General features: G+C 62.7%; 49 protein-coding genes, 1 tRNA gene and 1 rRNA gene (1 of these 51 running past the window's edge). 29 read left to right on the top strand and 22 right to left on the bottom strand.

All coding sequences use genetic code 11. The features are described from left to right. From FJY68_00820 to FJY68_00775, 10 genes are all read right to left on the bottom strand, one after another. Positions 1-602 carry the 5' portion of a hypothetical protein gene (locus FJY68_00820; protein MBM3330373.1) on the bottom strand. It extends 31 nt beyond the left edge of the window, so the window shows 602 of its 633 coding nt (coding positions 1-602); the start codon lies at positions 600-602; its stop codon lies off the left edge, out of view. Continuing rightward, a complete protein-coding gene (locus tag FJY68_00815; GenBank protein MBM3330372.1) occupies positions 599-1,474 on the bottom strand; it encodes a type II secretion system F family protein in 876 nt (291 codons plus the stop codon). The genes FJY68_00820 and FJY68_00815 overlap by 4 nt, the downstream gene beginning before the upstream one ends. Positions 1,475-1,481: 7 nt before the next feature. Continuing rightward, positions 1,482-2,435 (bottom strand): hypothetical protein, encoded by a 954-nt coding sequence (locus FJY68_00810; protein MBM3330371.1) that lies wholly within the window; start codon positions 2,433-2,435, stop codon positions 1,482-1,484. Continuing rightward, positions 2,314-3,699, bottom strand: a complete 1,386-nt coding sequence (locus tag FJY68_00805; protein ID MBM3330370.1) for a CpaF family protein — start codon at positions 3,697-3,699, stop codon at positions 2,314-2,316. Before FJY68_00805 ends, FJY68_00810 begins: the two co-directional genes overlap by 122 nt. Positions 3,700-3,970: 271 nt before the next feature. Beyond that, positions 3,971-5,173 (bottom strand): hypothetical protein, encoded by a 1,203-nt coding sequence (locus tag FJY68_00800; GenBank protein ID MBM3330369.1) that lies wholly within the window; start codon positions 5,171-5,173, stop codon positions 3,971-3,973. Then, a complete protein-coding gene (locus FJY68_00795) occupies positions 5,151-5,906 on the bottom strand; it encodes a hypothetical protein (GenBank protein ID MBM3330368.1) in 756 nt (251 codons plus the stop codon). Before FJY68_00795 ends, FJY68_00800 begins: the two co-directional genes overlap by 23 nt. Before the next feature lie 6 nt (positions 5,907-5,912). Next, positions 5,913-6,653: a hypothetical protein gene (locus tag FJY68_00790; GenBank protein MBM3330367.1), complete on the bottom strand. Its 741-nt coding sequence runs from the start codon at positions 6,651-6,653 to the stop codon at positions 5,913-5,915. Between the two features lie 5 nt (positions 6,654-6,658). Continuing rightward, positions 6,659-7,264: a hypothetical protein gene (locus tag FJY68_00785; protein MBM3330366.1), complete on the bottom strand. Its 606-nt coding sequence runs from the start codon at positions 7,262-7,264 to the stop codon at positions 6,659-6,661. A gap of 4 nt (positions 7,265-7,268) precedes the next feature. After that, on the bottom strand, positions 7,269-8,891 hold the full coding sequence (locus FJY68_00780; protein MBM3330365.1) for a hypothetical protein: 1,623 nt from the start codon (positions 8,889-8,891) through the stop codon (positions 7,269-7,271). Between the two features lie 27 nt (positions 8,892-8,918). After that, positions 8,919-9,551: a pilus assembly protein gene (locus FJY68_00775; GenBank protein ID MBM3330364.1), complete on the bottom strand. Its 633-nt coding sequence runs from the start codon at positions 9,549-9,551 to the stop codon at positions 8,919-8,921. A 1,593-nt stretch (positions 9,552-11,144) separates the two neighbouring features. Here FJY68_00775 and FJY68_00770 point away from each other — a divergent pair. The 7 genes from FJY68_00770 to FJY68_00740 all read left to right on the top strand — a co-directional run bounded on the left by FJY68_00770 (position 11,145) and on the right by FJY68_00740 (position 21,287). Further along, on the top strand, positions 11,145-13,274 hold the full coding sequence (locus FJY68_00770; GenBank protein MBM3330363.1) for an AAA family ATPase: 2,130 nt from the start codon (positions 11,145-11,147) through the stop codon (positions 13,272-13,274). Continuing rightward, complete coding sequence (gene grpE, locus FJY68_00765) at positions 13,271-14,584, top strand: nucleotide exchange factor GrpE (protein ID MBM3330362.1); 1,314 nt, start codon at positions 13,271-13,273, stop codon at positions 14,582-14,584. The genes FJY68_00770 and grpE overlap by 4 nt, the downstream gene beginning before the upstream one ends. Further along, positions 14,544-16,583 (top strand): hypothetical protein, encoded by a 2,040-nt coding sequence (locus FJY68_00760; GenBank protein MBM3330361.1) that lies wholly within the window; start codon positions 14,544-14,546, stop codon positions 16,581-16,583. Before grpE ends, FJY68_00760 begins: the two co-directional genes overlap by 41 nt. A 6-nt stretch (positions 16,584-16,589) precedes the next feature. Further along, on the top strand, positions 16,590-17,480 hold the full coding sequence (locus FJY68_00755) for a tetratricopeptide repeat protein (protein MBM3330360.1): 891 nt from the start codon (positions 16,590-16,592) through the stop codon (positions 17,478-17,480). A 291-nt stretch (positions 17,481-17,771) separates the two neighbouring features. Continuing rightward, a complete protein-coding gene (locus tag FJY68_00750; protein MBM3330359.1) occupies positions 17,772-18,518 on the top strand; it encodes an NAD-dependent deacylase in 747 nt (248 codons plus the stop codon). 117 nt (positions 18,519-18,635) lie between these two features. Continuing rightward, positions 18,636-19,202, top strand: coding sequence for a hypothetical protein (locus tag FJY68_00745; protein MBM3330358.1), 567 nt, complete (start codon positions 18,636-18,638; stop codon positions 19,200-19,202). A gap of 60 nt (positions 19,203-19,262) precedes the next feature. After that, positions 19,263-21,287 carry a tetratricopeptide repeat protein gene (locus FJY68_00740; protein MBM3330357.1) on the top strand — a complete coding sequence of 675 codons (2,025 nt, stop codon included), beginning with the start codon at positions 19,263-19,265 and terminating at the stop codon, positions 21,285-21,287. A 9-nt stretch (positions 21,288-21,296) separates the two neighbouring features. On the opposite strand, the gene FJY68_00735 is transcribed toward FJY68_00740, so the two are convergent. Further along, positions 21,297-22,937 (bottom strand): NAD+ synthase, encoded by a 1,641-nt coding sequence (locus FJY68_00735; GenBank protein ID MBM3330356.1) that lies wholly within the window; start codon positions 22,935-22,937, stop codon positions 21,297-21,299. 116 nt (positions 22,938-23,053) lie between these two features. Between FJY68_00735 and FJY68_00730 the strand changes: the two genes are divergently transcribed. Then, positions 23,054-23,911, top strand: coding sequence for a polysaccharide deacetylase family protein (locus FJY68_00730; GenBank protein MBM3330355.1), 858 nt, complete (start codon positions 23,054-23,056; stop codon positions 23,909-23,911). Here the strand turns inward: FJY68_00730 and FJY68_00725 are convergent. The 5 genes from FJY68_00725 to FJY68_00705 form a co-directional block, all read right to left on the bottom strand. Further along, positions 23,861-24,508 (bottom strand): hypothetical protein, encoded by a 648-nt coding sequence (locus FJY68_00725; GenBank protein ID MBM3330354.1) that lies wholly within the window; start codon positions 24,506-24,508, stop codon positions 23,861-23,863. The genes FJY68_00730 and FJY68_00725 overlap by 51 nt on opposite strands. Before the next feature lie 252 nt (positions 24,509-24,760). Beyond that, positions 24,761-25,756, bottom strand: a complete 996-nt coding sequence (gene ruvB, locus FJY68_00720) for a Holliday junction branch migration DNA helicase RuvB (protein ID MBM3330353.1) — start codon at positions 25,754-25,756, stop codon at positions 24,761-24,763. Positions 25,757-25,799: 43 nt separating this feature from the next. Continuing rightward, positions 25,800-26,360, bottom strand: a complete 561-nt coding sequence (locus tag FJY68_00715; protein MBM3330352.1) for a Holliday junction branch migration protein RuvA — start codon at positions 26,358-26,360, stop codon at positions 25,800-25,802. Next, positions 26,354-26,833 carry a crossover junction endodeoxyribonuclease RuvC gene (locus tag FJY68_00710; protein MBM3330351.1) on the bottom strand — a complete coding sequence of 160 codons (480 nt, stop codon included), beginning with the start codon at positions 26,831-26,833 and terminating at the stop codon, positions 26,354-26,356. Before FJY68_00710 ends, FJY68_00715 begins: the two co-directional genes overlap by 7 nt. 6 nt (positions 26,834-26,839) lie before the next feature. Beyond that, positions 26,840-27,595: a YebC/PmpR family DNA-binding transcriptional regulator gene (locus FJY68_00705; protein ID MBM3330350.1), complete on the bottom strand. Its 756-nt coding sequence runs from the start codon at positions 27,593-27,595 to the stop codon at positions 26,840-26,842. Between the two features lie 196 nt (positions 27,596-27,791). On the opposite strand from FJY68_00705, the gene FJY68_00700 reads away from it, so the two are divergent. The 3 genes from FJY68_00700 to rsmG are packed head-to-tail and all read left to right on the top strand — an operon-like array spanning position 27,792 to position 30,354. Then, a complete protein-coding gene (locus FJY68_00700; protein ID MBM3330349.1) occupies positions 27,792-28,694 on the top strand; it encodes a PorV/PorQ family protein in 903 nt (300 codons plus the stop codon). A gap of 24 nt (positions 28,695-28,718) precedes the next feature. Next, entirely contained in the window at positions 28,719-29,672 is a 954-nt protein-coding gene (locus FJY68_00695; protein ID MBM3330348.1) for an HD domain-containing protein, read from the top strand. Positions 29,673-29,679: 7 nt separating this feature from the next. Beyond that, positions 29,680-30,354 carry a 16S rRNA (guanine(527)-N(7))-methyltransferase RsmG gene (gene rsmG / locus FJY68_00690; protein MBM3330347.1) on the top strand — a complete coding sequence of 225 codons (675 nt, stop codon included), beginning with the start codon at positions 29,680-29,682 and terminating at the stop codon, positions 30,352-30,354. Positions 30,355-30,450: 96 nt separating this feature from the next. Here rsmG and FJY68_00685 read toward each other — a convergent pair. From FJY68_00685 to FJY68_00665, 5 genes are all read right to left on the bottom strand, one after another. Next, positions 30,451-31,990, bottom strand: a 16S ribosomal RNA gene (locus tag FJY68_00685). A 490-nt stretch (positions 31,991-32,480) separates the two neighbouring features. Then, positions 32,481-32,741 (bottom strand): zinc ribbon domain-containing protein, encoded by a 261-nt coding sequence (locus tag FJY68_00680; protein ID MBM3330346.1) that lies wholly within the window; start codon positions 32,739-32,741, stop codon positions 32,481-32,483. A gap of 126 nt (positions 32,742-32,867) precedes the next feature. Beyond that, on the bottom strand, positions 32,868-34,523 hold the full coding sequence (gene groL, locus FJY68_00675) for a chaperonin GroEL (protein ID MBM3330345.1): 1,656 nt from the start codon (positions 34,521-34,523) through the stop codon (positions 32,868-32,870). Positions 34,524-34,535: 12 nt separating this feature from the next. After that, on the bottom strand, positions 34,536-34,832 hold the full coding sequence (locus FJY68_00670) for a co-chaperone GroES (GenBank protein ID MBM3330344.1): 297 nt from the start codon (positions 34,830-34,832) through the stop codon (positions 34,536-34,538). Between the two features lie 271 nt (positions 34,833-35,103). Continuing rightward, positions 35,104-35,177, bottom strand: a tRNA-Val gene (locus tag FJY68_00665). A 218-nt stretch (positions 35,178-35,395) separates the two neighbouring features. Here FJY68_00665 and FJY68_00660 point away from each other — a divergent pair. The 9 genes from FJY68_00660 to FJY68_00620 all read left to right on the top strand — a co-directional run bounded on the left by FJY68_00660 (position 35,396) and on the right by FJY68_00620 (position 42,680). Then, positions 35,396-35,602, top strand: a complete 207-nt coding sequence (locus tag FJY68_00660) for a hypothetical protein (GenBank protein MBM3330343.1) — start codon at positions 35,396-35,398, stop codon at positions 35,600-35,602. Next, positions 35,580-37,208 carry a hypothetical protein gene (locus FJY68_00655; protein ID MBM3330342.1) on the top strand — a complete coding sequence of 543 codons (1,629 nt, stop codon included), beginning with the start codon at positions 35,580-35,582 and terminating at the stop codon, positions 37,206-37,208. Before FJY68_00660 ends, FJY68_00655 begins: the two co-directional genes overlap by 23 nt. Before the next feature lie 122 nt (positions 37,209-37,330). Then, complete coding sequence (locus tag FJY68_00650) at positions 37,331-38,773, top strand: aldehyde dehydrogenase family protein (GenBank protein ID MBM3330341.1); 1,443 nt, start codon at positions 37,331-37,333, stop codon at positions 38,771-38,773. Positions 38,774-38,794: 21 nt separating this feature from the next. Next, positions 38,795-39,715 carry a hypothetical protein gene (locus FJY68_00645; protein ID MBM3330340.1) on the top strand — a complete coding sequence of 307 codons (921 nt, stop codon included), beginning with the start codon at positions 38,795-38,797 and terminating at the stop codon, positions 39,713-39,715. Next, positions 39,658-40,164, top strand: a complete 507-nt coding sequence (locus tag FJY68_00640; GenBank protein ID MBM3330339.1) for a hypothetical protein — start codon at positions 39,658-39,660, stop codon at positions 40,162-40,164. The genes FJY68_00645 and FJY68_00640 overlap by 58 nt, the downstream gene beginning before the upstream one ends. A 68-nt stretch (positions 40,165-40,232) precedes the next feature. Further along, entirely contained in the window at positions 40,233-40,649 is a 417-nt protein-coding gene (locus FJY68_00635; GenBank protein ID MBM3330338.1) for a hypothetical protein, read from the top strand. Between the two features lie 18 nt (positions 40,650-40,667). Then, positions 40,668-41,495: a hypothetical protein gene (locus FJY68_00630; GenBank protein ID MBM3330337.1), complete on the top strand. Its 828-nt coding sequence runs from the start codon at positions 40,668-40,670 to the stop codon at positions 41,493-41,495. Positions 41,496-41,519: 24 nt separating this feature from the next. Then, complete coding sequence (locus FJY68_00625; GenBank protein MBM3330336.1) at positions 41,520-42,248, top strand: hypothetical protein; 729 nt, start codon at positions 41,520-41,522, stop codon at positions 42,246-42,248. A 9-nt stretch (positions 42,249-42,257) separates the two neighbouring features. Further along, on the top strand, positions 42,258-42,680 hold the full coding sequence (locus FJY68_00620; GenBank protein MBM3330335.1) for an OsmC family protein: 423 nt from the start codon (positions 42,258-42,260) through the stop codon (positions 42,678-42,680). Positions 42,681-42,755: 75 nt separating this feature from the next. Here FJY68_00620 and FJY68_00615 read toward each other — a convergent pair whose 3' ends face one another. After that, positions 42,756-44,219, bottom strand: coding sequence for a T9SS type A sorting domain-containing protein (locus FJY68_00615; GenBank protein ID MBM3330334.1), 1,464 nt, complete (start codon positions 44,217-44,219; stop codon positions 42,756-42,758). A gap of 432 nt (positions 44,220-44,651) precedes the next feature. Here FJY68_00615 and FJY68_00610 point away from each other — a divergent pair, with 432 nt between their 5' ends. The 9 genes from FJY68_00610 (at position 44,652) to FJY68_00570 (ending at position 57,366) form a co-directional block, all read left to right on the top strand. Then, positions 44,652-45,266 carry a hypothetical protein gene (locus FJY68_00610; GenBank protein ID MBM3330333.1) on the top strand — a complete coding sequence of 205 codons (615 nt, stop codon included), beginning with the start codon at positions 44,652-44,654 and terminating at the stop codon, positions 45,264-45,266. Positions 45,267-45,401: 135 nt separating this feature from the next. Further along, on the top strand, positions 45,402-47,171 hold the full coding sequence (locus tag FJY68_00605) for a hypothetical protein (protein MBM3330332.1): 1,770 nt from the start codon (positions 45,402-45,404) through the stop codon (positions 47,169-47,171). A 164-nt stretch (positions 47,172-47,335) separates the two neighbouring features. Further along, complete coding sequence (locus FJY68_00600) at positions 47,336-47,755, top strand: hypothetical protein (GenBank protein ID MBM3330331.1); 420 nt, start codon at positions 47,336-47,338, stop codon at positions 47,753-47,755. 109 nt (positions 47,756-47,864) lie between these two features. Beyond that, positions 47,865-49,097 carry a TolC family protein gene (locus FJY68_00595; protein MBM3330330.1) on the top strand — a complete coding sequence of 411 codons (1,233 nt, stop codon included), beginning with the start codon at positions 47,865-47,867 and terminating at the stop codon, positions 49,095-49,097. Between the two features lie 3 nt (positions 49,098-49,100). Beyond that, complete coding sequence (locus FJY68_00590; GenBank protein ID MBM3330329.1) at positions 49,101-50,162, top strand: efflux RND transporter periplasmic adaptor subunit; 1,062 nt, start codon at positions 49,101-49,103, stop codon at positions 50,160-50,162. A gap of 15 nt (positions 50,163-50,177) precedes the next feature. Further along, the gene (locus FJY68_00585; protein MBM3330328.1) at positions 50,178-53,321 is read left to right on the top strand and encodes an efflux RND transporter permease subunit; all 3,144 of its coding nucleotides are present in this window, start codon (positions 50,178-50,180) and stop codon (positions 53,319-53,321) included. Beyond that, positions 53,318-53,659 (top strand): P-II family nitrogen regulator, encoded by a 342-nt coding sequence (locus FJY68_00580; GenBank protein ID MBM3330327.1) that lies wholly within the window; start codon positions 53,318-53,320, stop codon positions 53,657-53,659. Before FJY68_00585 ends, FJY68_00580 begins: the two co-directional genes overlap by 4 nt. A gap of 441 nt (positions 53,660-54,100) precedes the next feature. Beyond that, on the top strand, positions 54,101-56,053 hold the full coding sequence (locus tag FJY68_00575; protein ID MBM3330326.1) for an OmpA family protein: 1,953 nt from the start codon (positions 54,101-54,103) through the stop codon (positions 56,051-56,053). Positions 56,054-56,337: 284 nt separating this feature from the next. After that, the gene (locus tag FJY68_00570) at positions 56,338-57,366 is read left to right on the top strand and encodes a DUF2334 domain-containing protein (GenBank protein MBM3330325.1); all 1,029 of its coding nucleotides are present in this window, start codon (positions 56,338-56,340) and stop codon (positions 57,364-57,366) included. Positions 57,367-57,671 lie beyond the last annotated feature (305 nt).

Below are 57,671 nucleotides of genomic sequence, written 5' to 3'. Positions count from 1 at the left end.
GCCCAATTGTACTGCGGCGAGTTCACGTCGAGGTAGTCGGCCCGCATCTTCTCCAGCAAGGCGACGGCCTCGTCGCGCTTGCCCTGCTTGAGCAAGACGAACGCGTCCGCCGAGTCGGCGCTGAAGTGCCGGGCCAGCTCTCGCTCGGCCGAAACAACGAGGCGCTGCACGCCGACCTTCTCAGCTTCTCCCATGCCGGCCAGGGCCTTCTTCCAGTAGTCGATTGCCAGGCCGAAGTTGCCGGGAAGGCGTTTGTCATAGTAGTACCTCCCCTGCGTCAGGTTCTGGACGACGCTTTCCGGCAGCGATCGGAGTTCAAGCCTCGCCCAGAGAACAGGCACAGGCAGCAGCGCTTCCGGGTCCGCCGGCTTCGGCGCGCGCCGCACCAACCCCGCCCTGGCGGCAAGCTCCGGCAGGAAGTCCCGCCTCAGGCTCGGCGTGAACACGATCACGCCGGCTATCAGGACAAAGGCAAGGAACGCAATGCCGGCCAGCCTGATGACCTTGCCGGGACGTTTCCTCCGAAGAGGCTGCGGATCCTCGATGGTCGCCAGCTCACCATAGTCCGGTTCGATGCCGTTGAGATCTGAATCCTGTATCACAGCGCACCTGCCGCGCCCGAAGCCAGGAACTGGAAATAGACGGGCCCGAGAATCATGATGAAGGTAGCGGGGAAAACGAAGACGAAAAGGGGCAGCAATATCCGGATGGGGAGTTCGTGCGCAGCCTTCTCGGCCCGGTCGAACCGGCGGGACAGGATGTCGCCTGATACGGCCCGCAACACCGGTCCCATGCTCGCGCCGGTCTCGGTTGCCTGTACCACGGTGTTGGTGAAGGTCGTGAAGTCCGGAAGATCCACTTTCTTGGCCATTTCCCTCAATGCCTCGACGCGGGTCTTGCCCACGTTCACACTCCGCAGGAAAGTCTGGAAGCGCCAGATAAGCGGGCCGGACTCCAGCACCTCGGTCAGCCGCAGCACCGCCGAGTCAAAACCCATTCCGGCTTCCACGGAGAGCGCCAGCAGGTCCAGAAAACCGGGCAGGGATCGCAACAGGGCGTGTTGCTGCTTCTGCACCGCGGAAGACAACCGCAGGTCGGGCAGAACCAGTCCCAGGAACATGATGAAGACCACGACCAGAACGCTCTGCGATACGCCGGCGTAGAAAGCGAAAGCGAGTACCATGGCGACCACCAAAGCGCCGACCTTCAACGCCAGAAACTCGTCGACGCTCAACTCGAAGCGCAGACCGGCTCGCTCCAGCTGACTCGCGTACCTCTCCTTGAGCCCGAGCAGCGGCACTCGCTGGCTGTAGCCGCCGAGTTGCCGCAGCAGAGGCCGGGCAGACCGCAGTACGTCCGACGGGCCGGTCAGCTCCGCCACCGGCGCGGCTGCCTTCGGCTTCTTCCGTTGCGCGAACGAGCGGATGACGAGAAAGGCGGCGACCACGAAGATTGCGAACGCTACGACTATCATGTGCCTCCTAGACGTCGATAGCCACGATCCGTCGGATTACCAGCCACCCCAGGCCCTCGAGTATGATAATCACCACCAGCATCAACTGCCCGGTACTGGTAGTGAACATCGGACGTATCATGCCCGGGTCGAGCATTGACACGACCAGCGCCAGAAACCAGGGGATGAAGATCATGATGATGCCCTGCAGGCGTCCCTGAGAAGACAACGTCACTATCTTCGACCGCACCCGGTTTCGAGTGCGGATTGTCTCGCCCATCTTGACCAGCAGGTCGGACAGCACTCCGCCGGTCTCCTGCGAGATGCTGATGGCGTTCACGGTGATATCGAGGTCATCCGAGCGAATGCGGTTCTTCATATCCAGAAGTGCCTGGATGATCGGCTTGCCGACCCGGTTCTCCTGCAGGGCGTGGGCGAATTCCTGCCGTATCGGCGCTCCCATTTCCCTGGTGACCTGCTCCATCGCCTGCATCAGGCTCATGCCGGCTTTCATGGCGCCGGCCAGCATGGGGATGGCGTCAAGCAACTGGGCGTCGAACTTCTTGCGCCGTTGCTGCTCCATGGCATTCAGGTAGAAACGCGGTGCCATGAACCCGCCCACGGCCCCCGCCCCGACCAGCACGATCGCGAAATCCGACACCAGGCCCAGCAGGAGCGCGCCGCCGCCCGCGGCCATGAGCGAGAAGAGCCACAACCGCTGCGGTGAAACGCCCAGGTAGAGCGACTCGACCTTCTCCTCGGTCTGGACGATGAATCGGCGGCGGTAGACGTCCAGGGCCTGCAGCGCGAGCTGGCCGATAAGGGCCACGGCTATGAACACGGCGGCGTATGACGCGAACCTAAGCAGAAGGAGCAGCGAACACCTCCATGGGGAACTTGACGCCGCGGGCGCGCAGCCGCTCCACCATCCTCGGGACCGTGCCGGTCGGCCGGAAGCGGCCGATGACGCGACCGGCGGCATCGAATCCCTGCTGTTTGAAAGTGAATATCTCCTGGGTCAGGAAGACGTTGTTCTCGCCGAGGCCGGCGATCTCCGTGATGTCGGTTACCTTGCGCGAGCCGTCAGGCATGCGCGACACCTGGACCACGAGATGGATTGCCGCCGCGACCTGTTCCCGGATGGCGCGCGACGGGAGATCCACGCCGGCCATGAGCACCAGCGTCTCCAGCCGGGAGAGCGCATCCCGAGAAGAGTTGGCGTGAATGGTGGTGAGCGACCCGTCGTGCCCGGTGTTCATCGCCTGCAACATGTCCAGGGCTTCGCCGCCGCGGCACTCGCCGACCACGATCCGGTCCGGCCGCATGCGGAGCGTGTTCCTGACCAGTTCGCGTATGTTCACGGCGCCGGTGCCCTCGGTGTTCGGGTTGCGCGCCTCCAGCGAGATGACGTGCTGCTTGTTGATCTTCAACTCCGCCGCGTCCTCGACGGTGATGATCCGCTGATTGTCCGGGATGAAGTTGGAGAGGACGTTGAGCAGGGTGGTCTTACCGGTGCCGGTTCCGCCCGAGATCATGATGTTCGCGCGGTAGCGGACTGCCATCTCCAGGAACCGGGCGATCTGTCGGTTGAGCGAGCCCAGCCGGAGCAGGTCCTCAGTGGTCAGGCGGTTCTTGAAGAACTTGCGGATCGTGATCTTCGCGCCGTCAATGGCGAGGGGCGGGATGATGGCGTGCACGCGCGAACCGTCCGACAACCTCGCATCGACGTAGGGGACACTCTCGTCCACGTGCCGGCCCAGGGGCTGGATGATCCTCTGAATGACGGCTCGAACCTGCCCCTCGTTCAGGAACCGGGCCTTGGTAAGCTCCAGCCGGCCATCGCGCTCGATGTAGATCCGGTCGGGCCGGTTGACCATGATTTCGGTAATCGTATCGTCGGCGATGAACTGCTCGAGGGCGCCCAGACCAAGGAAGTCGTGCAGCAGCTCGGTCAGGAGCGCCTCCGGTGACCAGCCGGAGGGAATAACCGTGGTGGGCTCCGAGAGTATCGCCACCACTATCTCGCGGACCTTGGCCCGGAACTCCTCGTCGCTGACACCTTCGAAACTTGCCTTGTGCTTGTTCACGCGCTTCAGCAGCTCGTCCTGGACTCGCTGCTTGAGGTCGTCCACGTTGTCGCCGGGCGCTCCCGTGGGCGACCATCCACCGGACGTGCCCGGCTCCGACTCCTGCAGGTCTTCACGTTTGGTTTGCCGCACCCCGGACGGCGTCAGCAGGTCCAGCATCGTCCCGGGCGACCCGGCGCTCAGACGGTCGCCATCCCGGACTTCCGCCGAACGAGCCGCGGTGCGTTCCGGGCCTGCCGGTGACGCGCGGCGGCCCCGGCCGGGGCCGGTACCCAGCAGACGGTCGGTCCGGTCGAGTAGTTCGGCCAGGTCCTTTGAGGCCTCCGAGTCGGCAATCACGTCCGACTTGTCGTCCGCAATCCGACTGCCGACATCGGACGGCACCTGCTTCTTGTCCGGCGCTTCCGGGTCAGCCACTGTCCGTTACTCCCTACTTCGTCAGGTCCCGGGGCGTGACCAGCTTGAAGAAATCCTGCTGGATGCCGTCAAGCGACACGCGCGGGGTCACCAGGACGATCAACTCACGCTGGCGGGTGGAGGCGGAGGCGGAGAACAAAGGGAAGAGGCAGCCGCCGCGGGTCTGGCGGGCCGTGACCGCGTTGAACAGCCCGGCGATTGCCAGGGTCCGGTCCTTCTCGACCGCGATGCTCACATCCAGGCTGCGGGCGGTCAGCGGGTTCTGGCTACCGCCTGTCACCGTCCCGACCGGTTCGCTCGACTCAAGGCGCAACTGCAGCAGGATGTCCTGGTCCCGTTCTTCCGGCGTCACCGTCAGCTTGATGCCGTACGGCTTGTATTCGACGGACACCCCCCCGTTGGCGTTGACGACGGGATAGGGTATCATTCCGCCGGAGGTGATCTCCGCCTGCTTCAGGTTCTGCGTGACGACTCTCGGGCTGGCCACGATTCTGGCCCGGCCATCCTCGATCTGCGCTTTCAGCGCGCTGAGAATCGCACTGGACAGATTGAGTTGAACCTGGAAATCGTCCTGGTTGATTGTTCCACCGGTTATGTCGCCCAGGGGGATCGACCCGGTCAGGCCGGCCCCGCCGGCAGGCGAGCCGATGTTGAGCAGGTCCACGCCCGAGCCGGACGACGCGTCCACCTCGACGAGAGTCACGGCAATGTCGATCAGTGGTTCCTTGGCGGCGATGGTGACCATATTCACCACCCCGGGGAACATCTCCATTATCCGGTTGAAGCGCATCAGGTCCCGGCTGGTTTCGACGCGGCCGCCGACGATCACCTTTCCGCCGCCGGTGGAGTAGGTGAGCGGCACGTCCGGCAGCAGCGCTCTCAGCCGGGAAATCGTCTGCTCCGGCGGGATTTCGACGACCGTGACCGAATACTGCGTGATGTCACTGCCGCTCTTGATGGTCACCGACCCCCAGCCCGGGGCGTCGCCGATGACCTTGACGCTTCCAGCGTCCAGCCGCTTGATGCGGAGCGGGCCGGTGAAGGTGATGTCGCTGCCGGAGGGGACGCCGACGATTCTCTGCTCGCCCACCCCGACGGTCAATTCTTCGTAGCCGGCGCGGGCCGTGCCGCCGACGGCCAGGAGCAGGATTGCCAGCGAAATCAGATATCGCATGCCGTGTCCCTTTCGAGTATCAGTCACGTTGGATCTTCCCATCCGCCGCCTCCTTGCGCAGTCTCGCCGCTCTTGCCGTTCCCAGTTCTTTGGCCCGGGGCAGGACTTCGTTCATGCTGACCGGCGTCATCTTCAGGTCCGTATTCGGCTCCAGCTTGCTGCGAATGGACATGGTCAGCTCGAAAGGCTGAGCGGCAAGGAGCAGCAACTGCTCCTCCGGCGTGACGCTGAGCACCAGCACTGAGCCGATCTTGTCGATGACCGTCACCGCGGGCAGCACCTCAAATGCCGTCCGGCGGCTCCCTTCGGAAGAATAGGTGCCCAGGATGTCGATCACGTCCCCGGCCCTGGTTCCGGAACTGAGCACTCCGCCCAGGGTCAGCGCAAACGCCCTCTCCCTGAGCTCCGGCCTCAGGTACTTGTCGTAGCCGCCCTGGGCCGAAAGCGGAATGGCGTTCCAATAGAGAGGCTGACCGGGGTCCATTTCCACGCCGACGACCCTGCCGGTAACGGCAACGATGTCCTTGCCTTCGACGAACTTGCCGCCGATCACTTCCTTGGGCAGGTCCTTGGCTACCAGCGAGCCGTTGCGGATGGTGTCCCCGCCGGTAATCTGCTTGGTGGCGACCGCGACCGAAACCCACTGCACTTTCTTGGTTCGGGAGCGGAAGTACATGTTCATGAGGGCGATGCCGACTACGCCCAGCAGCACGGCGATAATCAGCGTCCGCAGGGAACCCGAGGGAATCAGACTGGCTTTCTGCTCATCCGCCATATCAGTTCATTTCCTTTCGCTTGGGGTAGGACCGCCCGAGGTCGTTGCCACCAGGCCGATGCGCGTCGTCACCGAGTCCTGTCTCCTCAACTGCACAACGACCGACCGGTCATCTTTGCGCTTGGTGAAAGTCTCCACGAATCCGGGGCCGCCGGCGGCCAGGTGCTGCCAGCCAAGTCGAGTCAAGGCCCGGATGTAGAAGGAACGCACCGCTTCCACGCTGTCGGGTGTCAGGTAGAACCCGATGAAAGTAGCGGTGCCGCGGCCCACCTGCATCCGACAGCTCGACTGTGGGTAGAGAGGTATGTCCGCGGCCGGGGGCTCGGCATCTGCTTCTCCGGGAAGCATCTCTTTCCGGAAACGTCCGGATGATGGCACCTCAAACAACGTGGTCTTCTCCTGGCCGCGGGACCGCAGCGCCAGTGTGAGCGCGTAGTCGGAGTCCGACTTCTGCCTTAGCAGGACCCCGCCGGCGGAACCGGAGAAGGTCTGCTGGCTTGACTTATCTCCCGGCGATGCCGTCCTGGCCGAGTCAATACTCCCCGCCGCAGAACGGTTGGAAAACGTCACCCGTCCGCCGCCCCAGTCCGGCTGCGTCCCGCCGGCCAGCGCGGACTGAAGTTCGGGAGCCGTCGCCCGCCGTCCGAGGCCGGTCCAGGAGGCCAGCCCCGGGGTCAGCTTGATACCGACCACCAGCCCGAGCACGACCACCAGCACCGTCAGGACCACACGCAGCACTACCTTCACGGCTGCTACCGGCCTCCCATACGGCTGTAGATGCTCTCCACAACCGGGATCGCGGGCGGGATTGTCTGTTTTGAACCGATTGACTGCGGACTCACCCGGTAGCGCCCAACGTAGTAGGCTATGCCCATGAAGGTCGTCCGGGCATCTGTCACCGTCGTCTTCCATGGGTTCGTCGCCGCGCCCGAGCTGGTGAAGTATCCCACGGACGACGGCGAAAAGCTGAACGTGGACGGGCCCGCAGTCGGCAGCCGCCCCCGCTGCGTGCCCTTCACGCGGCCCCGGTAGCTCTCGTTCGGCAGCACGAACATGGTGTTCAGCCAGCCTGCCGGCAGGCCGGCGGCCAGCGTGTCCCAGCTCGAACTGGAAAGCGTCTGTGTAGCAGTGTCGGCCGCTCTCCCGAACTTAGCGAGCGAAGCGCTGCCGGCATTGAATGCCAGCAGCCGCGAGCCCATCTGCGAATTCTGCAGGTGCGTTCCCCACTGTCCCAGCAGGACGCAGCCCAGCAGTACTCCGGCAAGGAGCACGAAGACGAGTATCCCTTCGACCACCGCCAATCCCCTGTCGTCGGAACACAGGCGATGGAAGATGGAAGCGGGACGATTGACCTTCACGGCCCTATGGCAGCAACGCATACTTGCGCAGCTCCTCAAGGTTGTCGAAGCAGTACCCAGTCCGCCCGCAATACGCCGTATCGCCGGTGATCTCCACGACCGCCAGCGAATCAAACGGAGTTAGCTTGACGTCCCAGGATGGTTCAAAGAAAAGCTCGTTCTGGGTGGGACTGCTGAGGGTCTGGTAGGGCACTGACCGGGCAACCGCGAACATCGGGCTTGACGCCGCCACCGCGTTACGCGGGAAGAAAGTACCGCCCAGCGGCGCGCCCAGGCCGTAGGGAGCACTTGAGGCTCCCTGCCGCCAGACATAGCATACGGTGCGAAACTCCCGGCCGGGATTGACCCGGCGGGGCCGGACCTTCGGTCCCTTGTAGGGGACGGTGGATTCGACGCCGGTGTAGAACCCGGTGGATTTCCAGTAGTGGCTGCGGATTTCGTCTTCGTGTTCCTCGAGCCAGATCGACTCCTCGGGGCTCACGTAGTCACTCAGGCTGGACGTATCCGTGCTCTTGGCCAGGTGTACATGCGTCCAGACGGTGTCGAACTTGTAGCGGTTGTTGCCGGGATGAGGGTTGTTGATCAAGGTCCATTGGTCGGTGTTCTTGTAGGGAGGATTGCCGACCCCGTTGGGCCAGATGAAGACGTGGTGATTCCCTTCACCCTCGGAACAGTACAAGACCCACTTCGGCCAGCTGTCTCCGCGATTGTAGTCGGGGTATCCCTTGTCACTCGGGTCCATGTACTGGATCCCGGTGTCGACCTTCCCGCTGTAGTTGTTCTGGAACTCAAAAATGACGGGTTTCTTGTAGCAGTGGTAGATACTGTCGACGCGGTCAAACCAGAGGCTCGTATCGGAATAGTAGGCCCAGACGTCCCAGGTGGACGGGCTGACTATCACCTGCCCGTAGGCGGGCGTGATGTTGGGATCCAGGGTCGGAAGAGTATCCAGAGCAAGCGCTAGCTGGCTCAGACCGGCGTAGATCACGCTGTCGCCGGCCGTGGTCGGTAACAGCAGCGGTATCGTGTCGTTGGTCCGGACAATCGCCCAGCCTCCCGCCGCCTGAGTCGGCGGATACGCCACGCCCACGTTGCTGCAGGCCTGCTGGGTGCCGAGCGTGGCTGCCACGCTGTGGAAGCTGGTAGCGATGTCGCCCTGCAGCGAGTAGAGCCACTGCGCGGCGGTATCCAGCTTCCGGATCGCACTCGGGTACTCGGTGGTGTGCACCGTCACCGGGTTCGAGCTGCCGAACAATGCCAGCGTGATCTGCCCGCCCAAAGCATGGACCGAAGAGTCGAGCGTGTCGGAATAGAGCGCCTGTGCCAGGGCCGAGCCTACGGTCAGCACCGTTGTCCACTCGTATACGCTCTTGATGCCGATGTTCATGTTCGAGCTCAGGTTGGTGGCGCGGGCCAGCCAGACCGAACCGGTGAAGGCGCCGGCATCGGCCGCGGTCTGCGCGCGCATCTTCTTGGTGGTAATCTGGGTTCCGTTCGGTATCACGAACAGGAATGCCAGAATCGCCACTACCAGCACGGCGCCGAACAGCAGCACCTGCCCGCTGGTGTCAGAGAGCAATCGCCGGCCGAGAGCGACCGGCGATCGTTGGCTGAAAGACGGCTTCATGTTGTTTCCCCCTGTACCCTCATGCCGCTAGGATGACCAGTAGTCGGTCACGGCGCGGCCGTGAATCACAATGTTCCAGCGCCACGTATTGACGAACGTGGCGAAAGGCTTGATGATGGCCGGGAGCGAGTTGTAGTAGGTGGTGATTGCCGACTGGCCCCAGACGATGCCGAACGGCCAGAAGCTGCAGCGATAGACGTAGGTGACGTTCGCGGTGACGTTCTTCCGCGTCCCGTAGTTTGCCACGGCAAAAGAAGGCGCACCGGTCCTCAGGTAGGCGTTGGCGAGACGAGCCAGCCACTTGTCGTTGTCGCCCTGGAAACCGGGGATGCTGCAGATGGCCGCGACCGTCTGGGTCGGGTTCGTCAGGCCGTAGTCGAGCAGGATCTCGTTGGCATTGACGTTGGTCGCGGAGGAAAGCGGACTCATCGCCATCGCCGCGGCGAAGTGCGTTTTCCCGGTAGCGCTGACGCCGTTGACCGCTGCCGTGCGGGCCGCGCAGAACGCGGCGTAGTTTGCCAACTGCTTGGCATTGTACAGCAGCGACAACTCCATGACGACCAGCATGAAGAACAGGAGCACCGGAAAGGCGACCACGGTTTCGAGCAGTGCCTGCCCGCTCGTGTCCCGGTGCAGGCGTCGCAGCCGCGCGCCGCCCATTTGTCGAGGAGCACCTGGGCAGCCATCGCAAAGCTCTCGCCCGTGATGTTCTGCTGACGCGTCAGTTTGTAGAGCTGCCGACCGAAGTTGAGGTAGGGCACGTACAGCGAGGTCGAAACCCCGGCCGCGTTGATGACCTCTTTGACCTTGCCCTCCATCACGCAGACGTCGGCAATCGCGGCTTCGTAGCGCTTGGCCATGTCTTCACGGATGTCGTCCAGCGTCTCTTTCACCCGCTGGGTCTTGTACTTTGCCTTCCACCGCTCCGCTCGCTTCACCGGGTCACTCATTGTTCTCCTCCATTCGCAGGGCCTCACCCCCGCGGGTTGACTTCCCTAAAGACTGCTCGGGTCATATCCATATTGCGTGGTCTTCACCGTTACCGGCCGGGCTTTGTTCACCGAGGACCACGGAATGCAGTACTCAGAGCCCATCAGCACGCTTCACAGAGACGTGACCCTAGCTCAACACAGTACTGCACAGAGAATCGACGGTCAAGCGCGGCGGTGTGACTGCCTAACCATCATAGAATCAATATACTATCCTATTCGCCCCAGCGCCTGCATCAGCACTGACATCAGGAATCCCCCAGTGACTCCCCCAGTCACACCGGGAGTGACTCCCCGCCTGATTTCCCAGATGAGTAGACAGGTAATCTCTCGACTGAATCGAGCAGCGACCTGGCAAGTGAAGTAAGGACTGAATCTCCGGCTGACTTGCCGACTGAATCGAGGATTGAATGCTTTAGTTACTACTCGATTGACTGGACTAGTGAAATACCGAATGAGTAGCTGAGTGAGATGCCAATTGAGTGGTTAACTGAGTTGCCGACTCAAGTGCTGAGTGAAATGCCGAGTGAAGTGCCGATTGAGATGCGGAATCCTGGGTCGAGTCCTAAGCGGGGCCGCGAGTCAGGGCGTGGGTTGAAGTGCGGGCAGACGGGTGTTGCGGGTCGCAAGCAAGGCTCGGGGTCAAGCCCTGAGCTAGGTCGTAGCTAAGGCGGCCAGCGAAGAGGGAGGTGAGAGTCTGCCCGAGAGCGTGACTACTGCTGAATGGCGAGCCGCAAACCCGGCTGCAACTGACGCAGTGGGTCGCTGGGCGATGCGGGGCGAGTTCAGGGCCGAGAAGACGGACGCGGGCACTGCTGCCTGCGATTGGGCGTGCCTCGTGAAAGACGAGGGGCAGATTTTCGCTTGCCCCTCAAGGTTCTTCCCCTTCGCGCGCTACTCGGTCAGGACCCCCTTCCGGCTGATTCTCTTCTCGCCATTTCCGGCGCCGGAACTTGACCCGACCCGGCCTGGACATCCGGCAATCTTGACCTTTGACCTTTGCCTTTTGACCTTTGACCTGCGCGGCATCTCTTCGATTGGTCCTTTGCACTGCAACCTGCAGACTGGAAACTGGAAGCTCGCGTCGCTCCGACGCGTCCTCCGCTGGGTCGTCCGGTAACTCTTCACCACCGCCACGGCGCCGACGCGCTGCTTGACTTGAACTAGCCTTCCGCTATGACCTCCACATGCTAGACCGAGTCATCATCCATCACAATGACGATTGTGGGGCAGTCTGTTGACGCAGGCCAAGCTGACTGCCGAGGTGTCGGGTCGCATAGACCTGGACGGCACGCACCGCGGCCTGCTGGAATGCGTGACCGACGTGCACGTAGACGCGCGCAGAGCTTTCGAATCCGCTCGCGCAAGTGGCGGCCTCTGCTACGCCACCATCCGGGCTCACGGCCGCGCCTGCGGCTGCATCATTGACGACGTAAGAACGGGCACGCGGACCCGCCTGCAGATTGACAGATACAAGCTACGCTGTCTCGCTGTCGAGACTACGGACCGCGTGTCGGTTGAGTTCTCGTCCCCGAGCAAGGCCCGCAGAGTACAACTGAACGTACCGGTAGACTTCAGCGACAAGGAACGCGAAGGGATAATGGGCAAGCCTATCACCGATGGCGAGGAGACTGCCTTCTTCACTTTCACAGGGGAGCCGAGACCGGTCGTGGTGGTACGCACCGATCCAAAGGGGGTCTGCGCCATTACCGCTGACACGCAGGTCACTACGAAGCCAGAGGCGGTCGTGCAGACTCCCCTGGGCTATCACGACATCGGCGGCCTGGGCCGTGAAATCGCGAGAGTTCGCGAGATCGTGGAGTATCCACTGCGGTTTCCACAAGTCCTCCAGCGCATGGGGATTACGCCGCCGCGCGGCATCATCCTCCATGGTCCGCCCGGAACCGGAAAGACGCTGATTGCCAAGGCTCTTGCCAGCCAGATCAAGGCCAACTTCTACTGCGTGAGCGGGCCGGAGTTGTTCACGTCGATGTACGGCAAGACGGAAGAGAACGTTCGCGGTATCTTCGACGAAGCCGAGAACCACGCACCAGCCATCGTAGTCGTCGACGAACTCGACTCCCTGGTCCCAAAGCGCGAGTCTGCGCACGGTGACCTTGAGCAGCGGGTTGTTGCGACTTTCCTTGCTCAAATGGACGGTCTGAAGCAGAAGAAGGGGCCTGTCGTGGTTATCGGCACTACGAACCGCATCGACGCGATCGACCCCGCGCTCAGACGGGGAGGGCGGTTCGAACACGAGATCCAGATTGGAGTTCCGGACCCCTCGGGGCGCCGGGAGATTCTGCTCATACACACGCGTGGCATGCCCCTGTCACCTGAGGTCGACTTGGCGTCGGTGGCAGAGCGTGCCGTCGGCTACGTTGGGGCTGACCTGGCCTCTCTGTGCCGTGAGGCGGCGTATGACGCACTCCGGCGCGTGATGCCCGTGGCCGGTATGGAGGAACTCAAGGAAGTCCCGGCCGACACGCAGGTGACACAGGCTGACTTCAACCAGGCGCTGGCCACAGTCTCGCCATCCGCAATGCGCGAGTTCATGATTGAAATCCCGCACGTGAGTTGGGACGAAGTCGGCGGGCTCGACAACGTGAAACGACTCCTGGTCGAGAACATCACCTACGCGATGACCAAGCGTGAGGCTTTCGAGGCCGCCGATGTGAAGCCCGCCAAGGGCATCCTTCTGTACGGCCCACCGGGGACAGGAAAGACCCTGCTCGCCAAGGCCGCGGCAGCCGAGTGCGGTGCCAACTTCATTTTCGTCAAAGGCCCGGAAATCCGCTCCAAGTGGTACGGAGAATCTGAACACCGTGTCCGGTTCATCTTCTCCAAAGCCCGGCAGAACGCCCCCTGCGTGGTCTTCTTCGATGAGATTGACGCGGTGGCCGCCGCAAGGTCGGAGGGACTCGGCAGCTACGGCGAACGCGCGGACGCCACGGTGGTCAACCAGATTCTGTCCGAGATAGACGGCGCCGAGTCTGCGGACGGCGTGTTCGTCATCGGGGCCACCAACCGACCGGACATCCTCGACCCCGCGCTGCTTCGGCCCGGCAGATTCGACTACCAAGTTGAAGTCCCACTGCCGGACGCCGGAGCGCGCAAGGCCGTCTTGAACGTACACCTGAAGCGCAAACCGCTGGCGGACGACGTGCGTGTCGACCGGCTTGTGGCCATCACGGAAGGCTTCTCCGGGGCCGAGTTGGCCGAGGTATGCCGCGAGGCCGCATTCTCCGCCCTGCGTGACAACAAGTTCGCGCCGCGCGGGATTGTGGTGAAAATGGCTCACCTCACTGCGGCTATTGCCAGAGTTCAGGAAGGAACCAAGAAGCTGAAGCCAAAGCGCATCGGCTTCGGGGCAGAGAAGAAGGAGAACTCATGACCGCCGTGCGCACGTTCGTACTGCTGTTGGTAGCCGTAGCGATCGCTCTCTCAGCGCAGGCTCCGACCGAGAGACTGACCGATGTTGTGCTAGTGATTGACAACTCCGGCTCCGTACCGGCGTCAACCGCGGCGGCAGTGGCGGAGTTTGCTGACTCCCTTGATGCGCAATGCCGACTTGCAGTCGTGGCCTTCGGGTCAGAGGCCAGACTGATAGTACCGTGGACCGTCATGGCCGACTCTAGCCGTGATGGCGTCAGCGCAGCGATACTGAAGGGTCTCAAATCCAAAGGTCTCAAGTTCGCAGACGGCTATACTGACGTGAATCCTGGGCTGATGATGTCCGACTCGCTGCTCGCCGCTGCTCGCCCGATGGCCAACAGAGTCATCGTTCTGCTCACCGACGGCTGGCTTGATGTCCCGGGGGGAGCTAGGGCAACAGACTCGGCAGCGGCCGTCCTCCTTGAACAGACGGCCCCGCGTCTGCGCCGGACAGCATCCCGGGTGCTAGTAACCGGGCTCGCCGGCGCAGAGGGCGCTAACACGTCACTGCTTGCAGACTTGGCGCGAGCCGCAGGCGGTCACATGTCCAGTGCCCCTGATCTAGCCACACTCCGCGATAGACTTCGGATGCTCGCTCGCACTCTAGTGACCACATCCAACCAACCGTCTCGCTCGTCCCGGGGTATCCCCCTCTGGATTCCCATCGTTGGGGGGTTGCTTCTGGCATGCTTGGTCACAGCTTTCGTTGTGCGGTTCGTTGCTGGACCACGAGAGGGGCGCGCTGAAACTCGATCCGCTGCTGACGTCGCCCGAGAAGGGCAGACCGCCGGCGAGCTGGCTGACACGGCGTCGGCTGTTGCGGAAACGATGGACGCTGCGCGTGAGAAGATGCGAGACCTAGGGGCGAGCATCTGGCGCTTCGGAGTGGAAGGCGGCGAGGTCACAAGGGAGGCCCGCTCGCGCTACCACGCAGTTGCGAACGGCCTGTTCACGCTCTTAGACAACCTCGAACTGACCGAGACGCGCGGTGGCATGAACAGCGAGCTTGCGAGGGAACTGCGCGTCGCACGACGGACGATCGAAGACGTAGGAATCGAGGAAATCCGCGTGGAGATGGGTCGGCCGTTCGTCCATCTGCAACACAACATCTTGGAGAAGCGCCCAGATTCATCACCGACGGGCACGGTGCTGTCTGTAGCCCGCAAAGGCTACTGCATCAGAGGTGGCTCGCCTGAAGAACTTGAAGTGCTACGCCCAGCGGACGTAATTGTCAGTGCAGGCCAGGAGAAGGTGGCTCCCGCCGCTTGAAGGAGAACATGTGGAAGAACGCACAATAGGCATCGACCTCGGGACTTTCAACTCGGCTGCGGCATTCGCCCGCGATAGCACACCAGCTATGATAGAAAGTCGTTACGGGAAGACTCTCTACGGCAAGCAGTTCCCGTCGTTCGTCTCTTTTGGCGCTGACGGCAACGTCAAGTACGTTGGCCAGAAGGCGAAGGAAGATTGGGCCATCAATCCCAAACACGTCATCTGGGGCGTCAAACGGCTCGTCGGCCTGTCATACGCCGCCGCATGCAAGAGCGGTGACGTGAGGCGATTCCAGTACGACATCATCGAAGGGCCTGATCGAGGCATACTCATCAACGTGGCTGGCCGTACGCTTACGCCAACCGAGGTTCTGACGTTCATACTCCGCGAGGTGAAGGAGGACGCCGAGAACCGGGCGCTCAACCTGTTCACCGGCGGAGGTCTGATCAGCCGGGCTGTCATCAGCGTACCTGCGTACTTCAAGGACACTCGGGTTCAACCCATACAGAGAGCGGCGGCCGACGCCGGGTTCACCGATTTCGGCACGATTGCTGAGCCGACTGCAGCGGCGGTCAAGTACGGACTTCAGCTTCAGAAGGAATCCGTTATTCTTGCCTACGACATGGGTGCGGGTACCCTGGACGTGACGGTCCTGCACATTACCGAGGTCGGCGGCAAGCTCGCGCCCGGAGAGGCGGCGACGTCAGGTAACGAGAAGCTCGGCGGGCTCGACATGGACGACGTTCTGTATAGCCACTTGGTTGATGAGCACGGCCTCAACGACGTTGATGCCGACCCGAAGATGAAAGCCATGCTGCGTAGCGAGGTCGAGCGAGCGAAAATCAGACTCTCCAAGAGACAATCCACGGTCGTGGAGTCACCCGATGGTCAGTCGCTAGAGCTGACCCGTGCAGACCTGGAGCGGCTTCTCTCTGAGTCTGCCAGCGGGGATGACCAGTCGTTTCTTGCGAAGAGCCGCACACCGATAGGCGTTGCTCTGCGTCAGGCCAATGTCGCCGCGAAGGAGCTGGACCATGTGCTATTTGTCGGCGGGCCTGTGCACATGCCGTGTATCAGAAAGGCTGTGCGAGAAGAGCTTGCCACACTCGGTGTCCGAGCAGAGGTGCTAACCCAGATTGACCAGATTGAACAGCGTGGCTTCCCTGTGAACCCAATGGAGTGTGTAGCTCAGGGAGCAGCCCTGAAGGCTGGTCGTGTGATCGAGCCAGTCGTCAAGCGGTCGCCCTACGGGTATGGGACCACGTTCTTCGTCAAGGGCCATGCCCCGCGTTTCGACACTGCGATCCCCCCGAACTCAACATACCCCATTGATGGCACCGTTTCAGTCGTATACGGCGACCCGACACTCCTGCAAGTGAAATTCCGTCTTGTCTCCAAGGTGCCGGACGCAGCGAAGTCGACGGTAGGAAGCGATGTCTGGTCATACCAACTCCTCGGTCATGTCCCCGTTGGCCTTAGGCCGAACAGCGAATTGCCCTTGGTGGACGTGAAGGTGTCGCTGGACGAGAACCGCAAACTGTCGCTTGCGCTGCAGCATCGCCAGTCCGGGAAGACGGTGACCTACGTTGGATTGGACAAGCTCGATGGTAGCGAAATCGTGGCGCAAGAGGAACACGAAGATCCGCTGACCAAGGAGGATGTTGCGGGATGGCTGGAAGCTGCAAAGGGGCGGAGCGGGAGTTGGACTGAGTCCCACCGGGAGCGTCTTCTCCGAACGGCACGCCGAGCGCTGGACATGGTGTCGTCGCGGGACGATCGAGTGAAGAGCAAGGCCGCGGAACTGGAGGCACTTGCCGAAAGAGCGCAGCCTGGGGGTGCCGGGGGGTCTCCGAATGACGACTGCCCTGACCTCATGCACCGCACGGGAGAGCTGCTTTCTGTCCTACTGGACACAGGGGACATCGAGCCGAAACGATTCCGTGAGCTTCTTGACGAGCTCAGCGCTATCCCTAGCAAGGTGGACGAGAAAAAGTAGGCTCCCGTGTCAGCCGCTGTTGCTCTGTTGCTCGCCGACGAACGCTACGAGGAGGCTTTGGGACTGCCCTTGCGGCCAACGCGAGCCGACATTAGGCGGGCGCACATGCGCCTACTGGTCGAGAACAAGTCACATCCGGAGACCATCACTGCACTCAACCGCGCCGAGACTGTTCTTGCGCACGAGGGTGTCGCAGAAGTCGCGGCGCGGCTTGCCAAGATCGGTCAGAGCTTGTCCCGGGACGGACAGAAAGAACACTCGCTTCTGTATCTCCGCGCCGCCGTAGAGCTGCGAGCCACAGCCATAGACTTTCATTGGCTGGGGAGTACGCTCGTTCAGTTGGGAAAACCAGAAGAGGCGATTCCGTTTTTGGAGAAGGCTGTCGCGATGCGTGACAACCCGCAAGATCAAGAGTGGCTCGATGACGCGCGAGCCGAGATCGAGACCAGAAGCTGCTGGTTCTGCGGGCAGCACCCGCCTGACGCTGCTGCGACCGTCCCAGTGTCAATGCATAAGGTAACGAGCAAGACGCCCATCTATAGGGGAACGCAATACGGGACGCACTACCAATGGAGGAAGTCCACCGTCGCAGTACCACGGTGTCCCGCCTGCCAGAAGGAGCACGTTCATGGCTATGACTCCGTCAACAAGGCGGGATACATCGGCTTGGCCATCGGCATCGTGTTTGGTGTTGCAGCGTTCTTCGTCAATGCATGGCTAGGAGTCATCGCCATCCAAGCAGGTCCTGTTGTTGGCCTGCTGGTCGCCCGCACAATTGCCAAAGACAACATGCCGCCAATCACCAGCAAGTCGATATCGGAAAAGAGCCACTTTCCGGCAGTGAAACGGCTCCTCGCGGACGGATGGCAGTTCGGCGACAAACCGCCTGGGCTCTAGCCAAACATCATTTAGTTCAGTAATTCCGGGGACGGCAAGAGTCTTTCTCCGCCCAACGCGACATCGTACAACGTCAGCTCGTCCATCGTCCAACGTTCAGCGTTCACTGCGGAAGGATTCCAGGAATCGAGGATTCAAGGATTCCAGTGCCTCGATAGGCATTCTAGACGACGGTCCTGCCGTCGCCTCGACGTTGATGGAGGGGTTTCTTCTGAGAGGCCCGCGGCTTCCGGCTTCCGTTTCGCTTCTGTCGTTTGACTGGGCTGAGCGAGCCGGTAGAATCACGCGGCAATGAAGACCGAAACGACCACGACTGAGGACATCGCGCTGGTGCGCGAGCGGGTGGCCAGGGCGAAAAACATCATGGTCATCTCCGGCGCGGGCATTTCGGCCGAGTCCGGCGTCCCGACGTTCCGCGACGACCGGGGACTATGGAGGGAGTTCAACCCGCTCGACTACGCGACCCGCGAGGCTTTCAAGCGCGACCCGGTGAAGGTCTGGAAGTGGTATGATGAGCGCCGGGGCAACATGGCGCAGGCGAGGCCGAACCCGGGACACCTGGCACTGGCTGCGCTGGAGAAGCCGGGCAGGCGGGTGTTCGTCGTGACCCAGAACGTTGATGACCTGCACGAGCAGGCCGGTTCGAAGGAAGTGGTGCGCATCCACGGCTCGCTCTGGCACACGCGGTGCGAGCGCGACGGCACCGTTCTCGAGAACCGCGAAACACCGCTTTCGGAAATCCCGCCATTGTGTATGTGCGGCAATGTCTTGCGGCCGGACATTGTCTGGTTCGGCGAGAACCTGCCGCGGCAGCCGGTCGAGCAAATCCACCACTATTTCCTTGAGGGCCGGATTGACCTTTGCTTCGTCATCGGCACGGAGGCGTCGTTCGGGTATATCCTGCAGTGGGCGCTGCTCGCGCACGAGGCCGCGGCCATGCTCGTTGACGTGAATCCGCGCGATACCGGGTTGGGTTCGATTGTGGACGTACATTTCAAGGAGAAGGCAGGAGAGTTGCTGCCGAGGCTGATTAGCTGATTCGGCGAAGTCAAAATGCAGATTGCAGAATGCAGAGTGCAGAATGTCGGGCGGAATCCCGCTTCCTCAATCTGCAATTTGATACCTGAAGTCTGCAATCTGAAATGAGGTCTAACAGTGGGTGATCTGCATTTCCTGAAGCTCTGCTGGACCCGGCGGTCGGTGCGCCGGTTTGCCGACCGGCCGGTGGAACGCGAGAAACTTGAACTCTGCCTTGAGGCGGCGCGGCGCGCGCCCTCAGCGGACAACATGCAGCCTTGGCGGTTCATCGTCTTCGACGACCCGGAGAAGAAGGCGAAGCTGGCTGACGCCGTGTTTGTGGGCGCATATGCGGCGTCGAAGAAGTTCGCCGCCGCCCCGGTCCTCGTCGCCCTGCTCATGAAGGAGAACCTGCTGGTCAACAGGGTGGCCGGCGCGGTTCAGGGCACGCAGTATCAGTTGGTGGACGTCGGCATCGGCGGCGAGCACTTCGTGCTGGCCGCGGCCGAGCAGGGACTGGGCACGTGCTGGATAGGCTGGTATGACGGCCGGGCGCTGCTCAAGCACATGGGTCTGCGCGGCAAGGGGTACAAGCCGGTGGCGCTCATCGCGCTCGGCTATCCGGCCCCGGACGTCTCCCCCAATGAGCGCCCCCGCAAACCGCTCCCCGACATCGCGTCGTGGAACGAACCGCCCGGCCGGTAGTCCTTCCCTCGTCGCTCGGCTGGCTTGACATACCGTCTGTTTCCCGCAAGACTTTGGGCGATGGACGGCAAATCCCTCCAGGAGAAGCTGCGCACCCGGGGCGGCATGGCCGTCGTGTTGGCCGCGGTCGCCTTCGTTTCGCTTGCTCTCTATCTGCCGGCTGCGCGGTTCGGCTTCGTTTGGGACGATAACTCGCTTATCGCCGGCAACTCGCTGCTGGCTCATTCCCGGCCGGCTGACATCTTCTCGCGCGGATTCTGGGCCGGCAGTCCGGAGCCGGCTGCCGGGTCGGGCGCCGCCTACTACCGGCCGCTGGTAACCCTGAGCTTCTGGCTGGACCAGGCCCTGTCCCGCAACAACGCGCACTGGTTCCATGTCGTCAACCTGCTGCTCTACGCACTGGCTGCCGCCGCGGTGACCCTGGTGCTGTGGGAGTTGCTTCATTCGGGAGTCTGGGCACTGATCGGCGGCATGCTCTTTGCCGCCCATCCGTCGCACGTTGAGTCAGTCGCGTTCGTATCGGGACGAACCGACATCATGCTGACCCTGTTCGTGGGGGTAGCCTCCTTCTCCCTGCTTCGGTCCTTCCGCAAGCACAACCGCTGGTGGTGGTTTGTGGTTCTGCCTGCATTCGGCCTTGCCCTGCTGAGCAAGGAAACGGCAGTGCTCTTCCCGCTGCTCATCGCGCTTGCCCCGTTCCTGTTGGGCGTCAGGTTCGACCGGCGCTACTGGCTGCTGACCCTGGCGGCGGTGGCGATTCTTGCCGGCTACCTGCTGCTGCGGGCCGTCGCGGTTCCGGTGCCCATCCCGGTCGAGCGCGGAGTCGGAATCTGGGGCAGGCTCGCGGCCGTCGCCAACACCCTGGGGCTCTACATCAGGATGTTCTTCTGGCCGTTCGAGCACCGCGCCAAGTACCCGGCCAGTGACGCGTTCCTCGTCCCGACCCAGCATCTGCTCTTCGCCCTGCTCTTCATCGTCTCGGTTCCGCTCCTCGCGCTGAAGCGGCGGTTCACGGCCACGCTCTGGGGCTACGCCTGGACCCTGGCCTTCCTGCTGCCGGTCTCCAACATCGCTTCCATCGGCCCGCTGGCCGCGGAACGGCTGCTCTGCCTGCCCTCGGCCGGCATGGTGATGGTGCTGGTGATTGCACTCTCGCGCCTGCTCACTTTCCGGGTCAAGACGCGGAAAGTGGTCGGCTTCGCGCTCGCCGCGGTTATCGTGGTGCTCGGCGCCGATGCGATGGCACGCACCCGGATCTGGAGAAGCAACGAGACGCTCTTCACGGCGATGGTCCGCGAAGCGCCGGACGCGCCCAGCGCCTACGCGAACCTTGGTGACGCGATTGCCGGGCTCCGGCCGGATTCCGCGCTCGCGCTGTACAACCACGCGCTCCGGCTCGACCAGGGTTTCGTCCATGCCTACATACACGCCGGGATGCTGCTCAGCGAGAAGGGTGACCACCGCCAGGCAATTCACAATCTGCGCCTTGCCAACGAACTGGAGCCTAACTCGGAACTCGCCGTCAACGTACTGGGACTGGCATTTGTCGCCGCCGGTCAGGCCGAGAGCGCCCTGGCTACCTTCGACCGCGCCATCTCCGTCCATCCCGGCTCGGCCCTGCTCCACCTCAACCGCTCCAATGCGCTCGTTGCAGTCGGACGAGCGGGAGAGGCAGAAGCAGAACTGCACCGCTCCCTGGCGCTGGACAGCACGCTGCCATCGGCGCGGCTGCAGCTCGCCGAGCGGCTGAAGCTGCGCGGGCGGTACGATAGCGCCGCAGCAATGGTCCAGGCCGTGGTCGACGACTATCCGACTGCCCGGTACTTCAACCAGCTGGGCAGCCTGCTGGTCGCCGCCGGCGACTCCGACCGGGCGGAAGGGATCTACCGGTCAGCCCTGCGGCTGGACTCAACGTACGTGCCGACCTTGTACAACCTGGCAGTACTCACTGCTGCGAAAGGCGAATCGGTCGCGGCCCGCGTCCTGGCTGAACGGGCGCTCCGCCTGCGGCCCGACCTCCAGGCAGTCAAGGAACTCTGCGACCACCTGGCGCCGGATTCATCACCCCCGGTCCCAGGTCCCTAGTCCCTCTCTTCAGTACCGCGCTGCAATCGGCATGCGCCAGCCGGTCCCGAACGCCCGGCTGGTCACCTTCAGTCCTGGTGCGGCCTGGCGTCGCTTGTACTCATTCCGGTTCACGGCGCCGATGACCCACTCAACGGTCTTACGCTCCAGTCCGGACGCCACGATCTGGTCCGCGGATAGGCCCTCGTCCACATAGCCGGCGATGACAGCATCGAGCACATCGTACGGCGGCAGGGTGTCCTGGTCGGTCTGGTCGGGCCTTAGCTCGGCCGACGGCGGTTTCCGGATGACAGCCGCCGGAATCACCTCGCCCCGGCGATTGATGTGGTCCGCAAGAGAGTAGACAGTGGTCTTTGGCACGTCTGCCAGCACGCAGAGACCGCCGCTCATGTCGCCGTACAACGTGCAATACCCGACCGCCAGCTCGCTCTTGTTGCCCGTCGCCAGCACCAGATGCCCGAGTTTGTTGGAGACCGCCATCAGGATGTTGCCCCGGACACGCGCCTGGATGTTCTCCTCCGTCGCGTCTGGCTTCCGGCCCGTGAACTCGTGCTCAAGCAGCGCCAGGTAGGCGTGATATGCCCCGGTTATGCCGACCTCGCGGAACTCGATCCCGAGATTATCCGCCAGCCGGCGCGAGTCCTCGACACTGCCGCGTGACGAATACTCGGACGGCATGGTGATACCCAGCACGTTCTCCGGCCCGATGGCCGAAGCAGCCAGGCAGCAGACGACCGCGGAGTCGATGCCGCCGGAAAGCCCCAGCACCACCTTCGTGAACCCGCATTTCCGCACGTAGTCGCGTAGACCGAGCACAAGTGCGTCATGGATTGACTCGACAGACTCCAGTTCCCGGTAGTTGGTGTCGCTCCCGTCGTCACCCGCCTCGACCAATGCCAGCCCCTCCTGGAATGACGCCATCACCAATTGGGGCCGGCCCTGCCGGTCAAACGCCATGCTGCGGCCGTCAAAGACCAGTTCGTCGTTCCCGCCAACCTGGTTCACGAAGACGAACGGCACATGGTGCCGCGCAGCGTGGCCGGCAATCAGGCGCTTTCGTACAGCCTCCTTGCCGACTGCGAACGGCGAAGCCGAGATGTTGACCATCAGCGTCGCACCGGCCGAAGCGAGTTCGGCTACCGGGTCTCGCTGATACTCCGCCCTCTCCCACATCTCCGGTGAGTTCCACGCGTCTTCGCAGATGGACATGCCGATTCTCTCACCCCGGAACTCTGCGAGCCGCACTCCCTCAGCCGGTGCGAAGTAGCGCGTCTCATCAAAGACGTCGTAAGTTGGAAGCAGAGACTTGGCCTGCCGGGACAGCTCCCTGCCTCCCACAAAGAGTATCGCGGCGTTGTGCAGACCCTTTCCCAGCCCGCCCGACGAACGTACCGGAGCGCCGATGATGATGCCGATATCGGGGAATCGTTCCGAAATCCGCGCGATGTCGGCCAGACCGGCCTCCACACGGTCAATGAACCAGCTGCGGGCCAACAGGTCCCGCGGCGGGTAGCCGGTCAGCATCAGTTCAGAGAAAACAACCAGGTCGGGCTTCGATTCGCTGGCGTGTTCCAGCGCCTGCTGCACGCGCCGGACGTTTCCGGGCAAGTCACCGACAACCGGGTTGAGCTGGGCGAGGCCAATCCTCATTCGTTATCTTCCTTCGTTCATCGTGCAGCGCTCATCGTTCATCGTCTGTCTTGTAGCAGTCTGCCAAAGCCGCACCTCTTGTCAACAAAGGTAGCTTCACCTATCATCTCTGCCCCGTGCTCCACCTTCTTCTCATCCTGCTGCCTGCACAGCTGACACGGCCGGCTCCAGCGGTCCCGCCGGGGCTGGATACCATTGACCTTTCAGACCGCACGGTAGTTCTGTCGGTCGATGATGGCTACCACAGCGTGTACGAGAACGTCTACCCCTTGCTCAAGCGCTACCGGATGACCATGACTCTCGCTCTGATCGTCGGCTGCATTGGCGAAGGAAAGCCATCCTACAGTCCTTCCGACCGCTTCCTGAACGAACAAGAGGTCAGGGAGATGATGGACTCCAGCGGCATCGAGATCGCCAGCCACACCCTGACCCATCCCTGGCTCAGTCAGCTGGAGACTGAGCACGCCTGGCACGAGATCGCCGACTCAAAGGTCCAGCTTGAGTCGCTCTTCGGCACTGAAGTCATCACGTTCGTCTATCCCTATGGCGACATGAACGGCCGGATCCGCAACCTGGTCCGCCGCGCCGGGTACAAACTGGCTCGCAAGGTCGGCCCGGGTACCCCGAACCTCTGGGTGGAGCCGTACCGGATACCGGAGGTGGAGCTGAGGATTGAGACCCGGCTGCCGGAGATAATCGGCCATGTCCGCCGGAACCGGACGACGGTCATCCTTCTCCATCGCATCGTCCCGACACCCCGGGTCTTCACCGAATGGTCGGTTGATGACTTCGGAGCCTTGCTGGAGTGGATGCACCGGCGCCAGGTTCGGGTCATCACCCTGGCGGGACTCTATCGGGAGTGGTGGCGCGAAAAGCTGAACCGAGCCCTGGTAGAGGCAGTCGGCAGATCGGACCCGACCCGGCTATTCGAGGATGTAGACGTCGACGCCACTCGCACTCCCCATTCCCGCTGACGCGAAGGCGTCCATGTTCTGTTTGCGGCCGACAAAGATGTCTATGTGCTTGCCCCTTATGGCACTGCCTACGTCTTGGGCGTAGAAGACGCCGCCAAGGGTATGGTCGTCGATCGAGACGTTTTCGGCTTGCGGGATGTAGACTACCGAACCCAAGGGTATCAAACGGGGATCTACCGCGATGGACTTAAGTTCGGTAAGCTTGTGCCCGCCACTCCCCAGGAATCGGTCCACGACTTTGGCCCGATTCGCCCGCTTGAGGTAGCTGATGCGCCGCCCGTCTCTCAATTGAGCCGCGGCCTCGAGCCGGAAAGCCCTGACAAAGGCCGAGGAGAATCGGCCGAGAAGCTGGCCATCGGCCAGGTAGAGAGGCGAAGACCGGCTGGTAGGATACTCCGCCTCCTCAACCGCCCAATAGTAAGTGACCTTGAATCGACCAAGATAGCGCCCGCGCGGCGTGCCCGTGCTGTCCTGCCGCCCGCCGAACATGAAGTCGGGAGGCCGGACTCCCGTCCGGACCATGCTGCTAGTGGTCTGCGCCTTGGGCAGGAAACAGGCCGACATGAGCAGAAACAGGCCGACGGCCCATTTTCTCATGGTACAATGGTCCAGATACTGCCCGCCATGTCAAGAGATACCTTGGCTCAGACTTCAGCCAAGTCCGGTGACTGAATCTAAGTAATTTGAATACTGAGACTTAACTAACAGGAAGATCGGCCCGGATAGCCGTGATACCCGCCGCGGACCCCACGAAGAGCGTTCAGACCATTTGTTCTCAGCACTCCCGCTGTGCCCTCGGTCACAGCCACGCGACGAGGAATCGCACCTCTCCACGTATTGCGGACGGGCTTAGCCGAGGTCCAGTTCGCTCTGGCGGTGGTTCGACGCCTTGCGGCAGAAGTGATCGTATGCCCGTTTCTGGGCAATCCGTCCTCGCGGCGTCCTCTGAATGAGCCCCTGCTGGACCAGGAATGGCTCGTACACCTCTTCCAGAGTGCCGACATCCTCTCCTACGGCCACTGCCAGCGATGACGCACCCACTGGTCCGCCACTGAACCGGTCGATTATTGTCGTGAGTATCTTCTTGTCCATCTCATCCAGTCCGAGCGTGTCGACATCGAGTTGGGTCAGAGCATAGCGAGTTATCTCTTTATCCACCAGCTCTTTACCACCCACCTGGGCGAAATCGCGGACGCGCCGCAGCAGCCGGTTGGCGATCCTGGGAGTTCCGCGAGACCTTCGGGCGATTTCCGCGGCCGCATCGTCTTCGACCTTCACGCCGAGGATGCGCGCAGTACGCCGGACGATGAGAACGAGGTCCTCAGCCGGATAGTAGTCGAGATGGAAAGACATGCCGAAGCGGGAGCGCAATGGCGCAGTCAGCAAACCGGAACGGGTTGTGGCTCCGACCAGGGTAAAACCGTGCAAGCCTATCTTCTCGGATCTGGCGCCTGGCCCCTTGTCGATAAGCACGTCGAGCGAGAAGTCCTCCATTGCGGGGTACAGGTATTCTTCCACTGACTTGTTGGTCCGATGTATCTCGTCTATGAACAGCACGTCCTTCGCAGCAAGACCGGTGAGGATGCCGGCAAGATCCACGGGTCGTTCAAGTATCGGTCCCGAACTAGCCCTGAGCGCTGCGCCCATCTCACCCGCGATGATGTAGGCGAGGGTCGTCTTGCCCAGGCCGGGCGGACCGAAGAGCAAGACGTGCTCGAGCGGCTCCCCACGCAGCTTGGCCGCCTCGATGAAAACCCGCAGGTTGTCCCTCAGACGGTCCTGGCCAATGAAGTCATCTAGGGTACGGGGCCGGATTTCCTCGTCCAACGCCTCCTCTCCCCGCATCCGCTGAGGAGATGAAATCCGTTCCGTCTGAACCACGTCCCGGCTAGCCTCGATGTGCCAGCGCCAGCTTCAGGAGCTCCTGCAGGCTGAGGCTCTCGGCCGAACCAACCCGACGCAGACGTTCCTTGGCCTCGCGGTGCGTCAGCCCCAGCGAAACCAGCGCCGACTCCGCGTCCGCCAGCAGACCCGAGCCGCCTTCTGGCGGCAGGGCTTCGGCTTGCAGCTTCTTGATGATACTGTCTGCCTTGGTCGGCCCGATACCGGGCACGGTCCGCAACACGTCAGCCTTGCCGTTGGCTATTATGGATTCTATCTCCGCGGGAGCGAATCGGGATAGCAGGTTCAGGCCAGCCTTGGGTCCGATTCCCGACACCGACATCAGCCGCTGGAACGCGGTCCTCTCATCCTTGTCCAGGAAACCGAACAGCTCCACCCCTTCCCGGGTGAAATGGGTGTGCACGTGCAGAGTGACCTCGCCGCCGTCATCGGCCAACCGCCGTGATGTGGACAGCGGGACTTTCAGGCCGAACCCGATACCCTGGCAGTCAACTACGACCCGTGTCGGGTCCTTCTCTGCCAGGAGGCCGCGTAGTCGTGCTAGCATCGCCGCCCCGCTCTCGCCGGCTGCCTACGACTGAGGCAGTAGGCGGCGGCCAGGGCATCTGCCGCGTGCTCAGAAACCCTCTCCCCCAGAGAGAGCAGCCGTTTGACCATGTAATTCATCTGGTGTTTCGACGCCCGGCCACTCCCGGTCAGGGCCAGCTTGATGGTAGCTGGGGTCAGCTCGGTTACCGGTATGCGGTTCCGGCCCAGAACGTAGATGATCGTGCCGCGAGCCTCGGCCGAGCGAATCACGCTCCTCGCCCCGACCGACTTGAAGAAGAGGGTCTCAAGCGCGCAGATTGTCGGCCGGTTGCGCCGGACCACCTCTTCGAGACCCTCGCCCAGCGATCGGAGCCGTTCTGGAGTGGGTTGACCTGCGTCAGTCGTGATGAGGCCGAACTCGGTGGCCTCGCCGTCTTCGATGATCCCGTATCCGGTCGCGCCCAGCCCTGGGTCAATCCCCAGAATCCTCAAGACAGACTAGTCCTCGGCCGCTATCTTCTCCAGTATCTCTTCGGGGATGTCGGAGTTGTCGTAGACCTGTTGGACCTCTTCGAGTTCCTCCAGCATCTCAATCAGCTTGAGGACCTTGGGCGCTTCCGCCTCGGACAGCTTGACCGAGTTGGCTGCGATCATGGTCAATTCCGCGCTTTCAAACGGGATGGTGGCGTCCTTGAGTTGCTTCTTCACCTTCTCAAGCGCACCAATCGGGGTCGTGATCGAGTAGGCGCTCGCTTCGGTCTTCACGTCGTCGGCCCCGGCCTCCAGCGCCGCGTTCAGAACGGCGTCCTCGCTCGCCTTGTCCTTTGACACGACTATCAGTCCCTGCGGTTTGAACTGCCACGCGACCGACCCGGCCGCGCCCATACTGCCGCCGTACTTGTCGAAGACGTGACGGACTTCCGCCGTGCTCCGGTTCTTGTTGTCGGTCAGCGCTCGGATCATCAGGGCCACTCCGCCCGGACCGTAGCCTTCGTAAATGGTCTCTTCATAGGTGACGCCCGGCAGTTCGCCGGTGCCTTTCTTGATGGCGCGGTCGACGTTGTCGGCCGGCATGTTGATCGCCTTGGCCGACTCGACCGCCGTGCGCAGCCTGGGGTTGGCGTTCACGTCGCCGCCGCCGATCCTGGCAGCCGTAGTGATTTCCCGAATCAGCTTCGAAAAGGCCGCGCCCCGCGCTTGGTCTGCCTTGCCCTTCTTGTGCTTGATTGTGGACCATTTAGAATGCCCGGACATAACTATCCTCCTCAGCAACCGGCACCGCGGCGCCGATTGTCGCATAGTAATTGAACGACAGTCCCGTCACGACACCGGACTCGGATTATCGTCTAGTGTTCTCGCCCCTATTCTATTGCTGGAGGCACTGATGTCAACATCGTGCCGCTCGAATAAGCTTGACAACTGCGGCAAACGACCTTAACTTTGAAGCATCATGCTCCCCCTGACACTGGCCTTGGTTCTAGTCGGGATCGACCCGAACGCCGGCACCACCGGCTTCGACTTTCTCCGTATAACGCCGACCGCCCGCGAGGCGGCAATGGGCGGCGCCGGAATCGGCAGCGCCTCCAGCCCGATGGGCTTCTGGTTCAGCCCGGCGCACGTGCTGACGGCGGAAAGCCCGCGCGCCCATGTCGGCTACCTCAACTACGTGGCAGGTATCCACACCGGCTCCGCCGCTTACAGCCAGCCGGTCGGCACTGACAAGGGCGTGGGGTTCGGGATAGTCTACCTGAACTCCGGTACGATGAAGCGCACCAACGAACGAGGCGAGGAGCTTGGCACGTTCGGCGTCTCTTATGCCAATCTCAACCTCAGCGGAGCAATGCGGCTCGCCGATGACTTCGCGGTCGGCGTTGCCCTGCAAGGGCTATACGGCTCCATCGACACCTTTTTCGGATTGGGACTAGCCGGCAACCTAGGCGCTACCTACCGACTGCCGGTCGCTGGGCTGACCGCCGGTTTGGCGGTGAAGAACGTCGGCTATCAGATCAGGGCTTTCCGGGACAGCGTGGACCCGATGCCGATCGACTTTGGACTTGGGCTTGCCTACCAGCCGAACCCGGCGCTCAATGTGGCACTAGACGTGCGTAAACCGGTTGACAACCGGATCAACGTCCGCGCCGGCGTCGAAGGCTGGGTTGCCGACCTTCTGGTGGTGCGCGCCGGCTATACAACCGAAGGTGTTGACCTCAGAGCCGGCGCCGGCGAAGACATCCTTGCCGGCGTGACCACCGGCCTCGGCTTCCGCTGGCGCGGATACCAACTCGACTACTGCTTCATCCCCATGGTCGAACTCGGCGTCGCCCATCGCCTCTCGCTGGCGTTTTCCCTCTAGCCCGCTCGCGGCAGCAAACCAACCATGAAGAGACAGTTCATCAAGGACATCAAGCCCGGCTCGCAGGTCGATGACGTCTTCTACTGCTCACGCCGGGACGTGAAGGAACGCCGCGACGGCGGCGCCTTCCTGACACTCGAACTGCGTGACAAGACCGGCTCGGTCGCAGCCATAATGTGGGACCGGATTGAGGACGCCCTGCGCTGCGTCGAGGTCGGAGGTTTCTACCGAGTCGCCGGCCGGATGGGAGACTACCAGGGCAAACCGCAGTTCAACGTCAGCGTTATCCACCCGGCCGCCCCTTCCGACATCTCGCGTGACGACTTCATCGCCGCCTCCCGCTATGACCGCGCCGAGATGATGACCGAGCTGCGGGGATACATGGCCGCTGTCAAGAACCAGCATCTCCGCGTCCTGCTGGACTCCTTCTTCGCCGACGAGAAGTTCGTCGAGCAGTTCTCGCTCGCCCCGGGCGGCGCCCGGGTTCACCATGCCTACCTTGGCGGATTGCTCGAGCATACGCTACTGATGGCTCGGCTTGCCCGGAGCTTCCCCTTGGTCTACGAGGAGATTGACGCCGATCTCTTGCTTGCCGGCGTCATACTGCACGACGTGGGCAAGATCCGCGAGTACGTCTACGACGTTGCGATTGACCATTCCTATGACGGGCGCCTTCTCGGCCACATCACGCTTGGGTATCAGATGGTCCAGGACAAGATAGCAGGCATAGAGGGATTCCCGGTGGAAACGGCCCGGATGCTGCTCCACATCATCCTGGCCCACCACGGCCAGATGGAATTCGGCTCGCCCAAGACCCCGAAGTTCGCCGAGGCGTTCATTGTCTACTTCCTGGACAATCTTGATGCCCGCGCGGCGATGTTCCGCGAGGCGGTCGAGAGGAACCCGGGCACCAAGTGGACCGACTACCAGACCTACCTGGAAACGAACGTCTACATAAAAGACCCGCCCGCCGGATAGGCGAGCCATGTTCGCTCCCGCGATCGCGTCGCCGGTTCCCGACCCCGACTTTCCCACCCTCGAGGCAGCCTGCCGGCAACTCGGCGTCGAATTGACCCAGCCGCAATACGACTCGCTCCTCCGCTATGCGCAGCTGCTGCGGGACTGGAACCAGCGCATCAACCTCGTCTCGCGCCGCGACACCGGGCGCATCCTCTCCTATCACGCGATTGACTCCCTGGCCGTGCAGCGTTTGCTGCCTCCCGCCGCGCGGGTATGCGATATCGGGAGCGGGGCCGGCCTGCCCGGCATACCTCTCGCCATCGCCCGGCCCGACCTCAGGATGCAGCTCATCGAATCGTCACAGAAGAGAAGTCGTTTCCTGCAGACCGCGGTGACCGAACTCGGCCTCGCCCATGTTGAGGTACTGAACGCGCGGGCGGAGTCACTGCCGTCCCTGGAATGCGACGTCGTCCTCAGCCGGCTTTCCGGGCCTCTCCAGGACGTGGTGCGCTACGCGGGTCGGCACCGGAAGCCGAACGGCAGCATCATCTTGTACAAGACTCGAGATTGCTCGGCGGAACTCTCAAAGGCCGGCAGGCTGCTGGCGCGCAATCTCCTGCGTGTCGCCGGTTCGCACGACATCCTTCTCCCCCTTTCCAGCATCCCCCGTCGTTTCATCGTCCTCGGCTCTCAGAAGTAGGAACTGCCCGCAAAAAGAAAGAAGGCCGTTTGGCCTTCAATCTTTCAGAATTGGATGTAACGACAAAAAGCGTGCCCGGGTTCGTGCAAAACTCGTAGAAAGGAGGTGATCCAGCCGCACGTTCCCGTACGGCTACCTTGTTACGACTTCGCCCCAGTCATCGGCCCTGCCTTAGGCCCTCGTAAAGAGGGACTTTGGGCATTGCCGACTCCCATGGCGTGACGGGCGGTGTGTACAAGACCCGGGAACGTATTCACCACTGCATGCTGATCAGTGATTACTAGCGATTCCATCTTCATGCAGGCGAGTTGCAGCCTGCAATCCGAACCATGGCCGCTTTTACAGGATTGGCATCACCTCGCGATGTAGCATCCCATTGTAACGGCCACTGTAGGACGTGTGTAGCCCTGGGCATAAGGACCATGATGACTTGACGTTATCCCCACCTTCCTCCTCCTTGACGGAGGCAGTCCCCCTAGAGTGCACCCTCGCGGGTTTGCAACTAGGGGCAGGGGTTGCGCTCGTTGCGGGACTTAACCATACACCTCACGGCACGAGCTGACGACAGCCATGCAGCACCTGTGCAGGCTCCAGGGTAAACCCCGGTCGCTTCCCTTTCGGGTCACTACTACCTGCATGTCAAGCCCAGGTAAGGTTCTTCGCGTAGCATCGAATTGAACCACATCCTCCACCGCTTGTGCGGGTCCCCGTCAATTCCTTTGAGTTTCAACCTTGCGGCCGTAGTCCCCAGGCGGTACATTTAACGCGTTGGCTCCGGCACGGGGAAAATCCCCACGCCTAATGTACATCGTTTACAGCTAGGACTACCAGGGTATCTAATCCTGTTTGCTCCCCTAGCTTTCGTGTTTCAGCGTCAGGAACGTCCCAGAAACCTGCCTTCGCTATCGGCGTTCCTTCTGATATCTACGCATTTTACCGCTACACCAGAAGTTCCAGTTTCCTCTTCCGTCCTCAAGGCTGGTAGTTTCGACAGCACTTTCCCGGTTAAGCCGGGAGCTTTCACCATCGACACGCCAGTCCGCCTGCACACCCTTTACGCCCAGTAAATCCGGACAGCGCTTGCCCCCTACGTATTACCGCGGCTGCTGGCACGTAGTTAGCCGGGGCTTCCTTTGGCAGTACCGTCACCGTTCCGGCAGTTACTCCGGAACGGCATCGCTCCGCCTGTCAGGAGTTTACATCCCGAAAGACTTCATCCTCCACGCGGTGTCGCTGGGTCAGGCTTTCGCCCATTGCCCAAATTTCTAGACTGCTGCCTCCCGTAGGAGTGGGGACCGTATCGCAGTTCCCCTGTGGCCGGTCACGCTCTCACGCCGGCTACCCGTCGTTGCCATGGTGGGCCGTTACCCCGCCATCAAGCTGATAGGACAAGAGCCCGTCCAGAGGCGGCACCTTGCGGCGCCTTTGCTGCGGCAGAGATGCCTCCGCCGCAGAACATGGGGTATTAGCCCACCTTTCGGTGGGTTGTGCCCCTCCTGAGGGATGGTTGCCCTTGTATTGCTCACCCGTTCGCCGCTAAACACACCACTGTATTGCTACAACAATGTATCCCGCCCGACTTGCATGTCTAAGACACACCGCCAGCGCTAGTCCTGAGCCAGGATCAAACCCTCCAAGCAAAAAATCTTAGGGGTCTGTCTGCTCTGATGTCTTGAATCAACTAGTTATGGCACAAACCCGAGCACGCTTTGGGTTACATCCGAATTATCAAAGAACGATATGCCTGTGACCAAGGATACAGAGAAACGGCCTTTTGTCAACCCCATACTTGCACAGAGCTTGTGGCACTCATATCCTGCCTGTTCATACACTTAGCTCGGGATCGCGCCAGACCCGGATACCGACAGCGTGAAGGGGTCGCAAATCGTCCCCAGACACCTCGAAAACCGTGGCAGAAACACCACTGGTGGGGTCACAGAGACCCGAACCACAGCCGAAAGTAGCCTGTCCCGATCCAGGTTCAGGCCTGAGTAGAGATCGAGCTCAGGAAGGCTTGCGCTTGGGTTTGCGCCCGAGAGACGGCCTGGGGCTGTACTTGACCCGGAGACTGCGGCCTGAAGCTTGTGCGGCCACCAAGGCCGCGGCCGGCGACCGCAAGCCTTGACTCAGCTCTTATTCGTGTCGGTGGGAGGCTTGGGACTATCGGACTTGGCCGATGTCCCGCTGTCACTGGAAGGCTTGCGCTTGTAGTCGGTAGTGTAGAAACCGGAGCCCTTGAATATCAGGCCGCTGCCGCCGGAAATGATCTGCTCCACGCAGTTCCTCTTCCTACACTTCGGGCAGTCCTTGATGGGCGGGTCAACAATCCGCTGGAACTCGCTGAAGCGGTGTCCGCACTTCTGGCACTGATACTCGTAGGTAGGCATGGCTGGAGACGCGCTACGCTCTACGCACCACGCATCACGCTGAAATGAGGACCACCCCCGCCGCGAAGCGGCGGGGGTGGTTCCAGCGTCATGCGTCAGGCGTTATGCGTTACGCGTCAGGCGTTTCTAGTAGTCCCCGCCGTATCCGCCGCCGCCGCCCGGTGGCATCGGCGGCATCTTCTCTTTCTCCGGCAGCTCGGCGATGGCGCACTCGGTGGTGAGCATCAGGCTGGCCACGCTCGCCGCGTTCTGCAGGGCGACGCGAGCAACCTTGGTCGGGTCGATCACGCCGGCCTCGAACATGTCGACGTACTCGAGCGACTCGCAGTTGAAGCCCATGTTGGGCTTGTCCGACTTTACCCGCTCAAACACGATGGAGCCGTCCACGCCGGCGTTCTCGGCCAGCATCCGGATCGGTTCCTCGAGCGCCCGCTTGACGATGGCTGCGCCGACCTTCTCGTCGCCCTCGAGCTTCATCTTCTCGATGGCGGGGATGCAGCGCACCAGGGCGACGCCGCCGCCCGGCACCACGCCCTCTTCGACCGCGGCCCGGGTCGCGTGCAGCGCGTCCTCGACCAGCGCCTTCTTCGCCTTCATCTCGACCTCAGTGGAAGCACCGACGTTGATGACCGCAACGCCGCCGGCCAGCTTGGCCAGCCGTTCCTGCAGCTTCTCCTTGTCGTAGTCGGACTTGGTCTCCTCGACCTGCTTCCGGATCTGCTCGATCCGGGCGGTGATGTCGGCCTTCTTGCCGGCACCCTCGACGATGGTCGTGTTCTCTTTGTCGATGACGACCCGCTTGGCGATACCCAGGTCGGAAACCTGGACGTTCTCGAGCTTGATGCCGAGGTCCTCAGAGATCAGCCGGCCGCCGGTCAGCACGGCGATATCCTCGAGCATCGCCCGACGGCGGTCGCCGTAGCCCGGGGCCTTCACGGCGGCGCAGCGGAGCGTGCCCTTGATGTGATTGACGACCAGCGCGGCCAGCGCCTCGCCTTCTACTTCCTCGGCGATGATCAGCACCGGCTTGCCCCGCTGGGCGACCTTCTCGAGCACGGGCAGCAGGTCGCGCATCGACGAGATCTTCTTCTCATAGAGCAGGACCAGCGCGTCCTCGACGACGGCTTCCATCTTCGGGTTCTGCGGGGTGGTCGTACCGGGCTCCAGCGCGAAGTAAGGCGACAGGTAGCCGCGGTCGAACTGCATGCCCTCCACGACCTCGAGCGTCGTCTCGACCGACTTCGCCTCTTCGACCGTGATCACGCCTTCCTTGCCGACCTTCTCCATCGCGTCGGCAATCAGCTTGCCGATCTCCTTGTCGTTGTTGGCGGAGATGGCCGCGACCTGCATGATCTCCTCGCGGCCGGTGGTCTTCTTCGACATCTTCTTCAGCTCGGCCACTGCGGTCTCGACCGCCGCATCAACGCCGCGCTTCAAGGCCATCGAGTTCGCGCCGGCGGTGACGTTCTTCAGGCCCTCGCGATAGATCGCCTCGGCCAGCACCGTCGCGGTGGTCGTGCCGTCTCCGGCAACGTCGGAAGTCTTGGACGCCACTTCCTTGATCATCTGGGCGCCCATGTTCTCGAACTTGTCTTCGAGCTCGACTTCCTTGGCCACGGTCACGCCGTCCTTGGTAACGGTCGGCGCGCCCCACTTCTTGTCGATGATGACATTGTGGCCGCGTGGTCCCAGGGTCACCTTCACCGCGTGCGCCAACTGCTGCGCCCCGCGGAGAATCGCTCGCCGTGCTTCGTCTTCGAATCTCAAATCTTTGGCTGGCATGCTCGCTCCTCCTTACTTCGCTTCCTTCTCGATCACCGCGAGAACGTCGTCCTCGCGCATGATGAGATGCTCTTCCTCGCCGATGCGGATCTCGTTGCCGGAGTACTTCCCGAACAGGATGATGTCGCCCTTCTTCACTTCCATCGGAATCCGGGTGCCCTTCTCATCCACTTTTCCCGGACCGGCGGCGATCACCTTCCCCTGCTGGGGCTTCTCCCTGGCGGAATCGGGAATGATGATTCCACCCTTCTTTACTTCCTCTTCGATGCGCTCGACCAGGATTCTGTCCTGTAGCGGTCGTATCTTCATGACTCCTCCTTAGGACGTTGTGAGTTCTAGTTGAAAACCGCAGTCTACTCGCCGGGATTGCCGCTCCCGGCAATGCACCGACACCTACTACTCTCGCCTGATTCCGGGACCTCCCGGAACGCGGCGATTTGTCAGCTAACTTCTGTAATACAAAAACCTTCCATCTTCTTAGACCCGAACCGAGCGGCCCAGATTCGCTCCCGCGGCACGGCAATTGCCGCGCCTGACCGACTACAATCCTAACAGCTTGGATTGAAAGAAGTTACGGAAATGGGCGATATCTGAATTGAACAGATGGCCTCCTCCGTGTAAGAGAGGCGCTCTAGCCGACTGAGCTAATCGCCCTCGCGCCTGAATTATAGGCCATTGTCCGCCTCTGTCAAATCAGCAGCAACCGCAACAAGTCCGGCGTCAACACTGCCACTGTGTCGCTTTCATTCCGCCGCAATCCGACTTGGTGACGGCCGCTTGCCACAATCGGACGTCACGGGTCTCTTGACTGCCTGAATCTGCGCGGCTAAAGTAGGCGCGTGAAACCTGCGCCCGGCAGTCCGGCCCGAGCCCTGCTGCTCTTGACGTTGTTGCCGCTGGCGCTGCCTTCGGTCGCGCAGGCGTATCTGGACCCGGGAACGGGCAGCTACGTCGTGCAACTGCTGATTGGCGGCCTGCTGGGCGGGCTGTTTGCGCTGGGCGTGTTCTGGCGACGGGTCCTGACTTTCTTCAAACGTCTCTTCAGGTACAAAAACAGTGACGAGGAAAGCCGGTCCTGAGCGTCCGGTGCCGCCCCATCTCCAGGGCGCCCGCTCCGGAACCCTACCAGCGGCGAGAGAAGAACAAGCCAACCAGAAACCGGGCCGTAGCGCGCTGCCGCTTCACCCGGTCCTGTTCGCGATAGCTCCGGTTCTCTTCGTCTACGCCTACAACGGCGCCCGGATCCCGATTGACCCCCGCGAATTGCTGGTGCCCATCGCGCTCTCCCTGGCAATGACTGCCGTCCTCTGGGCGATCCTCGGGCTTCTGTTCCACAGCGCGGCGCGGGCGGCACTGCTCGTGTCGCTGTTCCTCGTGCTCTTCTTTCTCTACGGGCACGTCGCCGGCTCATACATGCCCGAGGTGTTTGCGAGCGCGGAACTGCTCCTGGGAGGGACCGTGTTGCTGGGCATCGGAGTCTGGCTGGTCGTCCGACGCCGGAAGCGCAGGGCTCGACGTTCTCTGTCCGGGGTCACGGTCGTGCTGAACTGCGTCGCCGGCGGCATCCTCACCGTCAATCTGGCGACGGGCCTGCGCGCCTTCGCTCATCGTCCGCCGCGCGCCGAGCACGGAACCGGACAGGAAGCTGCGGCGACCGGCGCCGGCTACCCCGACATCTACTACATCATTGCCGATTCCTACGTCCGGTCCGACGTGCTTAAGTCCGGCCACAACGCCGACAATAGCGCGTTCCTCGGCAAACTCGAGAGCCTTGGTTTCTTCGTCGCCGACCGGGCACGCTCGAACTACGCCTGGACCCATCCCTCACTCGCCTCGTCGCTCAATTTCACCTACCTGGACAGCCTGGCCGCGGCAGTGGGCACGGAATCAGACAACGGCGGTCCGCTGCTCGGCATGATCAAGAACAGCCGGCTGGCCGGTTTTCTGCGCCGCCGAGGCTACAAGACCGTGTCGTTTGCTTCGGGCGATGCCGGCACCGACCAGTTCGCCGCCGACGTGCGCCTGTCCCCGCCCTGGTCTCTGACCGAGTTCCAGGGCATCCTGGTGAACACGACGCTGCTCCGAGACATCCTCATTATGCGGCACGCCTCCTCGGTCGACCGGCACCGCGACCGCGTGCTCTACACCTTGCGGAACCTGCCGTACGCGGGGCGGAGCCGTCACCCGGTGTTTGTCTTCGCCCACGTCCTGAGTCCGCACCGGCCCTTTATCTTCCGCCCGCGCGGTTTGCCTGCTAACGTTAGCAGCTACGGCGGCCAGGCACTCTACCTCGGCTCGCTGCTCGAAGCCGTAGTGCGACAAATCATGGCGCAGTCGCAGCGCCCCCCGGTCATCATCATCCAGGCCGACCACGGGCTGAGAGAAACGGTCTCCTGGGGCGACTCCGCGCAGAGCCAGTTGGAGGAGCGTATGGCCATTCTCTACGCGGCGTATCTCCCGCCTTCCGGCCGCCGGACCGAGACATCTGCCCTGCTCTACGACTCAATCTCACCGGTAAACACATTCCGGGTCGTCCTCAGTCAGTACTTTGACACGACGATGGCCCTCCTGCCGGACCGGAGCTACTACTCCCGGTTGGACCGTCCGTATCGCTTCTACGACGTGGACCGGCCGGAGTCATACCAGGCCGCAGACGGACCGGCACGGCCGGGTGCCGCGCCGTAGCGTCCAAGCACCAGGTCGCAGCTTCGCCGCCGGCATGGAACGGACACCCCTGCGTCCCTTCCGAAGCCGTCCCGCAAATGACGTTTGACTTGCCTGACGCGACAGCCTATCCTCTCACCAAGATGGAACAACCAAAGCTGCTGATTGCCGGCGAGTGGGTCGCCACCGAGAGAGCTCTGCCGGTCATCAATCCGTATGATGAATCGGTCATTTGTGAAATCCCGGTTGCCACTGAGTCGGTCACAGACGCGGCCATCGCTGCCGCCGCGACCGGCGCGGCCGATATGCGCCGGTTACCCGCCCACAGTCGCTCCGCGATTCTCGCGAAGGCCGCCGCACTGCTCGAACAGCGAGGCGACGAGTTCACCGAGTCCATCATCGCCGAGGCCGGCAAACCGCGCAAGTACGCATCTGTCGAGGTCTCACGTGGCGTCGAAACCCTTCGCTTTGCCGCAGGCGAGGCACTCCGCATCCACGGCGAAACTGTGCCGATGGACGCAGCGCGCGGCTCGGAGCACCGCCGCGGCTTCTTCATCCGCGTGCCGCTCGGCGCTATCGCCGCCATCACGCCCTTCAACTTCCCGCTCAACCTGGTGCTCCACAAGGTCGCGCCCGCACTGGCCGCGGGCAATTCCTTGGTCCTCAAGCCCGCGACCAAGACTCCGCTGACCGCGCTGCTGCTGGGAAGGACGCTACTCGACGCCGGTCTGCCCCCCAGGGCGCTCAGCATCATCGTCGGCGAGGGCGGCACGGTCGGCGCGGCTCTGGTCCGCGACTCCCGCATCCGGATGGTCACTTTCACCGGTAGCCCGGCGGTCGGGGAAGCGATCAAGCGCGACTCCGGCCTGAAGCGCGTGACCCTCGAACTCGGCTCCAATTCCGGCGCCATCATTGATGAGACTGCGGACATCGACAAAGCACTTGGCCGCTGCCTGGTAGGCGGCTTCTCCTTCTCCGGCCAGGTCTGCATCCACACCCAGCGGCTCTACGTGCACGAGTCAGTGGCCGAGCAGTTCACAGCCCGGTTCGTAGACGCCGTCGAGAAACTCGTCTGCGGCAACCCGGCTCTGCCCGAAACCGACATCGGGCCGATGATAGACCGGACCGCGCTCAGCCGCGGTCTATCGCTGGTCGAAGAAGCCCGGGCCGCGGGCGCGGAAGTCCTGTGCGGCGGCTCAGCCGAAGGAACCATAATGTTCCCTACCATCCTGCTGGGTGCCGGGCCGGAACTGCCCGTCGTGTGCGAGGAAAGCTTCGCCCCTATCGTCACCATCCACACCTTCCGCGACTACGACGAGGCGATAGCCTCATTCAACCAGGGGTCGGCGCTGGGTGAGTACGACTACGGCCTCGCCTGCGGTGTCTTCACCCGCGACATCGGCCGGGCGCTTCGCGCCGCCGAGCAGCTCGAGGTCGGCAATGTCCTCATCAATGACTCGGCGACAGTCCGCGCCGACCAGATGCCCTACGGTGGCGTCAAGGACTCCGGCATCGGCCGCGAAGGCCCGCGCTTCGCCATCGAGGAAATGACCGATATCAGAATGGTGTCCTTCAACATAGCTTGAACATCAGTCGAGGAGAGTAGAATGAAGAAACTCGAGCGTCTCCGCCAGCCGCCGTTCAATGCCTGCCTGGTAGGAGTCGTCAAAGGCGCGCTCGACTACTGCGGCGGCGACCTGAGCGCCGCCGCGACCTTCGGCGGCTCCGGACACGCCTTCCTGATGAACATCCACGAACAGCTCTGCCCGAGCGGGCCGTACTGCTGGAAGTACGACGAGTTCTATCCGCTTGTGCGCAACCTGGGGCTGGAGATGATCGAACTCGGGTTCTGCCACAGTGGCAGCACGCCTGAAGAGCGCGCGGCCATAGAGCGGAAAGTGCGAGAGCACATTGACCAGGGACAGCCGTGCGGGATGGGCAACATGGATAACCAGCTGGTCTACGGCTATGACGACAACCGGATGCTCGCACTGCAGCCTTGGTCCGCGTGCGTCGACACGACGCCGCCGAGCCTGACATACGGTTCCTGGAAGGAATTCGGCAAAGAAGTCCACGCCACGTTCTGGGCGTTCAAGAAAGCACCGGCCGCGGACGAATCCAAGGTCGTCCGCGACAGCCTGCGCTACGCTTTGGACCTCTTCGAGAATCCCAGAAACCACAGCCCAGAGCTGTACTCAACCGGACTGGCCGCCTATGACAACTGGGTCAAGGCCGTAGAAGCAGGGCATGGAGCCAGCCACGGAAGTTGGTGGAATGCCATGGTCTGGTCCGAGTGCCGGGCCATGGCCGCTGCCTGGTTCGACGAGATTGCCGACAAGTATGCCCGAGTCTCGCCACAGGCCCGCAAGCTTGGTTCCACGTACAAGGGAATCGCAACCCGGCTTGAGGCGGTCAGCAACAAGGAGATGGAACCGGGCGAGAAGGTTCGCGTCGTCCTAGAGGCAAAGGCATGGGAACAGGAAGCCATCCGCGACATCCAGAAACTCCTGCCGGCATTCAACGGCTAGCGGCACTTCCGTCGCTTGACAGGCGGCTCGCACGGCTGATGATTGACCACTCAGGGCCAATGAAAGGAACCACCGTGAGAATACTGATCATGTTTTCCATCGTCCTGCTACTCGTCAGCTGCGGCAGTCAGCCGGCGGCGCCGGCCGCCCCCAAGGCCGAACAGGCTCCGGTTGCGGACACAACCGCGCCGGCCCCGGTCCTTGCGCATGAGGTCCAGTCCATCATCACGGCAAGCTGCCTGCCTTGCCACGCGGCCGGCGGCAACGCCGCCAAGTACGACCTGACCACTCCCGAGGGGCTGGCCAAGCCGGTCGTCCCCGGCAAGCCCGACTCCAGCAAGCTGTACCAGGTGCTGGCGAGCGGCAAGATGCCGCCCGCGGGCAAGCTCGACTCGGCCAGGCTCGCCACCTTCCACAAGTGGATCAGCGAAGGCGCCAAGGACAAGTAGCCCCTTCTCTACGGTCATCGGGCGGGCCGGCGCAACGCCGGCCCGCTCTTGCTTGACTCCCGCGGCCGCTGCTCAATAATCTCCTGTCCGGCAAGCACCGAAAGGAAATACCTGTGAAGCTCCTCGTACTGGTCCCGATCCTGCTGGTACTGGTTGTTCTTGGTTGCGACGCCGCTCCGTCCGACGTGCCGGTTGACCCGTCGTACGCAACCGACGTCCAGCCCATCTTCAGCGCCAACTGCATCACCTGTCACGGTAACTCTAGTCCGTCCGGCGGCTACTCGCTGACGAGCTATGCCGGCGCCACCGGCACCGGCTCGGATACGATTTCGAACGTGACCCCTGACTCAGCCGACTCGAGCAAGCTCTACCGCAAGATCATGGGCGTTGAGACTCCCCAGATGCCGCTTGGCGGCGCGCCGCTCGACACGACCAAGACCGCGACCATCCGCAACTGGATAAACCAGGGCGCGAAGGACAACTAGGTGGTTTCAGACTTCAGATTGCAGATTGCAGATTGGCAAACGCGAATACTGGTTGCGCTCTGCTCGTGGTGTGCGCTGGCGATGGCGTACTCGGGCGGGCCCCCGGACGGCAAGACCGGGCGTCCGGGCGAGGGCACGTGCAACGATTGCCATGCCGGCGTCGGTTCGGCCGACTCGACCGAGCTGGCGGGTCTCGTCGGCAACTGGTACCAGCCTGACTCGCTCTACTCGCTGACTCTATCGGTTCGCTACGCGGGCCAGTCACGCTGGGGGTTCGAGCTGACCATCGTCGACCAGGCGAACAACAGCGCCGGCCAGCTCACCGTCACCGATTCGACCAATACCCAGTACAGTTCGTCGCCGCCGGGATACTTGAAGCACAGGAGCAGCGGCACGCATCCCGGCACGCCGGGACCAACAACCTGGACCTTCGGCTGGCGCGCGCCGGCTGCCGGCGCCGGCGCCGTGCGCTTCTATTGGTGCGCGAACGCCGCCAACAACGACAACGGAAACTCCGGTGACCGCATCTGCCGTGACAGCCTGGTTGTCTCCGAAACCGGCGTTGCCGAACCGGGCTCGACCCCGGGCCGCCACTTCTGGCGCTACGCAAGCCCGGCCCGCAATCGGGTAGTCATCAGCTACTGGGGCCCGGCCGGTTCACCGGTGCGAATCTACGCAGGCTCGGGCCGGCTCGTGAGGACTCTGATTTCGCAGCCGGACGGCGAGCTAGTGCGCGTCGTTTGGAACGGCCGCGATGCAGCTGGCCGGCTGGTACCGCCCGCGGCGTACTTTGTCCGCTTTGGCGAAGAGATCAGTTCGGTTGCCAGGATTCAGTTTGTCCGCTGAGATGCGGCGCGAAAGGGGTGCTTCGTGACTCTACTTCTTCTGTTTCTTGCCTTTCCCGGCCAGCGCATCGCCAACCTGCCGACCGGCGTCCGGCCCGAATCGCACGTCTGGCAGGTTTGCGTCTCGCACCGGTTCCTCTGGGCAGTGACCGCACCGGAGTGGACCCGCGAACCATTGCGGGCATTCACCGGCGCCAACGTCCGCGTGACTCTCGACAAGTCGTTCGGGGACCGGTGGCTGGTGGGCATCGCCGACGCCATCTCCAGCCGGGAACTCGGCCTGCGCGGAGCGTACGCCCCGGTTGACTGGCTCACGCTCTACCCGGAAATCAACACCCACCTCTACGGCTTCAAGCTCGACAGCACGTGGTTCAACATCGGGCTCTGTTGCCATCGTACGTTCGGCGAGAAGCTTGCGGTAGTGGCCCAGCCGCGCTACACGACCAACACTAGCAAGCACTTCGTCTCGCTCGGACTCGGCGCCAAGGTACAGGTAATCAACACTTGGTCGCTTTCGCTTGAGGCCGAGCCGGTGCTCGTGGGCCGGGACTCAACGACGCGGCAATTGGCTGCCAGCCTGGCCATTGAGAAAGAGATCGGCTGGCACAACTTCATCATCACGCTCGGGACTCCGCGCGAACAGTCAGCCCCGGCGATGTTCCGTAGCTTCGGTGAACCAACCGCCAACTCCGACGTACTCGACCTGCTCAGGGGCCACTTCCGTGTCGGTTTCAACCTGCTCCGCAAGTTCTAGGAGGGACAAATGAAGCATGCAGCCAGCGTCCGCTGGGCCGGCCGGATGACGTTCATCGGCAAGGCCGGGACCAATCACCTCGTCCCGATGGATACCGCGCCCGAGTTCGACGGCGACAGTTCTGCCACCAAGCCGCTGGAACTGCTGCTCCTCGCGCTTGGCGGCTGTACCGGCATGGACGTCGTCCCGCTGCTCAGGAAGATGCGGCAGGATGTGACCGCGTTCGAACTCAATGTGTCGGCGGAGCGTTCAGAGGAACACCCGAAGGTCTACACCCGAATCGACATCGAGTATGTGGTGACGGGCAAAGCCCTCGAAGAGGAGAAAGTCAAGCGCGCGGTCGAGCTTTCGCAGGAGAAGTACTGCTCGGTCTCGGCGATGCTCAAGAAGGCCTGCCCGATCGGCTACACCGTCCGAGTAGTCCAGACCTGAGTCCGTCGCGCCGGCGCTGAATCGCAAGGGCAGGCACTCGCCTGCCCCTGCTCATTCCATTGCGCAGCCGATCTGCTACCTATGCACGACCAGCTTGCGCGTAGCGCCAAGCCTGCCGGCCTCGAGCCGCAGGAGGTACACGCCCGCTGCTACGCGGCGACCCTGCTCGTCCCGACCGTCCCATGATACCTGGTGGGGACCTGCGTCCTGCACCCCGCGCTGCAGGACCCACACCGGGACGCCAGCCGACGAGTACACCGACAGCCTGACTTCGGTCGGGTTCGGAAGCCTGTAGCTTACCGCGACGCGGCCGCTGGTCGGGTTCGGAAGTACCTCGTCGAGCAAAGACAAGCCGTGTGTGTCAAAACGCCCGCGAATCCCGGTGAACGGCACGACCTCGACCGAGTCGTGAACCGCATCGTTCATCGAATCGACGTCGCCCGATAGCATCGTAGAACAAGTCACCGCCAACGTACCGAGGTCGAGCGCCTCCCAGCCGGCGAATTCAACCGTGTCGCTCGCACCCGCCGCCAGCCTCAGGGAAACCGTATCCGCGTAGTCTGAACCGATGCTGAACCACGCGTCAAAGGACTCGTCGGTCGTGCCGACGTTTCGGATCACGGCCTGGGGTGTAATCGTCGCGCCCGAGTCGACCGTGTCGGCCGGCGCGAGGAGCTCGACGCAGGCCACGTCCGCTCGCGGAGACCCGACGACCTTGCACATCACGCCCCGGCAGTCGGTGGAAACCATCCCCTCCGTGTACAACGTCCGGTCGGAGTAGAACCGCTTGAAGGTGTTCGATTGGTAGCCGCCCATCGCCCAGTAGTAGTACGTGCCGTCAAACGCTATGTTCATCCCCGCGCCACCGGTACCGCCACCCACGTTCCAGGTGGCGTCATAGTTGAGCGACTCGCCCTCGAACCTGGCGCAGGCGTACCCGTAGTACGTGACGCCCGAGAAGTCGCCCGCCCAGAGCGTGTCATTAGTCACCGCGAACGCGTACTGGTTGGTGGAGAAGTTGATCTTCGTCGTGTTGACATACGTTCCGGTTGTAGTGTATTTGTAGATGGAATCGATTCTGGGAACGTAGACGTACTGGCCGTCGGTGCCGCACGCGCCATTGCCGGGGTACGCAAGCGTGAAGCTCGTGTCCGAACCGTCAGTCGTACTGAACCGCCGCATAGTGCTGCCGAGGACCTCGTAGACATAGTCACCGCTCGGGTCCATGCATACGACAGTCTGATTGTCCTGGAACGCCATCGCCGTCCTATCGGCAGGAGCCGGGTCATGGTCCTTGGCCGACGATTTAAGGTAGGTCGTGCTGTTGTAGCTCTTCCAGTAGAGCGAGTCGCCGCTCACGGCGTCGCTGTTACCACCCACCAGCTTGCCCGCCCGGTCGTAGAGTACGGCGATGTGCCCGGTGACCCGCCCGGTCCGGACCGGGTCAGACGTAGAGTTCGTCGCCGTTGTCGGTCGGGCCGCACGCGCGACTCCGGCCGTCGCCGCCACGAGCATCAGAGCCAGTACTGTCTTTCGCATTCTTCCTCCTTGGTTCCACTATCTCTCTCAGTCCGTGAACGCGTCGCATCCGGAGCGGTTCGCGCACCAGGCGCTGTGTCCAACCGGGTCTCGCCATTGGCAACCACCGGGTCGTGTGAAAATATCACACCGGCCCAGGCAGTCAACACATGCGAACCGGCACTCCCATGACCGGACCGGGGCAAGGGGCCTGCGCCTGCGCCAGCTGGCGATTGCTCCTCTGATCCGGATGCAGGCAGCAGTCGTGCGATCCGGGCTCGCCCTTTGCCCGGTCGTTCCAGGCAGCGGACAGATCAGACGGATACGGCCGTGCCGCCACCGGCCCGGAGACATTGCCGGGCGGGAGGCAGCAGTCGTAAGCTCCGAATCCGCTTGACACTGCTCCCCTGCGGGGTAAAATTCTGCGACGGCTTTATACTAAGGAGGAACCGTATGCGTCGTTCTCTGCTTGGCCTCTTGACCGTGGTCGCCATAGCTGGCCTGCTCCTGACGGCCGGCTGCGAGCGAGCCAGCGTGCTTCGCGTTGTCTCGATCAATGGCGGCAATTCATTACGGGTCGACATCTCAGATTTCCTGCAGTACTTCGACAAGATCGACAGCGACTATGTCACTCTCTACCAGTATATGCCTGATTCGGTCGAAGTCGTGCTGCAGTACGTCGAGATCGGCGCCGGACTGCCGACCTGGACCCCGTACCAGGCAACCATCAACAAGGCGAGCATCAGCTTCAGAAGCAATACTCCCGGCGGCGATGACCCCCCCATATACACGAAGGTAACGGTTCCGCTGGGGCAGGCGGTCATGGCCGACGCCACCGGAAAGTCGCAGACCACGTTCTACATGACCTGCATACCGGCTGTCTGGAAGCAGTTGACCTTCGCCGACTTCTTTCTTGAGCCACCTGACTACGACATCGTCGACCTCGCGGACGCCACGTTCACCTTCACCGGCTTCGATTCCGTGGCCAACCGCGACGTGAGAGCCGTTGGCAGCCTCCAGGTCGAGTTTGGCAATTTCTTCGACGACCTGAGCCGGTTCGGCGAGTAGAAAGCGGGACCCAGGTCCCATTGAGCCTGAGAAGCCAGGCATAACGGTTCCTGACAGTCGAAGCAGCCGCATCTCTGCGGCTGCTTCGCTATTCCCGGGCGGACTGGCTACCCAGTCAAGCGGACCTGCACGGCCATGAATCGGCGGCAATCCGCAGTCGCACAAGGAGAGGACATGAGGGTGAAAGTACAGATGTCTGCCCTGGTGACGGCACTGCTGCCCGCACTCCTGTTCGCCTACCCGGGGTTGGGAGGCGGCAGAGGTCTGTTCCGTACGCAGAGCGCGTTGGTCGAACCGGAAGCAGGACTGATCGTCTCGCTCCACTCGCTGACCCGCAATGTCGGTCTGGGCACGAACGGCAGGCGCGGCTGGATAGCAGACCTGCTCGTCCCCGAAATTAGCTACGCGCCCGTCGCCGGGAAGCGCTTCGGTCTCGAATTGTTCGGTTCCTGGGGCGGGATACTCCAGAAGCCCATGTCCGCAACCTCAGATGAGCTGGTGTGGAGGCTACACGATCTGAAGGCAGGTGGGAAACTCTCGGTTCCGGTCATTCCCGTGCTGAAGCTGGGTGCCAGCGCGTCCTACACCTTCATTTCGCGCGCGGCCGGAACCGGCTGGGAGGTGCTCGATCCCTCGGCCCTGCCACCGGCAACCGGTCTGGCATGGAACGGCCTGCTTACTCTGCACTTCCAGGATCTCGCAAAGGCCGTGCCGAACGTGATGGTCAACTGCGGCAGGGCTGGCAGCGAGACGCAGTACGCCGCGGCCGTCGAGTTCCATGGTGACCAGTTCTGTCTCTTCGTGGAGGCTCTCTCCCGGCAACCCGACGGAAAGTCGCAAGGTGTGCTGGACACGAAGAACGGTCACGTCCAGGTGACGCCGGGCATCACCCTGGGTACGGCCACCTCGGCGTTCCTCAAGGTGGGATACACATTGAGCCTCGACAACAGGCTGAATGGAAACAGACGCCCGAACGAAATCGTCGTCGGTGGCGGCTTCGGGACACCGCTTGGCGGGCATGCCGACGAATACGGGCAGATTGTCGGCACCGTTGCGGACGCCGCAAGTGGTGCGCCCATGGCCGCAACCATCACGTTTCCCGACTATCCGAAACTCGGCCGGATGGCGACGGACACAAGCACGGGCGGATTCAGGGCGACGAAGGTACCGGCAGGCGCCGTGACCGTCGAGGCCAGTGCCCCGGGCTACGAGAGTCGAACGATACCGCTCATGGTAGAGAGTCGCAGGCCGTCCGTCGCGGCTATCGCGCTCCCACGGGCAGTCGCTGTCGTCAAGGTCACGGGCAGGGTAACCGACCGGAAAACCGGCAAGTCGCTGGCCGCGACGGTCAGGGTGCCGGAAGCCGATTCGGCCGTGGTCACAACGGACGCGGCAACCGGCATCTACGAGGCGCAGTTGCTGCCCGGCCTCTACACGCTGATCGTCGAGTCGCCCGACTATCTGGAGCAGCTCGGGACGGTGCTGGTCGAACGGGACAAGCCCCTGGCGCGGGACTTCCAGCTCGTGAGTGAACTGATGGTCATCACCCTGCAGGGCGTCTACTTCGACTTCGACCAGGCAGCCATCAAGTCCGAATCGCGCCCTGCCCTCGAGGATGCCGCGAAGATTCTCATTCAGAATCCCACCATCCGGGTCGAGATACAGGGCCACACCGACAGCAAGGGGTCGGACGAGTACAACCTCGGGCTTTCCGGAAGGCGCGCCAAGTCAGTGGTCGACTACCTCGTCCATGAGTTGGGAATGGACCCGAGTCGCTTGACGGCAAAAGGCTACGGCGAATCCCGTCCGGTCGCTGATAACGCCACGGCCGACGGCCGCGGGATCAATCGCCGGGTGGACTTCTTGATCCTGGGCCAGGACGGGAAGACCTCGCCCGACCGGTAGTACTGCGGACGAACTTCTGCGCCTTCCTCCGTGGTTCGGCGCACCGGTGACGAAACTCGAGTTCCTTGCACTGCTCTCACGGAGATCATTGGTGAGCGACAGAGGGGGAGCGACAGAGGGGGAGGTTGACTCTACTCGTCCCGCGAGTAGAATGAGATCGTATCATGGTCATGTCAACCGTCGCGGCTCTCGCCAGGTCCCTGCCTGTGGTGATCCTCATCTGGTGCGTGGCGCTGAGCGACATGTCATACTGCATCGCAAACGACGACCATCTCCCGCACACAGCGTTCTCCCGGCCCCTTGCTGGTTGCGACATCGCTGACTGCAGTCCTAAGGTCGGCCATGTGTCGGAGCCCTGCCCAGCCAAGTCGAGCACCTGCAGGTATGTATCAGTGCCCGCGACTGTGGTCGCGGCACGCAAGCAGTGCTGCGGTTCCCGGATGGGCGGTCACGATGGCGGTCAGTCCGAGTCCGGCATGGCACTAGCGGTAGTGGGTCCGTGCCGGCAGTCTGTCGCCTCTTTCGATGGCGGACACGACACTCCGTTGAGCCCGTCCGACTGCTCGACCGTCCTACGCTGCTAGACTAGCTCCACAACTTTGCCTCAGTCCGACCCGCGTTGCGCGGGTCAGTTTGGACGACAAATCAGATGCACGAACTTGGATGTGAGATGGATTCAAAGGAGAAGAGGATATGAAACGTCCTTTCAGCGACAGGGTGGCAATCATTGCCCTGCTCTGCTTTGCCCGCCTGGCGGTTGCTGCGGGAGCGCAGGACATCCTGCTGTCCGAGGCCTGGAATCGTGTCCAGGCAGGCAATCCGTCGATCGCCCGAGCCGCCATCGCGGTTCGAGCCGCCCAGGCGTTGCTGACGCAGGGCCAGCTGCCTCCCAATCCGGAGCTGGAACTCGCAACTGAGGAGTTCGGCCGTGGTTCACTGGAAGTCGGGATCACACTTCCGCTGGAGATCGCGGGTCAGCGGCGCGCACGCGTGCGGACGGCACAGGCCGGTCTGAAGGCGGCGCGACTGGAGGAATCCGCGACGCGCCTGCGGCTGCGGGCCGAGACACTGCGACGTTTCGCAACCGCGCTCGCACTCCGCGACCAACTCGCGGCCGCCGACACGCTGCAAGCGTTGCTGCGGTCGTCGGTAGCGGACATGTCTCGCCGCGTCGCAGCCGGGGCTGCCAGGGACATCGACCGTGTCAGGGAGCAACTTGAGCTTACCGCACTTGATGTCGAGGCTGCAGGACTGCGTCGCAGATACGATGCTGCCTGCCGGTCGCTCGCTTCGTTGTGGGCGGACTCGTCCGACACCTGCCGGCGACCGGCCGGGTCATTCGTCATCGGCCCGAAGCTTCCCGGCCAGGCGGAGCTCGTCAAACTCGCCATGAGCCAGCCGGCAGTGATCCTGGCCGTGAACGAAGTCGCCGCAGCCCGAGCCGGCTTGAGCGCGGCGCGAGCCGACGTGCTTCCCGCCCCGGCGCTGTTCGGAGCATGGACGCGCGACCCGGAGTCGGGGGGGAGTTCGACCCGCGTGGGGGCATCCCTGCCGCTTCCGGTCCTCAACTGGAACCAGGGTGCGGTGCGGGCGGCGCGATTCGGGGTTGCCGAAGCGGAGTGGGCCGCGCAGCAGACTCGATCGGACATCGAGGTGCAGATCGACAGACTGCTGGCAGAGCTGGCCAACCGGTCCGAACAGCTCGACACCGGGTACTCGGTCCTGCTGCCTGCGCAGCGAAGAGTGCTCGATGATCTGTCACGGCACTACGAGCAGGGCGCCGTTGGTGTCGCTGAACTGATAGCAGCCCAGCGTGTTCTTCACGAGACGACGATGGAGTTGATTGAGTCCCAAGCCGAGCGGGTAGCGCACGTTGCGGACCTGCTCGAGATTACCGGCGTGGAGCCGGAAGTCATCAAGGAGTAGCAAGTGAAACTACATGCAGTACCAGTCCGCGCGAGTGATATGCTTCCGCGACTCGGCCGGCTAGTGATCGTCATCCTTGGCACCCTCTTTCTGCTTGCCGGACCACTTCCGGCGGCCGAATCCGACCACGGCCATGACGAGGACATTGAGCACAGAGCGGAGGAGCAGGACAAGCACGAAGACCCCGGAGAGCACGAAGAAGGAGATACCGACCTCCACGAAGGCGAGAGCGACGCTACCGTCCGACTATCGAGCCGAGGCCAGGAACTGGGCGGCATCAAGGTTGCCAAGGTTGCCAAGGTCGTCGTCGGTCGGTCGGTGGTCCTACCTGGAGAGGTCGGTTTCAACGAGGACCTGCGGGTGCACGTCACGCCGCGCTACGGTTGTGTCATCCGGGAGATGCATGCCACTCTCGGCACCAGGGTCGAAAAGGACGATGTGCTCGCTGTGGTCGAATCGAACGAGAACCTGACTTCTTACGAGGTCCGTGCGCCGCTCTCCGGTCGGGTGGTTGCCCGGGAGGGCGCGGTCGGTGCGTACGCCTCTGAGGAGACAACGCTCTTCACGGTTGCCGACCTGTCAACAGTATGGATCGACCTCGTTGTCTATCCTCGTCACCTTGCGGACGTTCGGGAGGGTGCGCGTGCAGTCGTCCGGAGCGTCGGTTCCCCGCAGTCCGCGACCGGAACCATCTCCTACGTGGCCCCGGTGTTCGACCGCGAGCGCCGCGTCGCCCTGGCGCGAGTCGTGCTCCCCAATCCTGACGGCCAATGGCGTCCGGGCATGTTTGTGAGGGCCGAGGTCAGCGTCGGGGGAGGAGACCAAGTCACAGCGGTCGAGTCCGAGGCAGTCCAGAGACTGGACGAGAAGGCAGTTGTCTTTGTCCCGGTTGGCGACAGCCTGTTCCGTGCCGTGCCGGTAACGGTAGGCGCGACTGGCCCGACCCACACCGAGATCAAAGCCGGCCTTGTTCCCGGTGACGCCTACGTGGCCGCCGGGGCATTCGAGCTGAAGGCCAAGCTCGTCACCAGCTCGCTCGGCGGGCACGCCGGGCATGGCCACTAACAGGGCGAGCCGCCAATGAACCGCTTCTTCGAGTTCATCCAGACGCAGCGAGTCGTCGCCGCCGCGGTGCTGCTTGGTGTCATCGTCTGGGGCGCCATCGCCTACCGGAAGCTGCCGACCGACGCTTTCCCCGACGTCTCGCCCGTGATGGTCCCGGTCTTTGCCGAAGCTCATGGTATGGCCCCGGAGGAAGTCGAACGACTCATAACGTTCCCGATCGAGTCGGCCATGAACGGACTGCCCGGCGTCACCCGGGTGAAGTCCACATCCGCCTTCGGGATGGCTGTCATCTATGTCTACTTCCGGGACGAGACCGACATCTACTTCGCCCGCCAGATCGTCGCCGAACGGCTGGCCGGGGCGATGGCGGACCTGCCGGAGATGCACGAACCGCCTGCGCTCGGCCCGATCTCAACCGGGCTCGGTGAAGTCTTCATGTACTATCTGATCCTCGACTCTACCGCGGACACTGAAGGGAAGTCGGCCGACACGTACCTGCGCGACATCAATGACCGGATCGTCAAGTACCAGCTGCAGACGGTGCCGGGCGTCACCGAGATCCTCTCGATGGGCGGCCATGTACTGCAGTACCAGGTGGCACTGGACCCTCACGCGCTGGCCAAGTACGAAATCGGGCTCGCCGACGTCGTCGAGGCGATCAACGCCAACAACGGCAGTGCCGGCGGTCAGTTCCTGGTAGTCGGTTCCGAGGAGTACCTGGTCCGGGGTATCGGGCTGATCCAGACCCGGGACCAGCTTGGCGACGTCCAGGTCAAGGTCGTCGGCGGCACGCCGGTCTACTTGCGTGATGTCGCGGACGTCGACTACGGCCGCGAGGTCCGTCGCGGTGTCGTGACGCGAGACGGTGCAGAGGAGGTTGTTGCCGGCATCGTCATGAAGCTCTTCGGGGAGAACACGTCCGATGTCATCGCTCGACTGGACCGGAAGGTCCCTGCGGTCCAGTCCTCCCTGCCCGCGGGCGTCAGACTGATTCCCTACTACAACCAACAGCGGCTGGTCAATAATGCCACCAACACGGTCAAGACCTCGCTGGTGCTCGGCGGAATCCTCGTGATCATCACGCTGATTCTGTTCCTCGGCAACCTGCGCGCCGCCATCGTCGTGGCCCTGAGCCTGCCGATGTGCGTGCTCTTTGCCGTCATCTTCATGGGGGCTGCCGGGCTCTCCGCAAACCTGATGTCACTGGGCGGCGTCGCCATCGCCATCGGTATGCTCGGCGACGCTGCGACGGTGCTGGTGGAGAACGCGTACCGCCACATGTCCGAACCGAGCCGTCGCAACGCCAGCCGGCTGAAACTGATCACTCAGGCGTCGGCCGAGGTCGCGCGGCCAATACTCTTCTCGGTGGCGATCATTGCTATCGTCTTTCTGCCGCTGTTCTCGCTGCAGGGCGTGGAAGGTAAGATGTTCTCGCCGATGGCCTACACGATACTCTTCGCGCTGGCCGGGTCGCTCATCTTCGCCTTCGTCTTCTCACCGATGCTCTCATCGTTCCTGCTGCGCGGACGGGCCGGGGGCGACTTCTTCCTGGTCCGCTGGCTGAAGCAGGCCTACCAGCCATTGCTCGAGCAGACGGTGCGGCGTCCGGTCCGGGTGGCGATCGCGGCCGGTATTGCGCTGGCACTGAGCATCTTCGCAGCGACGCGGCTGGGCACGGAGTTCATCCCGGTTCTGGAAGAAGGTGTTGTTCAGGTCAACGTCACCATGGCGCCGTCGATATCGCTGGAGAAGGCCACCGCGACGGTGCAGCAGGTCGAGCGCGTGCTTCTCTCTGAGTACGGGCAGGCGATTCAACAGACCATCGCCAAGATCGGCCGACCCGAGGCCGGCAGCCATCCGCATCCGGTGAACTCCGCGCATATCCAGATGGAACTCAAGCCGGAACGGGGCTGGCGCCGGCGCTGGGCCTCCAAGGAGGCCCTGGTCAACGACATGAGCCGTCTGCTTGGTGAGTTCCCCGGGATACAAGTCGGATTCACGCAGCCGATACAGAACATGTTTGACGAGCTGCTGTCAGGCGTCAAGACCCAGCTCGCGGTCAAGCTCTTCGGTGACGACCTGGACACGTTGCGGCTCAAGGCCGAGGAGATACAGGCGGTCGTGAAGGGCGTACCCGGGCTCGTCGACCTGGCCGCGGAGCAGAGCTACGGACAGCCACAGGTCCAGGTAGTCGCGGACCGCGAGGCTTGCTCCCGCCACGGGGTGAGTGTGGCCGACATTCTGGAGGCGGTGGAACTGGGTGTCGGCGGCGAGGTAGTCGACCACATCTACCTCAACACCCGCCGCTATGGCATCAATGTTCGCTTGCAGGAGGAGTACCGCCGGGATGCGGAGGCCATCGGGAACCTGCTGGTGAGCTCCCGCGACGGCAAGCTCGTGCCGCTTGGCCAGGTGGCGGACGTGCGATCGACGGTCGGGCCGATACAGGTCAACCGCGAGGACAATCAGCGATGCTGGACGATCGCGGCAAACGTGCGCGGCCGCGACATAGGCAGCGTTGTGGCCGACATGCGCCGGCAGGTAGAGGCGAAGGTCAAGCTGCCGCCGGGCTACTGGCTGAAGTACGGGGGGCAGTTCGAGAACCAACAGCGAGCCATGGGACGTCTTGCCTTCATCGTCCCGACCGCTTTGGTGCTCATCTTCCTGATGCTATTCCTGTCGCTCGGCTCCATCCGACAGGCGGCGCTCATCTTTGCCAACGTGCCGCTCGCCCTCATCGGTGGAGTCCTGGGGTTGCTGGTTTTCGGCGAGTACCTCTCGGTGCCGGCGGCAATCGGTTTCATCGCGTTGTTCGGAATCGCGGTGCAGAATGCCCTCGTCCTGGTGACCTGCATCAACCAACTGCGTGAGGAGGGGACCGAAACGCGAACGGCCATCATCCAGGCCGGGCTGCTGCGCCTGCGTCCGGTGCTGATGACAGCCATCACCACGGTGCTGGGTTTGGTGCCGCTGCTGATGTCGACCGGGATGGGTTCAGAAGTCCAGCGTCCACTGGCGGTAGTCGTGGTTTTCGGGCTGGTGACATCGACGATCCTAACGCTCATCCTCATTCCCGCCATGTACCCGTGGCTTGCGCCACGTTTCGTCCAAGAGGACCGGCGGTCTGAAACGCAGATTCTGTCAGGAGGTAGATCGTGAAGAAGATAGAGGCCTATATCAAGCGCCAACGGCTGGCGGCAGTTATTGAGCGCTTGCACGGACTCGCGGGCCTGACCGGCGTGAGCGTCTTCGATATCCACGGCTTCGGCAGAAGCCGCGGCGAAAGCGAACCGGTACACATTGAGGACAACGGTGTCCGCTGGGTGCCTCACGTGAAGATCGAGATTGTCTGCCGTGACGAGTTGGTCGAGATCGTGATATCCGCCATCCAAGCGGGCGCCCACACCGGGTTGCGTGCCGACGGCAAGGTCTATGTCTCTCCCGTTGAGGATGCCGTCCGCATCAGCACAGGTGAGCGCGGAGAGACTGCGGTCTAGAGTCTCCCAGAAACACAACGTCTGCGTGCTGAAACAGAATGTGCCCGGCTTCTGCGCACGGGTCGCGACCCTTGCGTGCCTTGCGGCTCTCTCTTGCCCCGACTTCGGACATGATGGCCCCGAGGAAACTGAAACCGAGGGAAACGGGCTTGAAGCGTCCAACACCCGTTCGTCTCGTGCGTTTCGTGACTCTAACGTCGTCTTGCGGGTCCTGGCGAAGGCTTGACAAGCTGCCGCGAGTCAATATATTAGTGCCGGCAGGTTGCAGTGCGACAGACCCTTCACGTCATCCACCGAGGCTCCTCGGAGCCCTGGAGGTGACCCAGTGAATCCGGTCTTCAGCACTCGCAGAAGTCGGCAGTCATTGTCGCGGAGACCTGGCTACACCAGCAACAATCCGTCAAACAGGCATAGCGGCTCGCAGGAGCCAGAGGAGCTAAGGTGAGAACAAGGGTGTCAGTACTGGCGCTGCTGATGGCAGTGCTACCCGCCTTCGTATTCGCGTACCCGGGGTTCGGTGGCGGCAAAGGGTTGTTCCGAGTACAGAACGCGATGGTCGAGGAAGAGGCCGGTCTAACGATCTCGCTTCACGCGCTCGCCCGGAATGCCGATTTCCTGCCCCCCCAGGATTCCCCAAACGCGAGTGCCTGGGTTGCCGACGCCATCGCGCCCGAGCTTAGCTACGCGCCAATCGCCACAAAGTACGTCGGGCTGGAGTTGTTCGCATCCTCGGGTGGAGCGATTCAGATGCCCAAGTCCTACGCCGAGGATGGATTCACCTGGAAGTTCGGCGATCTGAAGGCCGGCGGCAAGCTCTCGGTTCCGGTCATTCCCGTGCTCAAGATCGGCGGCACGGCCAGCTATACCTTCATGTACCGTGACACAGCAGGATTCCTCGACCCTGGAGCCCTCCCCTACGACCCAGCCAGCAAGCTCGCGTGGAGTGGTCTGCTCACGCTCCAGTTCCAGGATGTGCTGCCTTCGGCTCCGAACCTGATAGTCAACTACGGGAAGATCGGAGGCAAGACCCAGTACGCGGCGGCGGTCGAGTTGCAGGGCAAAGGATTCGGCCTGTTCGTCGAGGGAGTCTCGCTGCAGAACGGAACCGACATCCTCGGTACTACTGACGGCCATCTCCACCTCACGCCGGGCGTGGTCCTCGGCAACGCCAACGGTGGTTTCCTCAAGGCTGGCTACACGTTCAGCTCCGGCACGATGGACAGCGTGAAACAGCCTAACGAGGTCATCGTCGGCCTCGGCTTCGCGACGCCGTTCGGCAGGCGCACGCCGGCCGTGTATGGCACGATTGTCGGCACTGTGACCAACGCCAGCACCGGCAGGCCGGTGGCCGCCACCATCGCCTTCCCGGACGACCCCAAGATGGCATCCATAACCACCGACGCCGATGGCGTCTTCGAGGCCAGGAAAGCCCCGGTGGGCGCGGTTACGGTCGAGGTCAGCGCCGAGGGCTACAACCGACAGGCGGTGCCGCTGGCCGTCGAGGAAGACAAGGTCACCAACTACGCTTTCAAGCTGCGGCCGCTCAAGACCTACGGCACGATTGCCGGCACCGTCATCGACGCGGTGAGCAGTGCGCCGATGGGTGCTCGTATCGAGTTCCCCGGCACCGCACTTGCTCCGGTGAACGCCGACCCGGTCACCGGCGCCTTCCAGGTCGACCAGGTGGAGACCGGAGTCTACACCATAACCGCGACCGCGGACAGGCACGTCGCCGCGACGATCACCCTGGCGGTCGAAGACAACAAGCTGGCTACGGCCTCATTCAAGCTCTCGCCGGCCGAGGTCGCCGTCGCCGCTACCGGCCGGGTTTCCGACAAGAAGACGGACGCGGGGCTGTCGGCCACGGTTACGTTCGACAACGCTCTCTTCAATACCGACCCGGCCACCGGCGTCTACAAGGCGCAGTTGATGCCCGGCTCCTACACCGTCGTGGTTGAGTCGAAGGACTACGTGAAGCAGACCACGGCGCTCATCGTCGAGAAAGACAAGCCGTTCGTACGCGACTTCGCGATGCTGAAGGTGGGTATGTCGGTTACGCTCAAAGGTATATACTTCGACTTCAACCTGGCGACCATCAAGCCTGAGTCGAAGCCGGCGCTCGAGGCCGCTGCCAACATGCTCAACGAGAACCCGACGATCAACGTCGAGATCCAGGGCCACACCGACAGCAAGGGCTCGGACTCATACAACCTGTCGCTCTCCGACCGGCGGGCCGCCTCAGTGGTCTCCTACCTGGTGCAGAACCTGGGTATCGACGTGTCGCGCCTGACTTCCAGGGGTTACGGTGAGAGCATGCCGATTGCCACAAACGACACCGACGCCGGCCGCGCACTCAACCGCCGGGTTGAGTTCAAGATCTTAGGAGAGAAGTAGCAGCAGTACCGCACTATCGAAGGGGGAGGCTCACGCCTCCCCTCTGCTTTTCGGCCGGACGGTCCGTTTCCTTCCCCGCTGCCGTGCGCGCGTACAAAGAGGCTGGTGGACCGGCGCGAGCGGGTTGAAGACGTCCTGCCGGATACTGGCCGGCACGTCCGGGTCACAGGGTCGCGCTCCGGTTGGTCATCGCGTTCTTGCAGACTCACGGTACTCCGCTACAATGAAGCTGTGAGCCAAGGACCGCCGTCGGCGTCAACCTAACCTTAAGCCTCGCCCGAGCCATGACCTCTCAGCACAATTCGCGCACGGGCCAATGCATGCGCTTGGCCCGGCTAAGCTGGCAGCGGTGCCTGGCGCTCGTTCTCGTGCTACTGCCTCTTGCGTGCCGTGTCCCTGCCCGGGCCGCGTCGGCCTCACGGGCACGACGGATTACAGTCATCTTCCGTTTCGACGACTACGCGGGGTCGGGTTCGAGTATCGGCGATGAGCTGCTCACGGTCTTCCAGAAGCGCAACATCCCCTGCACCTATGGAGTGATACCGTACGTATCCGAAACGTTTACGGATGACCCTGCGAACTGCGCGGCCATAGACCCGGGGACCGCAGGGAGATTGACTGCCGCCGCTCGCACCGGTCTCGTGGAAGTCGCAATGCATGGCTTTGCGCATCGTGACAACGCGATGGCGCCGAAGAGTCCCGGTTCCGAATCGGAATTCCGGGGCCTTGGCTACTCTTCCCAACTCCGCATGTTGTCCGCCGGGAGAGCGGCGTTGGAGAGTCTGTATCACGTGAGGGTGACCACGTTCATCCCACCGTGGAACAGCTATGACGAAAACACGCTGCGCGCACTGGAGGACATCGGCTTCGAGATGGTCTCGGGTTCCGGCCAGACACACGGCATCGCCGACAGCGGAGGTTTCAAGAAACTGCGATTCCTGCCGTACACGTGCACTCCGGGACATCTGCGGGAGGCCGTTGATTTCGCTCGAATTTCCTCAGATCCTGATCCGATCATCGTCGTCTTGCTTCACGCCTTCAACTTCTTCGAGTCCGACCGCGACCGTGGCCAGTTCACATACCAAACCTTCGGTGACCTGCTCTCTTGGCTTGCGGCTCAGCCCGACGTCGCAGCCCAGACGCTCAGCGGGGCGGCGAGGACGACTCGGGACTTAGGCTACCGGCGACTGCGGACGTTCAGCGCCCGCCGAGGACTGCGACGGGGAAACGAGCCGCCCTTCTTCACTGCACAGAACGCGGAGTTCTTCTTCTATCACTCCACGCCCCCACGCGTTCGGAACGCGCACCGCTAGCCGGGAGTCTCATCCTGCATCCGCACTCCCAGCCGCGTGCGGCCATCCGGCGTTCGTCCTTCCTCCCTCATCCTTCTTCCGTCCGCTTTCATCCCTCATCCTCCATCCCTCGGTTCGGTCAAGTCCGAATTCTCCTGTAGAATCCATCTCAGGCTGACAGCTTTTGACCGGTAGTCTAAAGGCTGGACTCCGTCTTCGGTTCGGCCATTCCCAGCGCCCGCCGGAGCGTATCCAACTGCTCGAGCTCGACCGCGCTGAAATTCACCCGCGCCCAATTCTCGCAGCCCCGGATCAGTGCGGCAAAC

The organism is candidate division WOR-3 bacterium, assembly GCA_016867815.1.
Lineage (GTDB): Bacteria > Hydrothermota > Tepidihabitantia > Tepidihabitantales > Tepidihabitantaceae > UBA2258.
Note: the sequence above shows the minus strand (reverse complement) of the source record. Positions and strands in the feature narration are given on the sequence as shown.

What these genes read in the sequence shown, in the direction of transcription:
- FJY68_00815 (MBM3330372.1), bottom strand. Translation starts at nt 1,474, where the DNA reads ATGATAGTCGTAGCGTTCGCAATCTTCGTGGTCGCCGCCTTTCTCGTC.
- FJY68_00810 (MBM3330371.1), bottom strand. Translation starts at nt 2,435, where the DNA reads ATGCCGCCGGTCGCGTCATCGGCCGCTTCCGGCCGACCGGCACGGTCC.
- FJY68_00805 (MBM3330370.1), bottom strand. Translation starts at nt 3,699, where the DNA reads ATGCTGGACCTGCTGACGCCGTCCGGGGTGCGGCAAACCAAACGTGAA.
- FJY68_00800 (MBM3330369.1), bottom strand. Translation starts at nt 5,173, where the DNA reads ATGGGAAGATCCAACGTGACTGATACTCGAAAGGGACACGGCATGCGA.
- FJY68_00795 (MBM3330368.1), bottom strand. Translation starts at nt 5,906, where the DNA reads ATGGCGGATGAGCAGAAAGCCAGTCTGATTCCCTCGGGTTCCCTGCGG.
- FJY68_00780 (MBM3330365.1), bottom strand. Translation starts at nt 8,891, where the DNA reads ATGAAGCCGTCTTTCAGCCAACGATCGCCGGTCGCTCTCGGCCGGCGA.
- FJY68_00775 (MBM3330364.1), bottom strand. Translation starts at nt 9,551, where the DNA reads ATGGGCGGCGCGCGGCTGCGACGCCTGCACCGGGACACGAGCGGGCAG.
- grpE (MBM3330362.1), top strand. Translation starts at nt 13,271, where the DNA reads ATGACCGCCGTGCGCACGTTCGTACTGCTGTTGGTAGCCGTAGCGATC.
- FJY68_00750 (MBM3330359.1), top strand. Translation starts at nt 17,772, where the DNA reads ATGAAGACCGAAACGACCACGACTGAGGACATCGCGCTGGTGCGCGAG.
- FJY68_00740 (MBM3330357.1), top strand. Translation starts at nt 19,263, where the DNA reads ATGGACGGCAAATCCCTCCAGGAGAAGCTGCGCACCCGGGGCGGCATG.
- FJY68_00735 (MBM3330356.1), bottom strand. Translation starts at nt 22,937, where the DNA reads ATGAGGATTGGCCTCGCCCAGCTCAACCCGGTTGTCGGTGACTTGCCC.
- FJY68_00725 (MBM3330354.1), bottom strand. Translation starts at nt 24,508, where the DNA reads ATGAGAAAATGGGCCGTCGGCCTGTTTCTGCTCATGTCGGCCTGTTTC.
- ruvB (MBM3330353.1), bottom strand. Translation starts at nt 25,756, where the DNA reads ATGCGGGGAGAGGAGGCGTTGGACGAGGAAATCCGGCCCCGTACCCTA.
- FJY68_00715 (MBM3330352.1), bottom strand. Translation starts at nt 26,360, where the DNA reads ATGCTAGCACGACTACGCGGCCTCCTGGCAGAGAAGGACCCGACACGG.
- FJY68_00705 (MBM3330350.1), bottom strand. Translation starts at nt 27,595, where the DNA reads ATGTCCGGGCATTCTAAATGGTCCACAATCAAGCACAAGAAGGGCAAG.
- FJY68_00700 (MBM3330349.1), top strand. Translation starts at nt 27,792, where the DNA reads ATGCTCCCCCTGACACTGGCCTTGGTTCTAGTCGGGATCGACCCGAAC.
- FJY68_00695 (MBM3330348.1), top strand. Translation starts at nt 28,719, where the DNA reads ATGAAGAGACAGTTCATCAAGGACATCAAGCCCGGCTCGCAGGTCGAT.
- rsmG (MBM3330347.1), top strand. Translation starts at nt 29,680, where the DNA reads ATGTTCGCTCCCGCGATCGCGTCGCCGGTTCCCGACCCCGACTTTCCC.
- FJY68_00680 (MBM3330346.1), bottom strand. Translation starts at nt 32,741, where the DNA reads ATGCCTACCTACGAGTATCAGTGCCAGAAGTGCGGACACCGCTTCAGC.
- groL (MBM3330345.1), bottom strand. Translation starts at nt 34,523, where the DNA reads ATGCCAGCCAAAGATTTGAGATTCGAAGACGAAGCACGGCGAGCGATT.
- FJY68_00670 (MBM3330344.1), bottom strand. Translation starts at nt 34,832, where the DNA reads ATGAAGATACGACCGCTACAGGACAGAATCCTGGTCGAGCGCATCGAA.
- FJY68_00650 (MBM3330341.1), top strand. Translation starts at nt 37,331, where the DNA reads ATGGAACAACCAAAGCTGCTGATTGCCGGCGAGTGGGTCGCCACCGAG.
- FJY68_00645 (MBM3330340.1), top strand. Translation starts at nt 38,795, where the DNA reads ATGAAGAAACTCGAGCGTCTCCGCCAGCCGCCGTTCAATGCCTGCCTG.
- FJY68_00640 (MBM3330339.1), top strand. Translation starts at nt 39,658, where the DNA reads ATGGGAACAGGAAGCCATCCGCGACATCCAGAAACTCCTGCCGGCATT.
- FJY68_00620 (MBM3330335.1), top strand. Translation starts at nt 42,258, where the DNA reads ATGAAGCATGCAGCCAGCGTCCGCTGGGCCGGCCGGATGACGTTCATC.
- FJY68_00615 (MBM3330334.1), bottom strand. Translation starts at nt 44,219, where the DNA reads ATGCGAAAGACAGTACTGGCTCTGATGCTCGTGGCGGCGACGGCCGGA.
- FJY68_00610 (MBM3330333.1), top strand. Translation starts at nt 44,652, where the DNA reads ATGCGTCGTTCTCTGCTTGGCCTCTTGACCGTGGTCGCCATAGCTGGC.
- FJY68_00605 (MBM3330332.1), top strand. Translation starts at nt 45,402, where the DNA reads ATGAATCGGCGGCAATCCGCAGTCGCACAAGGAGAGGACATGAGGGTG.
- FJY68_00600 (MBM3330331.1), top strand. Translation starts at nt 47,336, where the DNA reads ATGGTCATGTCAACCGTCGCGGCTCTCGCCAGGTCCCTGCCTGTGGTG.
- FJY68_00595 (MBM3330330.1), top strand. Translation starts at nt 47,865, where the DNA reads ATGAAACGTCCTTTCAGCGACAGGGTGGCAATCATTGCCCTGCTCTGC.
- FJY68_00585 (MBM3330328.1), top strand. Translation starts at nt 50,178, where the DNA reads ATGAACCGCTTCTTCGAGTTCATCCAGACGCAGCGAGTCGTCGCCGCC.
- FJY68_00570 (MBM3330325.1), top strand. Translation starts at nt 56,338, where the DNA reads ATGACCTCTCAGCACAATTCGCGCACGGGCCAATGCATGCGCTTGGCC.